44 protein-coding genes and 1 pseudogene (1 of these 45 running past the window's edge) are annotated in these 57,671 nt (G+C 46.5%); 19 read left to right on the top strand and 26 right to left on the bottom strand.

Annotated features, from left to right (window positions below):
• From JJU34_RS04475 to JJU34_RS04465, 3 genes are all read right to left on the bottom strand, one after another.
• Positions 1–674, bottom strand: the 5' portion of a protein-coding gene (locus JJU34_RS04475; RefSeq protein WP_228691125.1) for an SGNH/GDSL hydrolase family protein. Its footprint begins 424 nt before the window's first position; only the first 674 of its 1,098 coding nucleotides appear in the window; its start codon is at positions 672–674; its stop codon lies beyond the left edge, outside the window.
• Between the two features lie 146 nt (positions 675–820).
• A complete protein-coding gene (locus tag JJU34_RS04470; RefSeq protein ID WP_228691124.1) occupies positions 821–1,711 on the bottom strand; it encodes a thioredoxin family protein in 891 nt (296 codons plus the stop codon).
• An 86-nt stretch (positions 1,712–1,797) separates the two neighbouring features.
• Positions 1,798–3,195: a Gfo/Idh/MocA family oxidoreductase gene (locus JJU34_RS04465; protein WP_228691123.1), complete on the bottom strand. Its 1,398-nt coding sequence runs from the start codon at positions 3,193–3,195 to the stop codon at positions 1,798–1,800.
• Positions 3,196–3,719: 524 nt separating this feature from the next.
• On the opposite strand from JJU34_RS04465, the gene JJU34_RS04460 reads away from it, so the two are divergent.
• Positions 3,720–4,721, top strand: coding sequence for a Gfo/Idh/MocA family oxidoreductase (locus tag JJU34_RS04460; RefSeq protein ID WP_228691122.1), 1,002 nt, complete (start codon positions 3,720–3,722; stop codon positions 4,719–4,721).
• A 1-nt stretch (position 4,722) separates the two neighbouring features.
• On the opposite strand, the gene nagA is transcribed toward JJU34_RS04460, so the two are convergent.
• The 3 genes from nagA to JJU34_RS04445 all read right to left on the bottom strand — a co-directional run bounded on the left by nagA (position 4,723) and on the right by JJU34_RS04445 (position 7,172).
• On the bottom strand, positions 4,723–5,916 hold the full coding sequence (gene nagA / locus JJU34_RS04455) for an N-acetylglucosamine-6-phosphate deacetylase (protein ID WP_228691248.1): 1,194 nt from the start codon (positions 5,914–5,916) through the stop codon (positions 4,723–4,725).
• Between the two features lie 217 nt (positions 5,917–6,133).
• Positions 6,134–6,337 carry a hypothetical protein gene (locus tag JJU34_RS04450; protein WP_228691121.1) on the bottom strand — a complete coding sequence of 68 codons (204 nt, stop codon included), beginning with the start codon at positions 6,335–6,337 and terminating at the stop codon, positions 6,134–6,136.
• On the bottom strand, positions 6,324–7,172 hold the full coding sequence (locus tag JJU34_RS04445) for a TIM barrel protein (protein WP_228691120.1): 849 nt from the start codon (positions 7,170–7,172) through the stop codon (positions 6,324–6,326). The genes JJU34_RS04450 and JJU34_RS04445 overlap by 14 nt, the downstream gene beginning before the upstream one ends.
• A 173-nt stretch (positions 7,173–7,345) precedes the next feature.
• On the opposite strand from JJU34_RS04445, the gene JJU34_RS04440 reads away from it, so the two are divergent.
• Genes JJU34_RS04440 through JJU34_RS04425 form a run of 4 tightly spaced genes read left to right on the top strand, consistent with a single transcriptional unit; the run spans position 7,346 to position 11,623 of the window.
• Positions 7,346–8,107 carry a creatininase family protein gene (locus JJU34_RS04440; RefSeq protein WP_228691119.1) on the top strand — a complete coding sequence of 254 codons (762 nt, stop codon included), beginning with the start codon at positions 7,346–7,348 and terminating at the stop codon, positions 8,105–8,107.
• Between the two features lie 22 nt (positions 8,108–8,129).
• Entirely contained in the window at positions 8,130–9,761 is a 1,632-nt protein-coding gene (locus tag JJU34_RS04435; RefSeq protein ID WP_228691118.1) for a M1 family metallopeptidase, read from the top strand.
• A 24-nt stretch (positions 9,762–9,785) separates the two neighbouring features.
• The gene (gene proC, locus JJU34_RS04430; RefSeq protein WP_228691117.1) at positions 9,786–10,589 is read left to right on the top strand and encodes a pyrroline-5-carboxylate reductase; all 804 of its coding nucleotides are present in this window, start codon (positions 9,786–9,788) and stop codon (positions 10,587–10,589) included.
• Positions 10,589–11,623, top strand: a complete 1,035-nt coding sequence (locus tag JJU34_RS04425) for an alpha/beta hydrolase (RefSeq protein ID WP_228691247.1) — start codon at positions 10,589–10,591, stop codon at positions 11,621–11,623. The genes proC and JJU34_RS04425 overlap by 1 nt, the downstream gene beginning before the upstream one ends.
• Positions 11,624–11,705: 82 nt before the next feature.
• On the opposite strand, the gene JJU34_RS04420 is transcribed toward JJU34_RS04425, so the two are convergent.
• The 3 genes from JJU34_RS04420 to JJU34_RS04410 form a co-directional block, all read right to left on the bottom strand.
• Complete coding sequence (locus JJU34_RS04420) at positions 11,706–11,870, bottom strand: DUF1328 domain-containing protein (protein ID WP_228691116.1); 165 nt, start codon at positions 11,868–11,870, stop codon at positions 11,706–11,708.
• A gap of 85 nt (positions 11,871–11,955) precedes the next feature.
• The gene (locus tag JJU34_RS04415; RefSeq protein WP_228691115.1) at positions 11,956–12,897 is read right to left on the bottom strand and encodes a M48 family metallopeptidase; all 942 of its coding nucleotides are present in this window, start codon (positions 12,895–12,897) and stop codon (positions 11,956–11,958) included.
• Between the two features lie 6 nt (positions 12,898–12,903).
• A complete protein-coding gene (locus JJU34_RS04410) occupies positions 12,904–13,467 on the bottom strand; it encodes a LemA family protein (protein ID WP_228691114.1) in 564 nt (187 codons plus the stop codon).
• A 129-nt stretch (positions 13,468–13,596) separates the two neighbouring features.
• On the opposite strand from JJU34_RS04410, the gene JJU34_RS04405 reads away from it, so the two are divergent.
• The 4 genes from JJU34_RS04405 to JJU34_RS04390 all read left to right on the top strand — a co-directional run bounded on the left by JJU34_RS04405 (position 13,597) and on the right by JJU34_RS04390 (position 16,417).
• On the top strand, positions 13,597–13,992 hold the full coding sequence (locus JJU34_RS04405) for a hypothetical protein (protein WP_228691113.1): 396 nt from the start codon (positions 13,597–13,599) through the stop codon (positions 13,990–13,992).
• 511 nt (positions 13,993–14,503) lie between these two features.
• On the top strand, positions 14,504–14,995 hold the full coding sequence (locus JJU34_RS04400; protein ID WP_228691112.1) for a Rieske (2Fe-2S) protein: 492 nt from the start codon (positions 14,504–14,506) through the stop codon (positions 14,993–14,995).
• Positions 14,992–15,549, top strand: a complete 558-nt coding sequence (locus JJU34_RS04395; protein WP_228691111.1) for a YceI family protein — start codon at positions 14,992–14,994, stop codon at positions 15,547–15,549. The genes JJU34_RS04400 and JJU34_RS04395 overlap by 4 nt, the downstream gene beginning before the upstream one ends.
• 1 nt (position 15,550) lies before the next feature.
• Positions 15,551–16,417, top strand: coding sequence for a DUF5777 family beta-barrel protein (locus tag JJU34_RS04390; protein ID WP_228691110.1), 867 nt, complete (start codon positions 15,551–15,553; stop codon positions 16,415–16,417).
• 14 nt (positions 16,418–16,431) lie between these two features.
• On the opposite strand, the gene JJU34_RS04385 is transcribed toward JJU34_RS04390, so the two are convergent.
• The 6 genes from JJU34_RS04385 to JJU34_RS04360 all read right to left on the bottom strand — a co-directional run bounded on the left by JJU34_RS04385 (position 16,432) and on the right by JJU34_RS04360 (position 30,794).
• Entirely contained in the window at positions 16,432–17,745 is a 1,314-nt protein-coding gene (locus JJU34_RS04385; RefSeq protein WP_228691109.1) for a hypothetical protein, read from the bottom strand.
• A 76-nt stretch (positions 17,746–17,821) separates the two neighbouring features.
• Positions 17,822–19,207, bottom strand: coding sequence for an ATP-binding protein (locus tag JJU34_RS21760; protein WP_228691108.1), 1,386 nt, complete (start codon positions 19,205–19,207; stop codon positions 17,822–17,824).
• Positions 19,204–19,935, bottom strand: coding sequence for a response regulator transcription factor (locus JJU34_RS04375; RefSeq protein WP_228691107.1), 732 nt, complete (start codon positions 19,933–19,935; stop codon positions 19,204–19,206). The genes JJU34_RS21760 and JJU34_RS04375 overlap by 4 nt, the downstream gene beginning before the upstream one ends.
• A 221-nt stretch (positions 19,936–20,156) precedes the next feature.
• Complete coding sequence (gene feoB / locus JJU34_RS04370) at positions 20,157–22,280, bottom strand: ferrous iron transport protein B (RefSeq protein WP_228691106.1); 2,124 nt, start codon at positions 22,278–22,280, stop codon at positions 20,157–20,159.
• Positions 22,281–22,284: 4 nt separating this feature from the next.
• On the bottom strand, positions 22,285–22,515 hold the full coding sequence (locus JJU34_RS04365; protein WP_228691105.1) for a FeoA family protein: 231 nt from the start codon (positions 22,513–22,515) through the stop codon (positions 22,285–22,287).
• Positions 22,516–22,742: 227 nt separating this feature from the next.
• Positions 22,743–30,794, bottom strand: a complete 8,052-nt coding sequence (locus tag JJU34_RS04360) for a malectin domain-containing carbohydrate-binding protein (RefSeq protein ID WP_228691104.1) — start codon at positions 30,792–30,794, stop codon at positions 22,743–22,745.
• Positions 30,795–31,052: 258 nt separating this feature from the next.
• On the opposite strand from JJU34_RS04360, the gene JJU34_RS04355 reads away from it, so the two are divergent.
• From JJU34_RS04355 to JJU34_RS04340, 4 genes are all read left to right on the top strand, one after another.
• A complete protein-coding gene (locus JJU34_RS04355; protein WP_228691103.1) occupies positions 31,053–32,279 on the top strand; it encodes a multidrug effflux MFS transporter in 1,227 nt (408 codons plus the stop codon).
• 111 nt (positions 32,280–32,390) lie between these two features.
• Complete coding sequence (locus tag JJU34_RS04350) at positions 32,391–34,010, top strand: ATP-binding cassette domain-containing protein (RefSeq protein WP_228691102.1); 1,620 nt, start codon at positions 32,391–32,393, stop codon at positions 34,008–34,010.
• A 12-nt stretch (positions 34,011–34,022) separates the two neighbouring features.
• Positions 34,023–35,426: a sodium:solute symporter family protein gene (locus JJU34_RS04345; protein WP_228691101.1), complete on the top strand. Its 1,404-nt coding sequence runs from the start codon at positions 34,023–34,025 to the stop codon at positions 35,424–35,426.
• Positions 35,396–36,580 (top strand): class I SAM-dependent rRNA methyltransferase, encoded by a 1,185-nt coding sequence (locus JJU34_RS04340; RefSeq protein WP_228691100.1) that lies wholly within the window; start codon positions 35,396–35,398, stop codon positions 36,578–36,580. The genes JJU34_RS04345 and JJU34_RS04340 overlap by 31 nt, the downstream gene beginning before the upstream one ends.
• Positions 36,581–36,676: 96 nt before the next feature.
• On the opposite strand, the gene JJU34_RS04335 is transcribed toward JJU34_RS04340, so the two are convergent.
• The 6 genes from JJU34_RS04335 to JJU34_RS04310 form a co-directional block, all read right to left on the bottom strand.
• Positions 36,677–38,773 carry an acetylxylan esterase gene (locus JJU34_RS04335; RefSeq protein WP_228691099.1) on the bottom strand — a complete coding sequence of 699 codons (2,097 nt, stop codon included), beginning with the start codon at positions 38,771–38,773 and terminating at the stop codon, positions 36,677–36,679.
• Positions 38,774–38,876: 103 nt separating this feature from the next.
• Positions 38,877–40,250, bottom strand: a complete 1,374-nt coding sequence (locus tag JJU34_RS04330; RefSeq protein ID WP_228691098.1) for a Gfo/Idh/MocA family oxidoreductase — start codon at positions 40,248–40,250, stop codon at positions 38,877–38,879.
• A 50-nt stretch (positions 40,251–40,300) separates the two neighbouring features.
• Positions 40,301–41,185 (bottom strand): sugar phosphate isomerase/epimerase family protein, encoded by an 885-nt coding sequence (locus tag JJU34_RS04325; RefSeq protein ID WP_228691097.1) that lies wholly within the window; start codon positions 41,183–41,185, stop codon positions 40,301–40,303.
• A gap of 59 nt (positions 41,186–41,244) precedes the next feature.
• The gene (locus JJU34_RS04320; protein WP_228691096.1) at positions 41,245–42,450 is read right to left on the bottom strand and encodes an acetylxylan esterase; all 1,206 of its coding nucleotides are present in this window, start codon (positions 42,448–42,450) and stop codon (positions 41,245–41,247) included.
• A 28-nt stretch (positions 42,451–42,478) separates the two neighbouring features.
• Positions 42,479–43,735, bottom strand: a complete 1,257-nt coding sequence (locus JJU34_RS04315) for a twin-arginine translocation signal domain-containing protein (protein ID WP_228691095.1) — start codon at positions 43,733–43,735, stop codon at positions 42,479–42,481.
• A 27-nt stretch (positions 43,736–43,762) separates the two neighbouring features.
• Positions 43,763–45,178 carry a putative oxidoreductase C-terminal domain-containing protein gene (locus JJU34_RS04310; protein ID WP_228691094.1) on the bottom strand — a complete coding sequence of 472 codons (1,416 nt, stop codon included), beginning with the start codon at positions 45,176–45,178 and terminating at the stop codon, positions 43,763–43,765.
• Between the two features lie 218 nt (positions 45,179–45,396).
• On the opposite strand from JJU34_RS04310, the gene JJU34_RS04305 reads away from it, so the two are divergent.
• From JJU34_RS04305 to JJU34_RS04295, 3 genes are all read left to right on the top strand, one after another.
• A complete protein-coding gene (locus JJU34_RS04305; protein WP_228691093.1) occupies positions 45,397–46,428 on the top strand; it encodes a LacI family DNA-binding transcriptional regulator in 1,032 nt (343 codons plus the stop codon).
• Between the two features lie 49 nt (positions 46,429–46,477).
• A complete protein-coding gene (locus JJU34_RS04300) occupies positions 46,478–47,902 on the top strand; it encodes a tagaturonate reductase (RefSeq protein ID WP_228691092.1) in 1,425 nt (474 codons plus the stop codon).
• Positions 47,903–48,249: 347 nt separating this feature from the next.
• Entirely contained in the window at positions 48,250–48,444 is a 195-nt protein-coding gene (locus JJU34_RS04295; RefSeq protein WP_228691091.1) for a hypothetical protein, read from the top strand.
• A 161-nt stretch (positions 48,445–48,605) separates the two neighbouring features.
• Here the strand turns inward: JJU34_RS04295 and JJU34_RS04290 are convergent, their stop codons facing one another.
• Genes JJU34_RS04290 through JJU34_RS04280 form a run of 3 tightly spaced genes read right to left on the bottom strand, consistent with a single transcriptional unit; the run spans position 48,606 to position 54,408 of the window.
• The gene (locus tag JJU34_RS04290; RefSeq protein ID WP_228691090.1) at positions 48,606–50,855 is read right to left on the bottom strand and encodes a DPP IV N-terminal domain-containing protein; all 2,250 of its coding nucleotides are present in this window, start codon (positions 50,853–50,855) and stop codon (positions 48,606–48,608) included.
• Positions 50,856–50,891: 36 nt separating this feature from the next.
• Positions 50,892–53,027, bottom strand: coding sequence for a M1 family aminopeptidase (locus tag JJU34_RS04285; protein ID WP_228691089.1), 2,136 nt, complete (start codon positions 53,025–53,027; stop codon positions 50,892–50,894).
• Between the two features lie 31 nt (positions 53,028–53,058).
• Positions 53,059–54,408, bottom strand: coding sequence for an aminopeptidase P N-terminal domain-containing protein (locus JJU34_RS04280; protein ID WP_228691088.1), 1,350 nt, complete (start codon positions 54,406–54,408; stop codon positions 53,059–53,061).
• A gap of 114 nt (positions 54,409–54,522) precedes the next feature.
• On the opposite strand from JJU34_RS04280, the gene JJU34_RS04275 reads away from it, so the two are divergent.
• From JJU34_RS04275 to JJU34_RS04265, 3 genes are all read left to right on the top strand, one after another.
• A complete protein-coding gene (locus JJU34_RS04275) occupies positions 54,523–54,696 on the top strand; it encodes a hypothetical protein (protein ID WP_228691087.1) in 174 nt (57 codons plus the stop codon).
• A gap of 389 nt (positions 54,697–55,085) precedes the next feature.
• The gene (locus JJU34_RS04270; protein ID WP_228691086.1) at positions 55,086–55,340 is read left to right on the top strand and encodes a type II toxin-antitoxin system Phd/YefM family antitoxin; all 255 of its coding nucleotides are present in this window, start codon (positions 55,086–55,088) and stop codon (positions 55,338–55,340) included.
• A 5-nt stretch (positions 55,341–55,345) separates the two neighbouring features.
• The gene (locus JJU34_RS04265; RefSeq protein WP_228691085.1) at positions 55,346–55,624 is read left to right on the top strand and encodes a Txe/YoeB family addiction module toxin; all 279 of its coding nucleotides are present in this window, start codon (positions 55,346–55,348) and stop codon (positions 55,622–55,624) included.
• 364 nt (positions 55,625–55,988) lie between these two features.
• On the opposite strand, the gene JJU34_RS04260 is transcribed toward JJU34_RS04265, so the two are convergent.
• Positions 55,989–56,366: a hypothetical protein gene (locus tag JJU34_RS04260; RefSeq protein ID WP_228691084.1), complete on the bottom strand. Its 378-nt coding sequence runs from the start codon at positions 56,364–56,366 to the stop codon at positions 55,989–55,991.
• A gap of 414 nt (positions 56,367–56,780) precedes the next feature.
• Positions 56,781–57,671, bottom strand: a pseudogene (locus JJU34_RS04255) (IS1595 family transposase); the annotation flags it as partial.

The raw sequence follows: 57,671 nt of genomic DNA, 5'->3' as shown, positions 1-57,671 counted from the left end.
CGTCCGTTACCGGAAAACCCCAGGTTGATAACTTCCCGGCCCAGCAGTCTGCCCATAATAGCCGGCCACGCCATACCTGGACGGGAAGCACAAGCCCCCTGAGCAATGGACGTCCCATATACCACGATGGGCAAGCTAGCTTCCCTTCTGGGGAGTAAATCCAGTTTCGAAGAGGATGCTACTCCGACCTGCAATTGATCCACTCCGTTATAAAGTGGTAGATACAGACGATATTTCCGGGCAGCTGAAGGACCTGGATTGATTCTGAAGGTGTATGAAACGGTATCCTTAAAGGAATAACTCCCCCGGACCCATTGCCAGTCGCCATCTTCGGCCAAAACGTACAAATCCAATCCGCTTACCCCGGTGGCCGACATGTGGGGCATTTCAAGCCGGCTGGACGTTGGGATCAAACGGGCCTGTATTTCCGAAGCGTCGGTCATAAACTGTATCTCCAGCCCGGCCGAATGGCGGGAAAGATTCCACACGGCGTCTCTGATCTTTCCCTCCGCATCGGCTGGGAAGCGGTTATACCCTATCCCGCTAAATCCTTGGGCATGAACTAAGCCAGGCATCTCGGCCGGATCCACCCAAGTGAACGGTTGTTGTGCATAAGAAAAACCGGATAAAAATACAGCAAACGTCAAAAAGGCAAAACCTCGCTTTATATTCATGTAGATCGTGGAAAATAAGATAGATGGAACAAGTTCGGTGATTTCTAGGAGAAAATCAAACCTAGCAAGAACAGACCTTCATACCATACGGGAATTGAATCCTCGCTACCCGTTGGATACCTGTATGCATCGTTACAACCTCCGATTCAATCTGACTGGCTCTCAAAAAATTTGCTTTTCAGCAACGTTTCGATCAAAGCGGTTTGTTTTGTCTGCCAATTTTTGGGGTAATTTTCCAAGGCGTTTTTGGCATGCATTTGTGCCCTTTCGGAATCGCCAACCTTGTCGTAAACTACAGCCGCTAAAAATTGATTAAAATAATAGTCTCCCATTTTCAATGATTTTTCCAGGTATTGCAAGGCTTTGTTTTCATTTTCAGCCGGAAGGTGAAAGTCCGCCCACCCTACAGATTTTGGGTCAGAAAAATCAAGATAACCAGGCAGCTCTAATTGATGATAAGCCAACACCGTGGCCGACAGCATTTCTAAGGAGCGTTTGGTCTTGGGATACATCCTGTTATTAAAATACGTGCTAAAAAATAAGGGAACCTGTGTCTTTTGCCGTAGTCCCTTTTTCGCAGCCCGCGTTAGTCTTTTCTCCATATTTCTACTACCATTAAAAAAATAGGTAATTTCACCCTGCGGGTTTAAAAAGAAAAAATTGGGAGACACAAAATAATTCGACAAGACCGATTCTTCGTTATTTTCCAGTACAACATGGGTGCTGTCAATACCTAAATGCATAAGTTCACCAATCGATTGTGCATTTAGTCCATCCTTATGACCGTATGCCACATTGATGAACCGAGCATTCATAAATTCGCCGATCTCCCGGTTTGTCCCCAGTCTTTGATAGGTCATCATAGAATACCCGCAGTGGGTAGTTCCGAACAAAACAAAGACATGCTTTTCATCTTTTTTTGCTTGCTCCAGCGCTTCTTTGAGCGAGATTGCCTTAAAATCTATACCCTGGCCCCTTAAGGTGAAGGCCATCATTAAAAATACAATTCCAATTTGTAGAACCCTTTTTATCATCATTCACCCAGTATTGTGCCTCAAAAAAATCCCCCTCGCATCAATCGGAGGGGGATTCCATAAAAAACCTCAAACTTTTCAATTCCAAGTTAGGACCTGTCAGCCGTCGGCTTAAGATCGGTTAGACTGGCGATTTTTACCGGTGCATTGCGCTCTATGCTTCTGCGCGCGGCCACTCCGATCAGCACCGACATCACACCATCCCTGATACCGGCAGAATGCTTGTAGGGATCCTCTGCATCCGGATTTTTGAAAATTTTATCGTGAAGTCGACGATCACCACCGCCGTGGCCACCCCGCTCACTCACCACATTGACGAACTGAGGCTTTTCAAAATTCTTATGCACCACCAGAGGCTCTTGATTCATATCGTCCAGGTTTTGGTTCATCTCCGCAGCGTGCAGGGCTTCCTGATCCAGGTTGTCTTTGCTCATAAAGGGAATATCCAACCAAGCATCAATGCGCCCGTTTTGCCCGTTGAAAGAAACCTTCCAACCCTCGTAGGGGCTGTACGTAGTTAATGAATAGTTCACTACCGCTTTATTGGCGTATTTAATCTGAGCTGACATCTTATCGTGTATATCGATTTCATGACGGTACACGCAGCCATCCCGGGTATAGCCGTCATGGTGTTCGTTATTTACGTACAGATTCATGTCGTGGCGACTCTTTGTCACGTCCCAGTAGTACTGGCAATTCGACTTATGCGCACAGGACCTGCAACTCTTTCCTCTGAAGGGTCCGTTGCTACCGTAATGCTCTAGGGCGCCATAGGCAAACACTTCCTCCGGATCGGAATCCAGCCACCAGTTCAGCAGGTCAAAGTGATGGGTAGCTTTGTGTACCCAAAGCGATCCACCGTTTTCGGTCACACCATGCCATCTTCTGAAATAAGAAGCCCCGTGGTGAATATTCAAGTACCAGTGGAAATCCACGGAGGTGATTTCTCCCACTTCCTTATTTTGAAGCAACTCTTTTATCTTGGTGATATACGGGCTCCAACGGTAGTTGAATCCTACTATCAGGTTCTTGTTGGACTTTCGCTCCGCGTCCAGGATTTGCTGACACTTGTTTTCGTCGGTTGTCAACGGCTTTTCTGTAAGCACATCACAGCCAAACTCCAATCCCTTGATGATAAACTCGTGGTGAGTAGAGTCTTTGGTGGTGACGATCACCAAGTCAGGCTTGGTTTTGGTAAGCATTTCGTCAAAATTAACAAAAGTAGGGCAGCTGACTCCCATATACTGCTTGCTAAAGGCCAAACGCCCCGGATTTATGTCACTAAGACCTACAAACTCCAACAAATCTCCGTACTGCTCCACCAGTCGCTTACCCCAAAACGAAATACCGCGAACACCGGTGCCCACAAGCACCACGCGCATTTTTCTGTTCATGCCAAAACCTGTCAACGGTGCAGCCAACGCCGTACCTGCTGCCAGCATGCTCACAGAATGGAGAAATGATCTCCTAGATAACTTACTTTCCATGGTTGGTTATATTTATTAATTGCTTGTTACTTGACGATTGATCGATGCGCAGGAAATCTGCGCAAACGATTGCATGATAGGCAGAATTTCGGTTTTTGTCAACAAAAAAATATTTCCTATCAGAACCTCCCGAACCGTTGTTGTGAAATCAAATAAAAATTTAATTTCCTATAGATTCCTTTATTTCATAAAAACCCATCATAAAGAAATATTTTTCGATTAATTCAGATTTTTATTCTACTTTCATGCGTGATCGATTCCCCGCTACGCCCACCCTTATTTATAATCGTTTTTAATAATTTGCCTGAGCGCATTCCGTATTCCAACCTGATTTCCTTATATTGTTGGCTGGGATTGTCAGTAGAAAATTCAGCCAATTGGGGGTATAATCCCGATAATTTTAGCACCATGGCCCTGCTGAATCCGACCAAACAGCCCCAAAGAGAAGATAATCCGTTTATTATCAAGCCTTTCAAACGATTGGGCTTATTTAAAATTTCACCCTAAAAAACCAATAAATACACATGCAAAAAATTAGATGGGGAGTACTGGGCGCCGCAAAGATCGCACGCGAAAAAGTGATACCTGCCATGCAGGGAAAGAAAGAATATGAGGTGATCGGCATCGCCTCTAGAAGCCTGGAAAAGGCCAAGGCCGCCGCGGATAGCCTAGGGATTCCCAAACACTACGGTTCGTACGAGGAATTGATAAACGATCCAGAAATTGACGCAATTTACAATCCCCTGCCAAATGACCTACACATATCTTATACGCTAAAGTGCATCGAAGCGGGCAAACACGTTCTCTGTGAAAAACCCCTGGCCTTGGAGGCGGAAGATGTGCAATTACTGATCCGCGCAAGGGATAAAGCGGGCGTTAAGGTAGGAGAAGCATTCATGGTGGCCTCCAATCCCCAATGGAAAAAAGCGAGGGAAATCATCGCTAGCGGAGAACTGGGGACACTGCGGGCCGTTCAAGGCTTTTTTAGCTACTACAACCGACAGAAAGACAATATTCGAAACATCCCTGAAAATGGCGGAGGGGGTGTATGGGACATTGGCTGTTACCCGGTGTTCACCTCCCGATTTGCGTTGGGCGAAGAACCCCAACGATTGGCCGCATTGCTCGATTTTGATCCCGAATTTGGGACTGATCGGGTCGGTTCTGTCATCCTGCAGTATCCTTCTGTGCAAATGACCTTTTCCATTAGTACCCAGCTAGTACCCTATCAACGGATGATGTTTTATGGGGAGAAAAAAGCGCTGGAAGTGCGTATACCCTTCAATGCTCCCATTGATCAGCCCAACGAACTGCATATCCACCACGGGGATATCGTCGGACACCACGTGGAAGTGGTCAAACTGCCGGTCAGTGACCAGTACACCGAGCAGGCGGAGGAGTTTTCGCGGGCCATTCTTCAAGACACCGAGGTCCCGGTAAGTTTAGAGTCTACTTATCAGAACACGCGGATTCTCGAGGCAATCTTTCAAGCCGCCAAAGAAGAGCGCTGGATTAACTTGGGATAAGCTATCCTTCTGTCGCTGCATACACGTGGCGGCCTTCTACAAAGGTATGTTTCACGCGGATGTCGTCGTCAAAAACGACGATGTCCGCATCCTTACCCTCCGCAAGAGACCCTTTGCGGTCCTGAACCCCCGAAATCCTGGCAGGCGTCGTACTCATCATACGGATAACCTGAATAAGGGGAACGTTTCCCTCCTGCATCATCGTTCGTACCAGCCGATCACAAGTAGCCACACTTCCTGCAAACGAACTGCGATCGGGCAACTTGGCCACCCCATCTTCAACGATAACCGACAAGCCATTCTCTTGGTGTCCCAACACACTTTCTGTGGAAGAGGTCCCCGCCGCACGCATGGCATCGGTGATCAGCGCAATCTTATCCGGGCCTTTTACTTTGTAAATAAGCTTTAGAAAAGGCGCAGGCAAATGTACCCCATCCCCTATTACTTCCACATCTAGTTCATCCAGCAGCAGGGAGCTTTCAATCACTCCCGCAAAACGAAAGGCATTTCTTCGGGTCACTCCCGACATCCCCGAATACAAGTGGGTAGACAGGGAGTAGCCACTTTCCACGGCTGCAACCACTTCTTCGTACACCGCATCGGTATGAGCAATGGCTGCCAGTATGCCGCATTCCCGCAGCCTGCGACCAAAGGCCAAGGCACCCTTTCTTTCGGGGGCAGCACTCCAGCGGTTGATCAAGTGTGCCTTTTCCAGTATGGGCTCGTATTCCTTGGGATCCGGGTCCCGAATATAACGAGGATCCTGCGCTCCCCGCTGATTCATCGCAAAGTACGGTCCCTCCAGATGGAGCCCTAGAAAGGCTGCTCCTCGTTGATTTTGCGCCAACGCTTGCTCGTAAACTTCTAAGGTATGAAACAAATGGGCAGATTCACTGGTAAGCGTAGTCGGAACCATAGCGGTGGTGCCGTATCTAGCATGCAACTCGGCAATTTGAAGGAAACCTGACACCTCTCCATCCATGAAGTCACACCCGCCTCCACCGTGAACGTGGATATCGATAAACCCTGGAGAGACAAATTCACCCATTGCATCCAACTGAGGAATATCTGGTCTTAACTCATTGTTCCGGTCAATTTGGGCTATCTTACCATCCTTTACCCACAAACTAGCCTTCGGCAAAATTTCAAAGGGGGTGATAATCTTACCGTTAATAATCTGAAAATCCTTGCTCATTACCTGTTCGTTGAAGCTTGCGATTGTATTACTGACAAAAGTATACATTTTATCGATTTCGGTTGGCATTTGTCAGTAGGTAACTCCATGCTGTAGAGCTCCCTGAACGTTCAATGGAAAACATTCACAAAATTTAACTTAAAAAAAGATTTCTTTTAATTGGTAAAACCATAAATTTGTGTTCCAACAATTACGTTGTCTTCCTTTATTGTTGGAATTAACCTACTAACTTACGTGAAACCCCGCAGGCTGTGTCTGTGGGGTTTTTGCTTGCAGTCTCCAAGATAGCGGAGCGGACAAAAAACCGATAGCTCAGATGCTGGGCAGGCAATAAAAAAGGCTCTCCCGGATGGTTCCTCCAAGAAAGCCTGTGTTGATTTATCTGTGCGTAGATTCCAGCAGCCGGATCAGCCCAGGCCATCTACCACGCCGCGGTAGTAGCCTACAGATTCTGAAATCCCTTGAAGTGGGGTTTTCATATCCTTTTCGTACTCCAAACTTACCTTGCCACTGTATTTCACCTTGCGCAGCATGGTTACAAAAGCAGGAATATCAATAACGCCCCTGCCCAATTCGCAGGTTTTTCCTTCCGCTGCAGCGGCAGTCACATTCTTCAAGTGAATATCGAAAATTCGGTCTTTGTACTTCTTTAGATCGGCAATGGGGTCGTGGCCATCACGGATATTATGTCCCATATCGAAACAAAGCCCTATACGTTTGTCCAGATCCTTGATAAGGTTCACCGTTACTGTAGCATTGGGATACAGCTTATCCTCTGGACCGTGATTGTGGATCGCAAACCGGATATTGTATTCCTTAACTTTTTGGTCCAAATAGGGCAGATCCTCGTGCAGTGGGATACCCACGATCAAGTCCACGCCTACTCTCTTCGCATAGTCAAAAGCCCTATCCATTTCCTCTCTGGTGCGGCAATAGATCGGGCCTACTGCATAGCCGGTCACGTTGGATGCAGCCAATTGCGCATGAAAGGCTTTGATAGTCTCTGCATTGGCGTCTAGTGGAAGATGAAAATCTTTGATACACAGGTAGTTTACCTCCAATTTTTTAATCATCTCCAAGGTTTCTTCCAAGTTGAAATGAACAAACGTATAGCCGGCAAAACCAAGGTGGAAAGGGTCATTTTTGGTGGAGGCCTCCGCAGCTGCTATTGAAGGGGTAGAAGTAATCGCCGCACCTGCAACGACACCCATCAACCCCTTCTTCATGAAATTTCTTCGGGTATTGCTTTGTGACATGGTGTTTATTTTGGTTTATTATTTATAGATTTTTATCAGGTTTGCCCTGCGACCTTTTACAGAAGCTTCCGCAAGATAGAGGGTTCTCTTAAAAGTTGGATGGTTTTTAAACAAAAATTGTGTTTTCTTTACACCAGCAGAATCAAACAGACAACCAATCGATTTATCCGGACATGAGACCATATATACTTGCAGAAACCAACTGGAAAGCACTAAAAGAAGAAACTATCGAACTGGCTGTGTTGCCTTGGGGTGCCACGGAGGCCCACAACTATCACCTCCCCTATGGGACAGATGTTTTTGAAGCAGATGCCATTGCAGCCGCTTCGGGAAAAATCGCATGGGAAGCAGGTGCCAAGGTGATGATTCTACCCACGATTCCCTTTGGCGTAAATACCGGACAGGCAGATATCTATTTAGACATCAACCTGAACCCCAGTACCCAACTGGCCATCTTAAAGGATATCGTCGCTGTGCTGCACCGACAGGGAATCCCCAAGCTACTTATTCTCAACAGCCATGGTGGCAACGACTTCAAAACCATGCTCCGCGAGATCGGGCTACAGTACCCGGATATGTTCTTCAGCACCTGCAACTGGTTTCAAGCCATGGATAAGACACAGTATTTTGACGAAATGGGCGATCACGCGGATGAAATGGAAACCAGTCTGATTCAGCATCTGCACCCCAATTTGGTGCTGCCACTGGAAGAGGCGGGCGAAGGGAAAGAGAAAAAAACCAAAATCACCGGAATACGCGAGGGATGGGCCTGGTCGGAACGCAAATGGTCCTTGGTCACCGACGATACCGGTATTGGCAACCCCAAGTTCTCCACACCGGACAAAGGAGAGCGCTTCCTAAAGGATGTAAGCCAAAAACTCGGCCAACTACTCGTCGAAATCGCGGCCACAGACATCCAAAACCGGTATGAATAGAACACTCTTAACCACAACGAAAATGCGAAAACTCATGTATCTGGCCCTACTTGGAATACTTCTTAGTCAAGGTAACTTAAGTGCTCAAGAGTTTACAAGACAGGACACTCTTCGTGGATCTGTGACGCCGGAACGTGCCTGGTGGGACTTGGTATACTACGATCTGGACATACAGGTGGACCCGGATGCGCGGACGATAGCTGGTAAAAACACCATCTATTATACGGTACTAAGCCCCAAACAAGTTATGCAAATTGACTTGCAGGAGCCTATGGAGATTGAGGCGTTTGTGCAGGACGGAAAAAAATTAACATACATTAGAGAAGGAAATGTATATTTTGTTCAATTGGAAAAAAACCAGCGCATCGGAGATTTGAACGCCTTGGAGGTATCTTACGGGGGCGTACCGGTGGTAAGTACCAATCCCCCTTGGTCCGGCGGAATCACCTGGTCTACGGACAGCAACGGAAAACCATTCATCGCCAACTCCAACCAAGGAGATGGCGCCAGCCTGTGGTGGCCCTGCAAGGACCACATGTACGACGAGCCTGATAGTATGCAAATCAGTGTGAGAGTACCTCAACCTCTCATGAACATTTCTAATGGCCGGCTAAGAAAGGTGGTAGAGCATCCCGACAATACCCGGACATTTCAGTGGTACGTGGACAATCCCATCAATAACTACGGAGTAAACATCAGCATAGCCGACTATGCCCAGTTTGGAGAAATCTATCAGGGCGAAAAAGGGCCCTTAACCCTTGACTATTTTGTCTTGCGGGAAAACCTGGAAAAAGCCAAGGAACATTTCAAAGATGCACCCAAGATGATGCGTGCATTTGAATATTGGTTTGGCCCCTATCCGTTTTACGAAGACGGGTTTAAGCTTATCGAAGTACCCTATTTGGGCATGGAGCATCAGAGTGCTGTTACTTATGGTAATAAATACCAAAAAGGGTACTTGGGAAAGGACTTTAGCGGAACTGGCTGGGGGATGACCTTTGACTATATCATCATCCACGAGGCGGGACACGAATGGTTTGCTAACAATATTACCTACAAAGACATCGCCGATATGTGGATACACGAAAGCTTCACCACCTACAGCGAAGGCCTTTTCGTTGACTACCACTATGGCAAGCAAGCCGGGAACGAATACCTGATAGGTGCCAGGCAAGTAATCCAAAACGACAAACCCATCATTGGAATCTACGACCTCAACCAACGCGGGTCAGGAGATATGTATTTCAAGGGAGCAAATATCCTCCACACACTCCGTCACTGGATAAACGACGATGAAAAATGGCGGCAAATGCTCCGACTGATGAACCGAGAATTTTACCATTCTACCACCACTACGCAAGAGGTAGAAAACTTTCTCATTCGGGAAAGCGGTCTGCCGCTTGGGCCATTCTTTGACCAATACTTACGTACAGCCGATATTCCTACGTTAGAATGGAAAACCGAAAACGGAAAGCTTGCCTATCGCTGGACAGAAACGGTTGAGGGGTTTTACATGCCTATACGCTTGGTGCAGGAAGAAACCATACACACGCTTCACGTCCTAAATGAATGGCAGGTAACCGACCGAGTGGATCCTCAGGTACCGTTTGAATTAGATCCAAACATGTACATCTTTGAAAAAAATACCCGGTGATCACCAAACATAACTAGTTATCAAATGCAAAAAGATTTTAAAATTGCCATCATCGGTTGCGGAAACCTTGGCCTATCGATTGTCAACGGCTTATTGGATAGCCCTGAATTTACAGGAAAGAATTTAGTGGTCACCAAACGCCATCCCGAAAGCCTCTTTTATTTACAATCTCAGGGAATCACTGTTTTGGCGGACAATAAAGAAGCCGCGAAAGACGCCGATTTGGTGGTATTAGGCGTGAAACCCTACAATGTTTCCACGGTATTGAAGGAAATAAAGCCCGTATTATCGAAAGACAAGCAGGTGGTTGTTTCCTTGGCAACAGGCATCACCTTAGAATTTATGGCCGATCATCTGGAGCCGGGCACCACGATTTTTCGGGTCATGCCCAATATAGCATCCGACATCCAAGCTTCCGTTACCTGCCTTTGTGGTGCAAACTTCAGTGAGGAGGCCGAATCCATGGTGAGAAAGGTGTTTACTTGTATTGGGATTTGCATCACCATCGAGGAACACCTGATGGAGGCAGCGACTGTTTTGGGTGCTAGTGGAATTGCATTTGTTTTGCGCTTTATGCGTGCCATGACACAGGGAGGGATTCAAATCGGGTTTGACGCCAAGACAGCCAATAGGATTGTGACCCAAACAGTGATTGGAGCCGCTGAGCTGATTCAAAAGAAAGGGCTGCACCCCGAGGCCGCCATCGATAAAGTGACTACTCCCAAGGGCTGTACCATTGAGGGGCTGAATGAAATGGAACACCACGGCTTCAGTGCTGCCATGGTAAGAGGGGTATTGGCATCATATCGTTTAATTGAAAAAGGATGATGAAGAAAATTCTCATTTGGCTGTTGGGTGCTGCCATTTTATTAGCGGTGGTTTTTATGGTGGGCCCTAGGGAAAACATACGCGACCTAAGCGGTTTTTACCCCGAAGTACCACGTGATTTAGACCTATTGGAAAATTACGTCAAACAGGGAGAAGACACCGTTGCAGGTCTTAAGCCGAACAACGAAGCTCGCATTCTCTGGGCTAACCCCGAAGTAAAGTCTAAAACACCGTACAGCATCCTGTATGTGCACGGTTTCGGCGCCAGCCAAATGGAGGGTGACCCGGTCCACCGAAAAGTGGCCGAATATTTTGGTGCAAACCTTTTTTTGACCCGCCTTCCCGAACATGGGATAGACCGGGAAAATGCCTTTGAATACCTTAGCCCGGAGAAATTGGTGCAAGGGGTCCGGGATGCGTATGCGATAGCCGCCGAACTTGGCGACGAGGTCATAGTCATTGGAACTAGCATGGGGGGAGCACTCTCTTTGGTGCTTGCTTCCGAACGCCCCGAAATACATGCATTGGTGCTTTACTCCCCCTGTATCGTGGAGTACGGGAATCAATTGGAGCCCCTTTTTCAGCCTTGGATGAAACAATTGATGAAAGCTACTATGACCAATGCGCAAGGTGTGCAGGAAGTCCCAAGAGAAGGAGACAAGGCAAAATATTGGGCTAATCGGTACCATATCAATGCCTACACCAGCCTAGCGGTCATGCTTCGTAGCACCATGACTGAAAGCACCTTTTCAAATGTATCCCAACCGCTTTTTATGGCCTATTATTACAAAGACGAAGAAAATCAGGACAAGGTGGTGTCGGTTCCTGCGATGTTGGACATGTTTGAAGCTGTTTCAACTCCTGAATCTAGAAAAATGAAAAAGGCATTCCCTGAATCCGGAGACCATGTGATTGCGTCCAGCATCACGTCCGGGGATTGGGAGGGAGTGCTGGAAGAATCTATCCGGTTTTTAGAAGACGTGGTAAAAATTCCCCAATACAGGGTTTCACAGGAATTAGCTGCCTCAGAATAAGTGATATCAAAAAGCCCTTTTGCTTACGCAGGTATCTGCGGGCAAAAGGGCTTTTTTCTTAAAACGCATGTATGATGGGCTATCAAAACCCACTGGCCAATCCAATTATAAAGCTGATTACCAGTAAAACCAGAAACAGGTAGAAAATAACCTTGGCCAGCGAGGCCAATCCCGAAGCTATCCCAGTGAAACCCAAGACAGCGGCGATCAATGAAAGTACCAGAAAAACAATAATCCAAGTTATCATAGTGTAAAACGTTTGGTTAGTTATAACCTTCTCGTTACAAACACTATTCCACGAATGGCTATGTGGAAAAATATTCCCCTACAAATTAGAACTGTTCCAGTATTTTAATCCGCTTTTCTATGGGAGGATGCGTGGCAAACAGACCTGTGATCATACTCATCATCCCCGAGGACTTGTCCGGCCGGTTTTCGATAAACATCTCAGCCACGTCATCACTTTTCACAGTGGCCACCCGGTAATTTCCAGAAATCTTCCGCAGGGCTGAAGCCAAAGCTCTGGGGTTTTTCGTCATCTCCGCTGCACCACTGTCGGCCATATATTCCCGCTTACGGGAAATAGCAAAACGAAACAGCATGCTCAACAGAAAGGCCACAAACGCAATCACCATGGCAATCAGCAACGCTCGGTTGTCCTTACTTTCCCTCCGTCTACCACCTCCATAGATCATGCTTCGGAATAAAATCTGGGCTACGAAGGAGAAGATTCCTACAAAAATCACCGAAACAATCAACAGTCTAACGTCTTTGTTTCGGATATGCATCAGCTCATGGGCTATTACACCTTCGAGCTCCTCATCGTTTAACTTCTCAATGATTCCGCGGGTTAATGTAACCGTATAGGTTTTTTCGTTTATGCCACTGGCAAAGGCATTTAACGCGGGATCTTCTATCACGTTCACCTTGGGCATGCGCATTCCCTTGCTCATGCATAGGTTTTCGACCAAGTTATACACCCGCATATTGTCCTTTCGCTCCAAGGATTTGGACCCAGCCGCACCATTGATCATCTTACTGTGAAACAAAAACGCAATGCCAAACCAAATGGCCACTGCGATCAATACACCTGGGATGGTCTGTATAAAAACCTCATTGACATCGTAGGCCGGTCCCGCCTCGTATTGAGGGGTAGTGAGGTACAAAAACGCATAAACCGCCGCAAGAACCAATAAAGGAAAACCCAAAAGTAGCAATACCGAACGGGTGTTATTCCGGCGGATTTGGGTATGAATCCCCACATACTTTGACATATCTCTTTAAAATTTAATCTCAGGGGCTTTATCCATGCGGTCTCGCTCCGACCCTCCCAAATCAAACATGGGTTCGGTATGAAAACCAAACATCCCGGCAATGAGATTTGAAGGAAAACTCTGAACGGCTACATTAAATTCCCGGGTAGCAGAGTTAAAAAACCTTCGCACAGCAGCCAATTTGTTTTCCACATCGGATATTTCTCCCTGGAGTTGCATAAAATTGGTGTTGGCTTTTAAATCGGGATAGGCTTCCACTTGGATACGCAGTCCTTGAAGTGCCGTACCAAGCTCCTGTTCCGCAGAGATCTTCCCCTCAATGCTGCTCGCATTCATCGCCCGTGACCTGGCTTCTGTCACTCTTGTAAGTACACCGGCCTCGTGCTCCATGTATCCTTTTACCGTGCTGACAAGCTGTGGAATCAGGTCGTGGCGTTGCTTCAACTGAACATCAATATCTGCAAAGGCATTTTCGCGGTTATTTTTCAAGGCTACTAGCCTATTGTAGAGGGATATGACAAAAAGTGCCAAAACGACGACGACGATAAGTACAATCCATGTAGTGCTCATAGGGGTTGCTTTTTTAGAGTAGTTTAAACGGTCACTTAAAAATAGGGAATAACTAACGTATACACTATTGAGAAGCCCATTTATATTGTATTATTTCAGCTATATTTGGAAAACTATACGAAGCATTCCATGAAAAAGTTTGTTGGCCCCGTAATTATCGGATTGGTGGTGATCTTATCCATCGTGATTTGGTGGAGGTATTATTTTGTATTTGCAGAAGGCGTCAAGGCCGGAAACCTCAATTATTTTGAAAGAAAGGGATTTTTATTCAAAACATGGGAAGGAAGACTTGTACAGGACGGATTTCAAAGTCCCAACCCGGGCGCCTTACAGAGTAATGAATTTCGATTTAGCGCATCTAGTGATTCCGTCGCTGTACTGCTTGAGCGATCGGGAGGACAATTTGTGGAGCTTCGGTATAAAGAATATTTAAACCCCCTTCCTTGGCGGGGTGCCAGCAAGTATGTGGTAACAGAAATAGTCGAAATCCGTGATTCAGGAAGAAACGGTTTGCCCATCCAATAGCTGACTGAATCACCCAACCGAACTGCATTTGCGATTTTGATTCTGTCGGTATGTTTATTTTTTTGAAATTTGGTAGGCTTAACTTTTTTAGGAAGGTTTATATTTTTAATGTATTAGATAAATTTTCTATATGATCAATCTTTTTCAAGCCGGGTAAACTCCCGGATGTCAGCCACAGCAGGCATCAACAAACCAAATAAGTAAATACGTACATCAACAAACCGGCACCGTAAAGGAACGAAGAAACGGGGTCTGACTATCTGCGTCAGAGAAACCAATTAATCCCCCAATTGCATCCATTCCAATCCAAGGATCCGCTGGAAGATCAACCTCCAAAGATGCAAATCTACTCTAAATCAACTGCCTAAATCAACCAAACAAAAATCCAAACTGCTAGGTTACACACCCGAGACGATTTCAAAGTACATCCAAAACCTAGTCCAGCCTCGTAGATGGGGAATACTGGTACCACCACAAGGTGGGATCTAAACTCTGAGAAAACAATTGACATATGAAACAGATACAATCCGGCAGATTAGCAGACAGCAGAAGGGAATTTCTAAGAAAAACAGGAGCTGTAGGTATCATGAGTACACTAGGAGTTGGCTTCTTTACGGCCTGTTCCGAGGATACGGAGCCCAACATTCCGCCGATTGCGGATGGTCCTGGTGGAAATAGTGGTGTCACGGTTGCCAACAACGTGATCACGATCGATTTGGAGGTAGCCACAGCATTGGCGGAAGAAGGAGGATGGACGCTGATACCCCAATCGCGGGTACTGCTAGTCAATACTGGTTCAAATAATTTGAATGCACTTACCTCGGTGTGTACCCATAGTGCATGCGACAGAAATTGGACTTTCTCAAATAATCGCTTTACTTGTACTTGCCACGGGTCAAGGTTCAATACGGACGGTTCCTTGGTAAATGGACCAGCTACCCGGCCTCTGCGAACCTATCCGGTTTCCCGAAACGGTAACATCGTAACCGTTAACTTGTCATGAGTAACTGGAAACGGATCGGATTCATGGGGGTAGTTCTCCTCAGCATGCAATATTTCAATGCCAATAGCCAAGTGTTCAAAACAGAGAAGGGCCAGGTGGAATTTGTATCGGAGGCACCCCTGAATAAGTTTTCCGGCAAGTCCTCGGTATTAAAGGGATTGATTGATTTTGACCAGAATCTACTAGATTTTTACTTGGACCTCAACACCTTGAAAACGGGGATTGGTCTGCGGGACCGGCACATGCGGGAAAATTACCTGGAAACAGACAAATTCCCTTTTGCGGAATTTACCGGTAAACTGGAACCTGTTCCACCCTTGGAAGAAGGCAAGGAAACGGCTGTGAATGCTATCGGAAAATTTAAAATCCATGGCATTGAACGGGATCTTAGGGTTACAGGCTCCGTTTTACTGAAAAACAACCTGTTAACCCTAAAAACCAGTTTTCAGGTTCGGCTTGGAGACCATGATATAGAAGTTCCCAAGATAGTCTTTTACGAACTCGCAGAAGAGCAAGCAGTTCACATCGATGCGCTATTTACCAAAACCCAATAATATGATCACACGTATCTTTATTTTACTTTGTTTGGGTGGGCTTTTTTTGACAATGCCGGTCTATTCGCAGTTAGAACGACGGCTGGAAAGTGCCTCTCAGGAAGTGGACCTAACGTTCCATGCCCCCCGGCAGATAAACCTATTTACCGTGGAGCCTTTGGACAAGGGGACCCTTCACTTTGCCATTATGCATACGTTCGGCGAGGTTGACAGCGGTGTCCGAGACCTTTTCGGAATTGACAATGGGGCAAATATCCAATTCAGCCTCGAATATGGGTTAACGGATAAGTTTTCGTTGGGGATGGGCCGACAGAGCCGTGACAAAGTGTATACCCTGTATGGGAGATACCACCTGCTGACGCAAACCCAAGATAATCGAATGCCGCTTTCTCTCTCCGTGATGGGGGGAGCTGCGATGAATAGCTCTGATTACAGCTTTTTAATTATGGGAGAGCCTTCATTTTCCGAACGGACCTCCTACGCAATCCAATGGATGGTTGCTCGAAAGTTTTCGAACAAAATCAGTCTGCAGCTTAGCCCCATGGCGGCCTATTTCATAGATCCAAATCCAATATTCTTCATTGAGGGTGACCAAAATCTATATACCGCTTTAGGTATCAGCGGGAAATACAAACTCACGGGAAAAACCTCGTTAACTGCCCAGTGGATTGGTAACTTGAACAATAATTTACGAAACAACCTTGGTTTGGGGGTGGATTTAGAAGCCGGTGGGCATGTATTTCAACTCTATCTGGTCACCTCACCCTTTCTCAATGAAACCTATCTGCTGGCGGGAGGAAATGGGGTACCCGGCGAACAATTCCGATTGGGCTTCAATGTAAACAGGGTATTCGGATACAGCCGATGAATACCGACGAAGGTTTAGAAAATGAAACCTAATCCCATTTCGATTCGATTTCCCTCCTTGCTTCCGTCCGGCAAAACCTGCGAGTTCCATCTGATTTGGTAGTTAGACTTCAGAACGATGTTTCTGCGGGGATTAAAATTGGCACCCACCGTCAGTGAAGTGAGGTCCGTTTGGCTTATGGGACTACTTTGCAACTGAGCATGAATACCGGCATGTGTATTCAATCGCTCCAGCCTCGCAAAAATGGGAAGCTGAAACTCCTGCTTTCGGAACAACCCGTTGGGGTTCTTTGCTTTGCCCTCCGTAGGGAAAAAACCAAGCAACGGTAGGATGTTATAACTAGTTTCGACATACCCGCCATAGACCTCCTTTCCAATTACCTGTGAATTATTCAAAAAACGGTAAAGCCGATCTGTATTCCTCATCTGTCCATAGGTTCCCAGAGCCATAAAATTCCAGTTTCCCCGCTGATGTCGCACATAAGCACTAAGGAGGCGTGTTTGGGCATCCACGCCCATAGGCCCTTCTTCCATTACCACCTGATGGTCCCTGCCCATTGTGGTAAAAAGTCCGCTTACCGAAATCTCCGTATCTTCTATGCCCTGGTACACAACTTTTGGATTAAACACGAAGGAACTGAAATTAAAGCGGAGTGCGTTATCCCGCCCCCGTCTGATCCAAGTAGCCCCATTGAGGTTTTCAGTATCAAGACCCTGAAAAACGCCAAAGCTCCATTTCCATTTCTCCTGAAAAGTGCCGTAAAAGGTCACGCCCAAATCGATCCATTGGGAAGGGATAATCAATCTCTCAGCTTCTGGCCTGTTTACGCTATAAAACATGATAGGCTCATCGTTGTTATTGATAAATCCAATGCCCGGCTGATGGGTACCTACCCGGACATTCAGCCGTTCATCCAGCAAAAAGTCTAGAAAAAACTCCGGCAGGTATTCGAAGTCACTTTCCAAGCTGCCGTCATTCAGAAATTCCGCAAAGAACTCTCCGTACACTACCAACCAATTGACCGGCTTCCAAGCAGCATAGGCAACGAAACGCTGAAGATTGGTGTAATACAATTCCAGGTCACTTGAGCCCCTATTCTTAGACCCTCGGTAGTTCACAAAGTTCGTTTCACCAAAACCTGAAAAGGTGAACTTGGCGTCTGTGAAATAGATTTTGGAGGCTGCTATGGGTAATCCACTTTGGGTTTCGTAGGTAAGCGTATCAACCAATTTTCGCCTCTTGGAATCTAAAGGGTCTTCCTGTGCAAAAATGCATATACTGGGCGAGAAAAACAGTAAAAAGCCCAGCAAATAGAGTTTGGGAATCATATAGGTGATTTTTTTTACAAAAGTGGTTTCCCAAACCTTAAAATCCCCTTAAAGATCCTAAAATTACCCTTAAAGCTTACTGCATGTTACTTGGCTTTGTACTTGTGGGAAACTCCAAACTGAATCGATTGGTCTCCTCATCAGCGGCCTCATAGCTGATTGTTCCTCCATGAATCTCAGCAATCCTCTGTACCAATACCAGTCCAAGTCCAAACCCTTTGGTACCATGGCTGTTAGATCCACGAAAAAAATGCTGAAACAAAAAACTTCGGTCGTTTTCGTTCAATATGGTGCCTTTATTGCTAAATTGAATGGTCAATCGATTGTTATCACCTGTAAAAACGACTTCCGCTTTCTGGTCTTTACTAAAAGCGATGCAATTTGCCATCAGATTCGATAAAGCAGCACGCAGCAATCGGAAATTACCTGATACAGTTAATAGATTTTCATCTTCCATCACTTCTCCATAGCGAATGGAGAAATAGAAATCTGGAGACAGGTTCCTATACTCATCGGCTAGATCAAAAATTAACTCATCTATTCGGATGGCATCATTGGCAATGTTGCTTCCCGATTCTGCCTTTGAAATCTCTAGAAGCACATTCACCATTTCACCAAGGCTCTTTGTTCGTTCCTTTTGGCTTGAAACCATTTTTTTAATCTCAGCCAAATCCGACTCCGCTTCCATTTTTTCAAAGTTAGAAACCAGCACGGCAATAGGTGTCTTCAATTCATGGGAAATATGATGGATCGCATGCTTTTGAAAAGCAAATGCCTCGTGCAGTCTCGTCATCAGCTCATTGTACCGGTTTACCAAGATATCGATCTCATAACTGCTGTCACCCACTGAAATGGCTTTTTCCCGATCTTGAATTTGCACCAGCTTCATCCGCTCGGCTAGTTTCGTGATGGGTTTGGAAATCCGTTCTGAAAGATAGACCGATACAATGACAACTACGAAGGCAATTCCAAAAAATGCCCCCCAAAGTACTTTCCTGAGAAAAATCAGCTTAGCGTAGCCAAACTCATCGTACGCTTTACTTATCCCATAATACTGGTTTCTATCATACTCAACATACATCCCGACCAGATCGTAGCGTCCGTCTTTAGTTTCTATCCAAGGATTTTCGATCGACAACTGCTCCAAGATTTCCTCTGGGTGTGCTATGGGCGTATCATCAATACTCTCATAAATCAACTCTCGCTGTCCATTGAAAATCAACAATTTTTCATCGTAGATTTTTTGGATAGTAACCTCTTCCAAGGAAGCCAAAATATCGGAATCCATTCGACGTATTTCACTCAAAAAATAAAGTGTAGCAGTTATTTTTTCCAACTGCCGCTGCTGAAACTCTTCTTCTCGGTATTCGGCAAAAAGCGTGTAAATAAACAACATCGTCAATCCGGTAAGTAGAATCACCGTCAACGAAAAATACACCAGTATTTTTTTCCGGATACTCACTCGATTGTCTGTTCGTCCCCCCTATTACTTACACAGCCTTGATCAGATTCAAGGTAGTATCCATATCCGACCCTGGTTCGTATGGTCTCTTTTCCAAAGGGCTTGTCCAGTTTATTTCTTAGGAAATTGATATAAACTTCTATGGTGTTCGTATTCGCCTCCACTACCGGACCCCATATTTCGTTGATCAACTCCTTTTTAGATACTAAATCGCCTTTTGACATCAGGAGTCGGTGTAGAATCTGGTATTCTCGTGGGGTGAGGTTTATCTCCACACCATTCCTCATTACCTTTTTTGATTTTTTATCCAAAACAATATCGTCAAAAATCAACCGGCTTTCGGAACGGAGGTCTTCCGGTAATAATTCCGCCCGTTTTATCAGCGCTTGAATTTTCAACATCAACTCCCTCATGTAGAAAGGTTTAGTCAGGTAGTCGTCAGCTCCAGATTCGTACCCCTTCACCTTATCTTCTAGTTCATCAAAAGCGGTCAAGATCAATACCGGAACTTGTTTTTCATAGGAACGAAAGGCCAAGCACAGATCAAAACCATTCTTGCCGGGAAGATTTACATCCAAAACTACCAGCGAATAATCCCCTCTTTGCAACATTCTTTCTGCCAATCCACCGTCAAAAACCGACTCCACGGTGTAGCCCTGCTCGCCGAGGGCGTCTCGGATATTTGCATTTAATACAGGGTCATCTTCTACAAGCAAAATTGGCTTCATGCGAAACAAGCCGTTTGGTTCGACCGCAATATACAAAAAATCACCTAGCCCTTACGGTCATACGTTCTGCAGCTGTAAACGCCTACTTTGGACAAGCATCACATCCACATCCAGTCTTATCTTTGGAATTTTTTCGAAAAAACTGCCGGTAAATCCAGCTTGAAATTACCGTCAGAAAGAGTAACGCAACAAGTATTTCCTGCCAGTTCATAGAATAGGAATTAGCTAAACAGTTGATAGGTAAGCAAGGCGGAGAAGTAAGCGACGGCCGTCATGATGATCGTCTGCAAAATAGGCCACTTCCAACTCTTTGTTTCCCGGTACACCACCGCCAATGTACTCATGCATTGCATAGCAAAGGCGTAAAACACCATCAAAGAAAATCCAGTTGCCCGATTAAACACTCTCTCCTCTGTGCCTGCTCGGGTTTCTTGGGCCAGTTTTTCCCGAATGGTAAGCTCATCCTCCACGTCCCCACCGATACTGTAGATGGTTGCGATCGTAGCGACAAAAACCTCCCTTGCTGCAAAAGAAGTGATAAGCGCGATGCCTATTTTCCAGTCATACCCCAAAGGGCGTATGGCCGGCTCAATGGCCTTTCCCATAATGCCTATGTATGAATTTTCCAGCTCTTTAGAAGCGTAAAAATCCTCCAGATCTTCGATTTCCTCCTCCGCAGCAGCGGAAAACGCTGCCTCCCTTTCCGCTATTAACGGCTCCATGCGAGAGTTGGGGCCGTAGGAAGCCAATACCCAAAGCACAATGGAAATGGAAAAAATAACCTTTCCAGCCTCCAAGACAAAAACCTTGGACTTGCTGAACATGGTGAGCAGCACAGCCCTCCACCTAGGCATGCGGTAAATCGGTAAATCGCAAATTAAAAAACTCTTCTCCCCTTTCTTGAGTATGTACTTTAACGCTAAGGCGCCCAAGAGCGTAGCCGCTATGCCCAATAAATACATTAGCAACAAAGCGATCGCCTGCATGTTGATGCCCCAAAACGGGTCGGCTGGCACCGTTAACCCTATCAAAATAATATAGACCGGAAGTCTGGCGGAACAGCTCATCCATGGGGTCACCAGTATGGTAATCAATCGCTCCTTGTTACTGCTGATGTTTCGGGCTGCCATAATGCCCGGAATGGCACAAGCCATGCCGGATATCAACGGAACCACACTTTTGCCGTGCAAACCAAACGGCTTCATGATTCGGTCCATGAGGAATACAACCCGTGACAGGTAGCCTGTGTCTTCCAAAAACGCCAAAAACCCGAAAAGCAAGGCAATCTGTGGTATAAAAATGAGGATACCACCTATTCCAGGGATCACCCCCTCAGCCAATAAATCTGTAAATACCCCAGGCGGAAATGTCTCGTAAACCCAAGATCCCAATGAGGCAAACCCCACATCTATCCAGTCCATGGGCACCTCCGCCCAGGCGAAAATAGCCTGGAAAACCAACAGCATGATAGCCAAAAAGACGATGTACCCGCCAACAGGATGAAGCATTATCCTATCTAAAGCCAACGTTATCCCTTTTCGCTTTTCTGGGCTCTTGGTAACGCATTTCGCAAGTATAGTGGAAATTTTCTGATACCGCTCCACCGTTTCTGCTACTTGCAGTTTTTCGAGATCAAGTCCCTCTTTTTCGGATTGGTCAGCCAGCCAAAGACGATCCGACACAGGTAGTGAGTGATTCTTGGCCGAAAAGACCAGCAGTTGAAACGCCTGATACGTCGATTTTAGACCATATTTTTCCTGTACGGATGCAATCAATGGCGCAGGCATGTAGCGTTCTACATCGATCAGGGGTGGGGCAGTTTCAAATCTATTGGAGAAAATCAACTCCTTAATGGAATCAATACCCTCGTTCTTACGGGCATCCGTCAAAATCAACGGCACACCCAAGTGCTTGTAAAGCTCAAATACCTTGATTTCGATGCCCTTTTCGTAAGCAAGGTCTTTCATATTGACCAAAAAGGCCATCGGAATGCCCAGATCCATCACTTGAGTACCCAGCAAAAGGCTCCTTTCCAAGTTACAGGCGTCCAATATCACCAGAACACCATCGGGCTTTTCCTCTCCTAGTCCATTGAGTACCCGGTGCGCAATTTCCTCGTCCTCGGATTTAGGATATAAACTGTAGGTGCCTGGCAGATCAATCAATTGATAGACATCGGTACCACGTCGGATTGTACCGACCATCTTATCCACAGTCACGCCGGGATAGTTGCCAATTTTCTGACTCAATCCTGTAAGCTGATTAAAGATGCTGGATTTGCCTACATTTGGATTGCCAATAATGGCGATAGACTTAATCTGCTTGCCTGATTGGATTTTATCCATTGCATCAGGAATTGTCTGCTTCCACGATTACCAGATTTGCCTCGTCGGCTCGCAGTGCAATCAAGTTGTCACCAACCAGAAAGGCTAGAGGGCCTCCGAAGGGTGCTCGTTGTACCAGTTCCAGAGATTTACCAGGGAGAATGCCTATCTCCAGAAAATTAATAGCAAGGGATGAGTCTGTAATTTCCTTGATCTTATATCGGATTCCCGTCGGAATATTTGAGGTTTTCAGCATGAGACAGCAACGAGGTTCAATACTTTTATTAAGATTAAGTCAAAATTAATCCATTATTCCATTCAACCCAAATTCAGGTAAAAAAATTCCGGGATCATCCCGGTGCAACCAAACGAAAAACCGGTCCAACGAATCGTTGTTGGACCGGTCTTCAGGAGTTAGGAAATACTAAAAGCAAAAAAACAATAGGCCTACGAATACCATGGTTGGTACTGCACTCGTGTACCCTACTTCCGAATCAACAGCCTTAGGGCTTGTACATGCGCCGAATCGGACACCAAGTGCACCGTATACACCCCGGCACTCAACGACTCCAGTCCAATTGTGACGGATCCACTAAGAATCTCACCGTTGCCACGATTGGAAACAATGCGTCCTTGCATATCAGAAACCAGGATTTGATTGACTTCGAGAGACGCTGGAATGTCAAGGGTTACAAAGTCCCTGCTTGGATTTGGATATAACGTAGCCAAACCACCTTGGTCTTTTCCAGGAGGAATATCCAGCCGATTCACACTCACGCGGGGACTGGTTACTACTCGTTCATTGCCCGACAATGCGGCCATTTGAACAATGGATAGCCCAGATATATTGGCGTTATTTGCCTCTCTAACCATGTTTATATCTAATTTGCCATCACTGACAATAATACCTTCAAAGACAATCTCAGTAGGTTCATTGTTCCCCTCTACGTATATGTCAAAGTTATCTTTCAATAGCTGACCTTCAATGAAAATATCAAAAACTCTTAGACCTGGTGCGGCGGCAGGTCCTCTTTTCCCGAACCAAAGTTCGTTGTGGTATGTCTTGACGGTGTAAATTCCATTTTCTACTGGAATCGAATATGCCAAATTAGCCGCGAAACGTTCTGTCTGGAACAGTGGATTGGAACTTGCTGCCGTATTGGAATAGGTGCTGTTACTAGAGTATATCGAAGGGGTAAGCAAATCCCCTACGTAATCAATCCCGTTCCAAGTAACAGTATTCCCGCTGCCCGTATTGTAATGCCATTGGCTAAGTGGCTCCGAGCCCAAAACAGCTATTTCAAGCGAAGCAGTGGAAATTTCTCCAACTCCATTGGATACCGTCAACGTGACAGGGTATACACCAGGAATCGTATAAATTTTAGTTACCGCTACCAAATCCGACGATGTACCATCTCCAAAATCCCAATGAAAATCAAGTGGTCCTTCACCGGTTGAGTTTCCTCCGTTAAATGCTACTACAAGAGGAACCACACCACTTTTTGTGATAGATTCAGCAACGGCTTTGAGAGGAGTAAAGCTATTTTCAGAAATAATGGAGATTCCAGAAATTGAAGCGTTGTTTGCACTTGCAATCATACTCAAATTCAGGACACCATCAGTAACCATCACATTGGTAAATGTCAACGTGATCGGTTGATTGTTTGATTCTACAAATATGTCAAAATCATCTTTTACCAGTTGCCCTTCCAGAAGTATATCAAAAACACGTCTACCCGAACCGGTGGTAGCAGTTGTTTTTCCAAAATAGAATTCATTATGGTGAGTTTGAACTGTGTAGGTTCCATTTGGCACCGGTATCTCATAATGCAATTGTGTAAAGAAACGATGCGATTGAAATAATGGCTCAGAACTCATCGTACTCACCACCCGATTAAACGACTCTGAATAAATACCGGGGGTCTGGCTTTCAGCGACGAATGTATTTCCTAGATACTGCACAGTAGTAGATGCCCCTGTATTGATAAATCTAGTGAACGATCCAATCGGCGGACTTACCATGACTGATACCGCACTCGAAGAAGATCTACCAGATCCATCTGTCACCGTAAGTACGACCTCATAGGTTCCAGGTTCGGAAAAGACAAAAGACGGGTTCATCTCAGAAGATTGGCCAAGATTACCGAATTGCCAATTGTAGGTCAAATCCCCCTGACCCGAAGAACCACTTCCTTCAAACTGAACCGTCAACGGTGCTGTCCCGGATGTCCGTGATGATACCGCAATTGCAACAGGTAAAACTACTCCTGAAGGAACCAATTCTATCGAAATTCCAGAAATACTGGCTGAATTAGCACTTGCAATCAAATCAAGATTCAATATTCCATCGCTTACCAAAACATTCTCAAAAACCAATTCTATGGATTGATTACTCGCTTCCACAAAAAGGTCGAAATTTTGCTTCACCCGCTGCCCCTCAAGGAATATGTCGAATACACGTCTGCCAGGTCCCGTGTTAGAAACTGTTTTGCCAAAGTAAAACTCGTTGTGGTATGTTTTTATAGTGTATACACCATTTGGAACCGGAATCGAATAATTCAAGGTCGTAGCAAACCTATGTGACTGATAAAGAGGAATATCACTTACAGCTGTATTCGTTCTGGAGAAAGATTCTCCGTAGTAAGATGACAAAGGACTATCTCCTACAAAACTGACTCCCTGATAACTGACTGTGGCATTGGTCCCAGTATTTAGATAAAGCCCGAATTCCAAAGCAGGGTTTACAACCGTTATTTCAATACTTTCCGATGCGGTACGTCCTAATTGGTCCTGGACGGTCAGAAGAACTCCATAGGTACCTGGATTCTCAAATGTATGAACCGGGCTAGGATCAACAGACATCGTTCCATCGCCAAAATCCCACACATACGATAGCTGGCCTTGACCTTCGGACCCACTGCCATCAAACTGAATTTGTAGTGGCGCCGAACCGCTTGACTCGGACACGGATATTCTCGGAACAGGGCGTGCATTTAGCCTACCTTGGTTTTGTATCGAAAGAGCCGATATAGTGGCATTGTTCACACTAGCGACCATATCCAAATTGATAAAGCCATCCGTAACTTCTATATCTGAAAACTCCAAAATGACCGGGCGATTGCCATTTTCAATAAATAAATCCAAATTACTTTTAACAACCTGACCTTCTAATGAAATTGAAAACACCCTCCTTCCTGGCTGTGCGGCAGGGCCGTTGATCCCAAAGTAAGTTTCATTGTGATAGGTTGTAACCCTATAGATTCCATTTGGAACTGGAACGGTATAGCTTACCTGTGGACCGAATCGATGAGACTGGAAAATAGGAATCGCACTTGCGTTTACGTTCGAGTTGGTAGAAGTTGAATTGTTAAAATAGCTGTTAAATTTCGTGTCGGACAGAAATAACTCACCCTCATACAATACGTCATTAATTGAACCAGTATTTAAGTACAGATTGATCTCCTCGTAAGTTCCATCAGCTACCAGGTCAATAACTTCTTTTGTCATATCCCCTTTTGTAATTTCCAACTGCGCAACGTTCTCCAACTCGGTCCCTATATATTCAAGTTCAAATTCCAGCCCTCCATTTGGTTGGATAATAGCATGTTCCAAGCCCAATCCTCGCAGTGCAAAGTTCGCTTGATTATCGTTAATAAGCTTAATTGAGCGAATATAGATAGCTTGGTTACCATTTTTCGCCTCCAGTTGGACTTTTACGCGCTCTCCTGCTTTTACATTAATTGTGCTTTCAAAAACCAGCTCACTGGCTCGCAATGGACTTCCTTTTGGTTGATCAAACCCAAAATACTCCATATTGCGCTGTTGTCCTCCTCCCCGGTTGGGTGATCCGGCTGCAACATAGAGCCCGTTTCCAGACACAATGCCTTGTGTCCCATGTCGCGGAAAATTAAGGTTACTGATTTGCTCCCATTCTTGCGTTACCGGATCAAACACCTCCGTTGTAGCCAACGCTGGACCTGGAGTAGGGGTTTCACCACCAGCTATAATCACCTTGTTAAAGTAATTGTTGGTAATAGCACCCGCTCTTGGTGTAGGAATATTCTTGGAAGGATCCAAGGTGGACCAAGTGTTCTCAGCAAAGTTGTAAACATCTATTTGCTGGATAAGTGGTCCAAATACCCCTCCCGGTCCACCAATAGTTCTTCCGCCAACAACATACATATTATTACCCACAACCGTTGCATAGAAATGATCTCGGGCTCTTGGAGCATCTGCCAATACTCTCCATCGGCCTGTAGCTGGATCAAACTCATCAAAATAATTTACTGCTCCACCTTCGTGACCTAGCTTATTTCCGCTTATCACATAAAACTTATCGTTGTAAAGAACTAATCCTGCGGAACCCCTCCTTCGTGACTCTGGAATCTCCGGACCTTGAATCCATCGCTTTGCTACAGGATCAAAGGCCCAAACATGTTCTGCAGGCACCTCATTTGGGAAATTATTTGATTTAAACGCACCAATGACCCATATCAAACCCTTGTATTCTGTAGCTTGAAAATGATTAAACGGATGAGGGCTTACATTGACCAATGCCTCCCATCGATCCTCCGAATAGTCATATACATCTATGGTTAGTGCATTTTCACGGCCACCCATTAAGTAAAACCGGTCTCCTGCCTGTACAAAAGCATTTTCATGTCTTGCGGTATAGGCAGTAGATTCATTTTTCACGTTCCAATTCAGCTGTGAAATCGGAGGACTGATAGTCCAGTTAAAATTAAAGGACACGGCATCTGAACTGATTTCATCCGAATCATCTACGGTAATTGTTACGCGATAAGGACTATTCCCAATGGCATTCTCAGCGATCACACCATATATTGTACCATTCGTCGGCTCGATGTCTAACCCAGGTGGTAAGCCTACTGCCTTATATGACAGCTGACCATCACCCCCAGAGGCTTTGACAAATAGGCTACCATCCAACTCTTCACCCATAAAGGACAATTGATCACCAACGGGCTCGACAAGTATCGGTGTTTGTATTGGCTTACCCCAGATTTCAATAGCATTTACAAGCGGGCTTTGTATGTTATTTATGAAAGTAATGTTGATGGCTCCGTCTGTAACCCGAACTGGGTATTGTTGCATTGCACCCACCCTGTGGCCATATCTCGCTACTAGATCTAAATTTGACTCTACCAGTTCGTCTTCAATCATGATGCTGAATACGCGATTGGTCACGTTTGCTGTCCCATCGAAGCCATTACCCATGTATAGATTTACTGTATAATCTCCGTCTGGCACCGGAATTTCAAATACCATCTGACCTCCACCTTGATTGTACCGTTCTCTGGAAAAAATAGCGGTATACAGGGCATCGGAAATATACGTTGGAATAGAAGCATGGCGGTTAGCGGGATCAAAACTATGCCCTGAATTGGAGCCCGAACTAACTTTGTAAAACTCGGTTTGAAATGCACCATTTACCGAATTGGCTAACCAATCTACCCCTCCCGATTGATCAGGAATCAACGGGCCTCCGGCATTGATTCGCAGAATAACCTCCTTATCCTGCTCGACAGTAACTGAAAAGGTTTGCTCGATAAAATACCCGCCGAGGTCAGTGGCACGAACTACTAAATTGGTCGACACTGCGTCATTGGGTAGGCCGACGGTAAGTAATTCTCCGTTTATTGACGGTTCAAATTTCTGGTTTGAATTCCCAACGATCGAATAAACCAAATTATCAACACCTCCGTTGTCATCAAAGTACTCACTAAGATCTATAAGCAAATCAGGATCATCAAAAAGTCGCGAAAAGTTAGGCAACGACCGAATCACGAAAGGCTGCTCTCCAGATACTCGAAAGAAATTCCAAACACCGATAAACGATTTGCTCCAGTCATTCGATGTACCATAGATACCAATCGCAAGGGGGATTTCCGACTGCTGAATTGCTTGAAGTACGCGACCAGTAGCCATAATTTCAGCAACTTGAATTCGGGTATCTTCCCCAAATTTGACAAACGGCTTCACGGTGCCGGCTACTGGATCAACATCGAAGGACAATTCAATTAACGTGTTTGAGTCAGGTCTCGCGTTTGTCGGAATAGCATACAAAATTGGAGACCCCACCTGAAGATCATTATTTTCTTGAGAAACAAGGAGTCCTTCATGTGTGAAAACCAGTTTGATAAAATTTGACTGGGTACCATCGCCCATTTGTATTCCCACTTCTCCATTTCCGTCAAAGTCGTATAACTGACCAGGTGACGATAACCCAATTAATCCTGAAGAGATCGAAAAAGGGCCTGTTGCGTTACTTACGTTCACCCCAAATTGAAAACCTTTCTCTTGCGTATTAACACTGCCGTTCGCAGTTCCTCCCGTCATCGAAACCTGAATAGCACCTGCTGTACCCCCGTAGATATCTGGAGGACCAGGCGTAGAATCCCCTTTATCCAGCCAATTCATCCAGTTTGGATTAGGAGCTCCATTATTCATAAACCCGGTTAAACCCAGTCCTAAATAACCATTCTCTCTATCCCTGTTATCCCGCTGATTGGTAAATAATTCATTGTTTATTGGTAGATCCCGCGGATCACCTAACTGAAACGGATCGTCCTCGTCCAAAATCCCATCGCCATCATCGTCCAAATCATTAAGATCTGACACGAAATCGCGGTCATAATCATTCGGTACGGATGCCCCCGAACAATAATCCGAGCCGTTGTCCAATTCATCCTGATTGGTATATCCATCGAAGTCATAATCAGCATTCGGGTCAAAATCGGGGTCTTCCACATCGATACAAATCACATTGTCCGCAGGTGTGAGCACTACAATGCGATTATCAAATGTTGCAACCCAGATTGTTCCTGGAAAAATATCGCTATCCCCATTGCAAGCAATTCCAAGAGCATTCCCACCGTTTAGGTTGAATTTGTTAAATTCTGCACTCTTCAATGATCCATCTTCATTTAAGTTAATCAGATGCAACTGCCCTTCGTTTTTCCCTACTATTAAAGACCCCTTCATCACGCCACCGAAATTAGACGCTTTGTACTCGTCAATTCCGTTGGAATTATTTGGGAACGGAGTCACAATCACCGGCTGAGGACCGTTACTGTTAGGAAGCGAGGGCGCAATAAAATCGGCCTCCGCAGGGTTCGCGAATATGGCGGGCACCGGTGGCCAGTTGGCAGGTAAAGAAGTAGCTGCATATTCATTGAAGCCTGGCGATCCGGGAGCGACTGGCTCCAGTATTTTTGTTCTAAAAAAATCCACGGGGGTAAACGAAGGTAGCACCCCATCGATTGAAAAATGGGTATATAAGCCGGCTCCCTGTGGGTCGAAGGGAAACGGTGCCCCTTTCACATAGGGCGAACCTGGGTTAGCACGAATGGGAGTCGGATGTCCACCATAAAAACCACCAAACTGATAATCATCAATATTGGAGGTTATCATCAACAAATGATCACGATTGTCTACGTACTCCCCTGAAGCTGTCTTGTTCAGCGGACTACCGCCTGGTTCCGCTGGAAGATACCGATTCGACACCAACGCTGGATTTCCTTCATTTTCAGGTAATCCACCCCAGTTGATATTTGCTCCATTGTCCGTTGCATACACCTTGCCGCTTTCAGTAACTACCAAATCATAGGAGTTTCGGTACCCTGCAGAAAAAATTTGGACGGGTCCACCCTCCACTATCATTCCCATATTGAGCCCGTTATTGCCTCCAAACGGATCATTTACATCAATTCCATCGTAATTTGGATCATTTGGATTGTATATACCATTCACATTTGGCCTGCTGGGGTCATCCAGTGTGGGAATATCGTATTTATATTTTCGACCAGAAAAAGGATCCACTTTTGTCACCAGCCCTTCTATAGCATTTAGGTCAACGCTCAATATTGCAGCAGAGAGCGCATATTCAGTGATATAGGCAAAATTCTTGGACGGTGAGCCGGCATTGGTAAACCCTCCGACAGCAACCAATAAGAAAGGTTTTCCCTTTATTTGGGTGAATTCGATACCGTTTATTGAGTGGTTTTCTTCGGATCTAGGAAGCCCCCTGACCAAATCGACTGTCTCCCACTCAGAACCGGTCCAAGTAATTCTAGATATCACACCGGAATTTGTATCTAAACCCTTATCTCCACTGGGACCTCCCCATTTAGGGTCCGAGGAAGTAACGTAAAGGACAGGATTGGAAGCTGTGCCAACCACAGTGATTCCTGTAATTTGGCGGTTGCCCCTTTTATCAAAAGCATGCAATCCGTTATCATCGTAATTGGGTATTGACTTGATACTCCCTAGGGTCTCTTCCGCAAGCACACTGTACTCGTTGCCTAAATCTCTAGTAATTGTATAGACCTTTATGTCGCCATTAAGCTGAGAGACGTACAACCGCTCGTCTGGCCCAAACTTCAATGAAGTCCCCGCATTTATGGGGGTGAAATTTTTAAAATTTAACGAAGACTGACTGAAACTTATATTCTGGCTGTACGTTGAAGTAAGCGTCAGAATAAAGATTAATAACGAATTAACCAGAACTCTCATAAAAGTAAATATTTAACTGAATAGAAATTATACCAAATTCGATATTTTATTGTAAAATAGATTAAATGAAAGTAACCTGAGAAAGGTCCTTTTCCCTCTAAAGGTAGAAAAATCAGATCAAACACCAATATTTAAATTACATTTTTTATGTTTTGAAATTCATTTTTATTAGTCCATCAATATTATTTACGTAGTAAAGAACTAATACTAGTTAGAAACCGTTTCGCCTCTATTGAAATTTTGATCTAACTAGGCTCAATGAAATCCTCGGAAAACTCTTTCACCTTAATCCTGATCTTGGGTGCACTCAGCACCATAAGCCCATTTTCGGTGGATATGTATCTCCCGGCCTTTCCTTCTATTGCCAAATCCCTCGATACAACCATCTCTGAGGTGCAGCTTTCGCTTACTAGCTATTTGATCGGTATTGCTATCGGTCAGCTTTTTTATGGACCGCTTTTGGATCGGTATGGCAGAAAAAAGCCCCTCTATGCCGGTATGCTTATTTACATAGTAGCGTCACTAGGATGCGCCATGGTTGACTCGGTGGAATCCCTAATATGGATGAGGTTTGTCCAAGCTATTGGAGGATGCGCCGGGATGGTAGCCGCACAAGCTCTGGTCAGAGATCTGTTTCCAGTAAACAAAATCGCTCAGGCATTTGCACTGCTTACGTTGGTCATTGCTGTTTCGCCCATGATCGCTCCTACCATTGGAGGCTACTTGGCCACCAAGATGGATTGGCACTACCTATTTATCGTACTTGCCGCCATCACGGCACTTATCCTGGTGCTTTCCTTGATTTACCTACCCGATGGGGCCTCTCCAGATCGTCAGATTTCCTTAAAGCCCATTCAGGTGGTTCACAAATATATATTTGTCCTAAAAAACAAACAGTTTCTAACCTATATCCTCGTAGGTGGCATAGCGGGAGCGGCGCCATTTGCCTATATAGGGGGTTCATCAGACGTGTTTATTAATCTCTATGGCTTGACAGAGACGGAGTACGGCTGGGTATTTGCCTTTCTAGCCACGGCTATGATTGGCTCCACACAGCTAAACCACGTATTGCTACGACGATTCCGAAACCAGCAAATCGTGATCACGGCCCTCTCCTATCAACTGGTGGTTGGTGCCTTCATTTTTTTAGGCATCTACCTGGATTGGTTTAATGTGCAGGTGTTTATCGTCTCCCTGTTTGTATTTCTTACAGGGCACGGACTAAGCATACCCAATGCGGCAGCCTTGTCGCTGAGTCCCTTTAGCCAAAATGCCGGCAGCGCCTCTGCCATGATGGGATTTATGCGGATGGCTATGGGTGGCTTGGTGACCGGGCTGGTAAGCCTGTTCCACAACGGCACCGCTATCCCCATGGTTTTGATGATGTTCCTGTGCATTCTACTTGGGCTTCTAGTACTCGCTGTATATTACTCCGATAAACTATTTAAACACAAAACCCCGATCAGATTGAAGACCACGGCCTAATAGGCTTTGTCCTATTGACTGCCGATCCTTGGTTTTTGAAACCCGTATCCGATTTATTCCGGCGGATTTTCCTAACTTTGCACTTTATTTCTCATAACCCACACAATACGCATGATTTCAGTCGATAATCTCACCCTCAAGTTTGGCAAACGCACCCTTTTCGAAGAAGTAAATCTCAAATTTACTCCTGGAAACTGCTATGGTGTGATCGGTGCAAACGGAGCGGGAAAATCCACCTTTTTGAAGATTCTCACCGGCGAGATGGACAGCACCTCCGGGCAGGTCAATATCACCCCCGGACAGCGGATGGCCGTCTTGTCCCAGAACCACTTTGCTTTCGAAGAGGATGACGTACTCAAAACGGTGATTATGGGTCATAAGAAGCTTTTTGAAATCATGACCGAAAAAGACGCCATCTACATGAAAGTAGATTTCTCGGAGGCAGATGGTAACCGGGCCGCCGAACTGGAAGCGGAATTTGCGGAAATGGATGGTTGGAATGCAGAAAGCGATGCGGCTGCACTGCTCTCTGGCTTAGGGGTGAGCGAAGACCTGCACACCAAATTGATGAAAGAATTGTCCGGAGATCAAAAAGTACGGGTCTTGCTGGCGCAGGCGCTTTTTGGAAATCCCGATATCCTGATACTCGACGAACCTACCAACGATTTGGACGCTGAAACCATCGCCTGGTTGGAGGACTTTTTGGTAAACTTCAAAAACCTAGTCATTGTCGTTTCCCACGACAGGCACTTCCTCGACACCGTTTCTACCCATATTGTTGATATAGACTTCGGTAAAATAAACATCTATACCGGTAACTATACGTTCTGGTACGAATCTTCTCAACTGGCAGCAAAGCAAAAAACCGATCAAAACAAAAAAGCAGAAGATAAGCGAAAAGAACTACAGGCCTTTATCGAACGATTCTCCGCCAACGTGGCAAAATCCAAGCAAGCCACCGCGAGAAAGAAAATGTTGGAAAAGCTCAATGTGGAGGAAATCAAACCATCCAGTCGAAAGTATCCGGGCATCATCTTTAAACCGGAACGGGAAGCCGGCGATCAGTTGCTGCTGACCGAGGAACTTGGTCTTCAAGCTCAGGGCACGGTATATTTCCGAGATGTCAATCTCATGGTAGACAAGGGAGATAAAATAGCGTTTATTTCCCGCACCAAGCAGGCAGTCACCAAGTTTTTTCAAACCATCATGGGCGAGCTACCCACTCAAAAAGGCTCCTTCAAATGGGGGGTTACCATCAACAAAGCCTACCTACCCAACGATAACTCCTCCTTTTTCAATTCGGATTTAAAGCTGATCGATTGGTTAAGTCAGTATTCGGACAACCAGGAAGAAGCGTACGTTCGTACGTTCTTGGGAAGGATGCTGTTTACCGGCGAGGAGTCCTTCAAAAAGGCTTCTGTGCTCTCCGGAGGGGAAAAGGTAAGGTGCATGGTATCCAAAATGATGCTTCAAAACCCCAATTTCCTCGTCTTGGATGAACCTACCAACCACCTGGACCTGGAGTCTATTCACGCCTTAAACAATGCGATCATTGAGTTTAACGGCACGGTACTGCTTTCCTCCTTTGACCACGCTTTTGTGCAGTCGGTCGCTAATCGCATCATCGAATTTACCCCTAGCGGAACGATAGACCGAAGGCTTCCTTACGAAGAATATTTGGAAAACCCAGAGATTCAGGAGCTCCGAAATACCATGTACGGAAAAAAATAACCCTCGAGGCACTTGCTAGCCGTAGCCATCGTACTGTACCTGCTGTCCACCGTAGCCATCGGAGCATGGGCTTCAAAAAGGGTGAAAAATGCCAAGGACTTTATGTTGGCAGGCCAGCAATTGCCTTTATTTTTAAGCACGTCGGCTTTATTTGCCACTTGGTTTGGTTCAGAAACGATTTTCGGTGCCTCCTCTGAATACTTGGAACACGGCTTGTTGGGCGTCATTGAAGATCCCTTCGGCGGTGCGCTTTGCCTGATACTGTTTGGGATGTTTTACGTAAAACCCATCTACCGCATGCGTGTGAGCACCTTGGGGGATGTATATGTCCGATTATTTGGCAAGAAAGTCGGCTACATCTCTTCCCTGTGTATGGTGCCGGCTTTTTTTGGATATACAGCGGCGCAACTGGTGGCACTGAGTCTGATATTGGGAGCTGTCACAGGTGCTTCGCTGATACAGGGAATTCTTATCGCCGTGATCATCGTCGTCGTATACACTTTCCTGGGAGGTATGTGGGCCATTTCCATTACAGATTTTATACAAACCCTGGTGATTGTGGTCGGATTAATCTGGGTGACGGTCATTATCCTGCGTGATGCAGGCGGCGCTAGCGCCATCTTGGCAGACGCTCCGCCGGGTAGCTTTCAGTTTTTTCCGCCGCCGGAGTTGTCGGCGTGGGGAAATTACTTCGGAGCATGGGCCATTTTGGGCTTGGGCAGTATTCCCAGTCAAGACATCTATCAACGGGTAATGGCCTCGAAGTCGGAGCGTGTGGCTCAGCGTTCACTGTACTTGGCAGCTGCCTGTTATCTCACCTTTGGACTACTGCCACTCTTCATTGCGCTTGGAGCAAAAACGCTTTATCCGGATCTTTATTTGGAAAACCCTCAAATGCTGCTGCCCCAAATGGTGCTACAACACGCGGGTTTGGGCGTTCAAATTCTATTCTTCGGTGCCCTACTCTCTGCCATCATGAGTACCACGAGTTCTTCTTTATTGGCTCCTTCGGCTATCCTATCCGAAAACATACTCAGACCATACCTCACACAGTATTCAGACCGAAAGATGCTCTGGCTTTTGCGGATAAATGTGGTAGCAGTCGCTTTGGTATCGGTCTTCATGGCCACCTGGAAGGCAAATATCTACGAACTGGTAGCAGACGCATCCATTTTGCTCCTGGTATCCCTTTTTGTACCTCTAACTGCCGGCCTGTATTGGAAAAAAGCATCCAAATTCGGTGCTTTGCTGTCCATTTTTTTTGGCATGAGTTCCTACTTTGTTCTAGATCAGTTTACCTTTGCAATCCCTTCCTTTCTCTTGGCCACCGCTTGCAGTGCCCTAGGGATGGTATTGGGAACCCTCATTAAACCGAAAAATCCTCGATGCAATCCAATTATCCGGTCGTCCACCTAAAAAAAGGCAAAGACATCTCCATACAACGCAGGCACCACTGGGTTTTTTCCGGGGCCATCGCAAAGAAAGACGGGGGCATAGCTGCCGGTGATCTGGTAGAGGTGGTGGATGAAAAAGGCAGGTTTCTAGCAGTAGGCTTTTACGGTGAAGGATCCATCGCCGTGCGAATCGCAGCATTTGATCAAGGACCTCTGAATGCCTCCTTTTGGGTTCAATCCCTGAGAAAGGCCTATGACCTCAGGCGGTTGCTCGGACTGACCGACAACCTGGATACCAACGTGTACCGTCTTTTTCACGGTGAGGGCGACCTGATGCCCGGCTTGATCATCGATTATTACAACGGAACAGCAGTGGTTCAAGCCCACCACGAAGGAATACACCGGCATCTAACGGACATCGCATCCGCTCTGCAATCTATCTACGGGGAGAATTTGAAAGCGGTATACGACAAGAGTCAGGCTACAATATCTGGGAATAGCCTCGTTACCGATGGATTCGTCTTTGGCACACCCGAAACAAATCAGGTCAGAGAATACGGCAACCTATTTGAAATCGATTGGGAAAAGGGCCAAAAAACCGGATTCTTTATCGATCAGCGTGAAAACCGCTACTTGCTTGGCAAGTATGCCGCCGGCAAAAAGGTATTAAATACTTTTTGTTATTCGGGTGGCTTTTCTGTGTACGCATTGAACCAAGGGGCGAAAGAAGTACACTCGGTGGATATCTCAGCGGCTGCGGTCGCACTAACCGATCAAAACGTAGCCATCAATGGGCTAGCAGCAGGACGCCACCGAAGTGTGGCAGCGGATGTGATGCACTATTTAAAAGAGGTTAGCCAAGATTTTGAAGTGATCGTGTTGGACCCACCTGCGTTTGCAAAGCATGTCCGCAGTAGGCACCAAGCCGTGCAGGCCTACAAACGGATCAATAGCCTGGCCATCAAAAATATCCGTTCTGGCGGTCTCCTTTTTACCTTTTCCTGTTCCCAAGTAGTGGACATGACGCTTTTTTCACATACCGTGACGGCAGCAGCGATGGAGGCCGGCCGACAGGTAAAAATCATCCATCAACTCACCCAGCCCGGTGATCATCCGATCAACATTTTCCACCAAGAAACTGCCTATTTGAAAGGGTTGGTCCTGTATGTGGTCTGACAGCGCCACATACTGTACGTTAGGATCGCCCCCGCAATAAATTATGGCTTTACCAGGAAGGTAACTTTTCACCAACCAACTACTTGCTAAAGTCCCCTAGGGCTTTAACCATTGGCCCAAGTATTCCTGCCGCTCCCGTGCAGACCGGGTGACCACTTGTTGTGCAGCGTTTTTGGCCGGACTAGGAAGCTCCTCGATTTTAACACCCTCACCTACCGGCACCTCGGACGAAAGGATCAGCGGCTTCCGGTCAGACAGGTAATTTATAAGTTGGGGCAGGTCGTATGCTTTGCCCGAATATGGGACCGTATAGGCCGTCATGGACGGATCATACTGTGGATCCCTCACCAATTCTTGAAAAGATGTTAGTGGATTTACCAGGGCAATACCTGAAATACTGGGATTAAATGCCGCGGCATGGAGCAGTACAGAACTCATGGCTCCTTTGGCGAGGCCCCGGATCTCGGTAACACCTTCCTTGTCTTGAAGAATTTTCACCAATCGATTTGCATCACCCGCGTGGATACCGGTAATACTCCTACCAATGAGAATACTGCCAAACCATAGATTGTAGGAGTGTCCCTCAAAATTGGAGTCGCCCGTAAATCCACCCTGTCCCATTTCACCCACATTCAGCAGGTCTGGGGCAAGTACCATAGCCCCTCCACGCACCAAGGCCTCCATATCTCCCTGGACAGCAGCGTCTGTGGCTTTTCCAGAGGGGTCCAAATACAGGACCGCCTTGGTAGTCCCTTGATTTGGCTTCATGAGCAGGTAAGGGATCCAATAATCCCCCTCCCCTTTCATCAGGTACTTCTCGACGGAGTACCCTTCTCGCTGAAATCTCCCCACCATCATGGATTCAGCTGGAGCTATCGGTTCCACGTAGCCCGATAAATCCTTTGCAGTTGACACCAAGTCACGGGGCAATTCGGGTAAGGATGCGAGCATACGCTGATTTAGGTCGAATACGCGCTTTCCCTCGAAGGAGGTAAGCACCTGCCCGGTTGGTGTGACCTGTAGGTCTGCCTTTGACAGTGTATCCACTGGTTCATCCATGGAATGCCCTGGTAACTGCAAGTGACGCTGGAAAAAGGCATACATCGCCTCACGGTTTTTGGGGGTAGAGGCATGGGCCGCATCGTCCTCCACCATCTCAAAAAGTCCCTCAGCACCGTAGCTCTCATATACTTTTCGGGCTTGGGTAGCCGCTTCACGTGCGCCTTCAATATTGAATATATCGCGTGTGGTAGTGATCATCTGACTGGGTTTTGGTGCCCGGACGATCAACAGGTCCGGTTGGTCCAAACCCTGCTGTATACCTCGATAAAAATTTTGCTCAGCATCCTGCGGACCGTGGGTAAGCCACAACCGCTTAAAATTAGTAATGTAATTTTCCGGAGCGGATGCGTAGATCCGTTCATCAAAAGCGGCAATATACGCAGACTGGGTACCGCCTCCGGATCTCCCGGTGATACCAATCCGAGCCGGGTCTACTTCCTTCCGCGTCAGCAGATAGTCCACCGCACGGATGCCGTCCCATATCATATAGGTCGCCTGAGAGGTACCCGCGATAAACGCTTGGGCTCCGGGGTACGAATGCTGTTTAGTAGGCCCTCCGATGGTAGATTCGTTGGTAGCAGGATCGAAGTATTCCAGCCGCTCCCCTTGACCTACTGGATCAAACGCAAAAACGATAAAACCTTTGTAGACTAGGTTTAATATCATGTGTTGGTAGGTCGCACTTCGGTAGGCCTCCTGGGCGTGCCCACTGCAAAATATCACGACCGGGGCTTTCCCACGTATACCTTTTGGGATAAAGAGGGTGGAAGTTACGTAAAAACCAGGCTGGGATTCGAATACCACATGCTCCAGCAAAAACTTCTCCTTTTCAATTCGTCGGGTAATCTGGGGGTTGAGTGGGGTCTTTTCAGGAAATGGACCCACTACTTCCAAAAGCGTTTTTTGGGTCCACGCTTGGCGCTCCTTCCACTGATCCAACGACTGAATAGCTGCAATCTCCGCATCCCGAATCTCCAAGTGGGAGAAGGCCTGCGCCGTCAAATGCTTGTAAAGCGCATTGGGTCCATCTTTGAAATTTACCCAGTGGGGTTGTATGACGGCTAAATCCTCCTGAGCTATCAGCAGGCCTGGAATTAGGAAAAATAGGAGTAAGTGGAGTAGCGATTTCATGGGAGGGCATATTTTATGGGGACTGAAAAAACGAAAGCTCGCCGCCAAGGCGTCGCAAAAACGCGGTGAGGGCAAGCTTTCGGTGGATTTGGATTCTTACTGGCTAGACTTGGTCAGGCACCACGTAAGGTGGTCTGCTAGGTCTGGAAAGCATGGTATCTGCCTCGGAGTCGTTGGCAAACCGTTCGTACTCACCCATAAAATTAAGCCCTCTACCCAGTCTGTAGGAGATATTGGCCATGATAGGCAATGCAGAGGAATAATGCCCCTCCCGGATATCGCAATTCAGCGCATACCGGTCATGCTTGCGCACTGCGTCCAAGAAATTGGCGTAATGCTCCGAACCTCCGGGCGCTGCCATGAGGTTGGACCCACCGCTGGCTTGTTGTTGTACCTTTGCCGATTGCGCAAAAGGCTCCTTCTCGTCCTTACGAAATGCCTTCCAAGTGCTACCGTTCAGTTCTAGGTATCCATCTGTTCCATAGAAAACATTTCCGATGTGGATGTCCAAGCTGGACTCTCCATTGGTATACCTACCTCTGGTTTCAAACTCCAACACTTTGCCGTCGGCATACTTGAAGATGGAGGTCTGCGTATTGGGAGTTTCCTGAGAACACTCTGAAGGAGAAATCCCGTAAATGCCACCGGTGGAATATACGGATACCGGATGCTCGTTTTTGTTCAATCCCCATCGGGCCACGTCAAATTGGTGAGGGCCTTGGTTTCCAGTATCACCGTTTCCGGTATCCCAGTGCCAGTGCCAGTTATAGTGTCCCCTCTTCTCATTATACGCCCGATAGGGTGCAGGGCCTAACCACAGATCGTAGTGCAAGCCTGCCGGTGGCATACTATCTTTGGCAATGCCGAAGGAATGCCGCGGCTTGTAACAGAGACCTCTTGCCATGTACACCTCCCCAATGCCTCCCTCATGCAAAAACTTCATCGCCTGCATCACGTTGGCAATGGATCGGTTTTGAAATCCGGTCTGCATGACCACATTGTACTTGCGGGCAGCTTCGATCATCTTGCGGCCTTCAAAAATGTTGTGGCTTGAGGGTTTTTCTACGTAAACATGCTTGCCTGCCTGTGCAGCCCAAATGGCCCCCAGCGCATGCCAATGGTTCGGCGTGGCAAAAGAGACGGCATCTACTTCCTTGTCCTCAAACACCTTCCGCATGTCATAGGCCGTTCCGGGCTTATCACCGGTTTGATCTTGTACCAGCTTCACTTTTTCAGCCCAGGTATTTTCATCTACGTCGCACAACGTTTTGATAACCACATTGCGGCTGTCTTTCAGTTTACAGAATTGATTGATGTGGTTGGTACCCTGACCTCTGATACCGATGATGGAAAGGTGCATCCGGTCGTTTGCTCCTAAGATATTCCCGTAAGATTTGGCACTCATAGTCATGCCGGCCACAGCAATGCCCGCACTCCCCATTAAACTCTTTTTGATAAATTCTCTTCTTTCTGTCATGTTGTATTTAAGGTTACTTGGTTACTTATTTCCATTACTTAGTTCGTTGCCTAAAGCTTGCTGACCATCTGATCAAAGAGCTGTTTTTCTTTTTGCATGGCGGCAATTTTATCTGCCGGATTGCTATGTGCTTCGAGTAGGATCCAACCTTGGTAATTTGCACCGTTTAGCAATCTGAACAAATCCTGAAAAGGATAATCCGTCTCGCTGAAAGCCCGGCAATGCGTGGTATCTCCGATCCATTGCTTTACCATGTTAAAATTCGCTTCCAAACCCGGTTCTTTTAGGTCGGTATCGTTGCTGTTCCAGCAAATTACGACGTTTTTCTCAGTCACCTGATCGAATATCTCTTTCATCACAGGCAATTCCTGGGTGATACGACCATGTACTTCCACCCTGACTAACTGGCCATGATTCTTCGCAAACTTTCCGACCTCGTTAAAGGAAGAAGCAATCTGTGCAATCGTTTTTTCTCTAGGTACTCCCTCTGGAAGGGTATTGGGTTTTACCTTGATGCCCGTAGCACCGATATCTTTGCAAAGTTTGATGTATTCTTTGGTCCCTTCGATGTTTCGCTTGAGCACGGCAGGATCGGGACTGTGGTATTCGTAATTGCTCCCATAGCCTAAACAGGTCACCGGGCTATCCCTGAAGCGCTTCTTTACTTCGTTCCGCTCCTTTTTGGACAGGTTGACTTCCACGCCATGCGCATGCTCGGTTCTTAGTTCTACCGCTCCATAGCCCGTTTTTTCGCAGGCTGCGATCAGTTCCGGCAAGGTCATGTCCTTTCCCCACTGATAGGTAACCAGTCCGAGCTTTAAGGCCGCATTTTGTGCAAATAACGACTGCATGGAGACTCCCCCCAGCAATCCAACCGCCATACCTGATGCCAGGCTCTTTTTTACAAACTCTCTTCTGTCTAACAATTTTCTCATTTTTGGTTATTTTGGTTCTATTGAATAAGCGGTTGATATAAATCGGGGTTGAGGGAATTTTACTTCCATAATACCCCATCGTTGTGTTTTATACCATTGGCTGGGAAAGGAATTTTTCCTCCAAACACATAAAGGTCCCGCTGATCCTCCAGCGTAACCGCACTTTCGTTGAGGCTGCCATCGGCATGCATGGCCTTACTGAGATCCAGTCCAAGGTGCTTAGCCAGAAAGGGATACACCGCCTGACGCTTCTTCTCGTCGTATCCGTGTTGGTCTTCCGGTATATGAATGTTTTCTACAGAATTTGGATTTCCCATCAGGGTATAGATGTGCTTCAAATGCGGGTATTCAACCTCCGGATTATTTTTGGTCCAATCGCCGCCTACAGACACCAATAACATGGGCCTCGGGGCCGCAACGCCCGCAATCTCTACGTTGTTGGTCTGAAAATTCTTCGCCTTGTGAATCTGCATCCCGCTCTCACACACGCAACCGCCAAAGAAGTGGGCTGAAACCATGACCACCGGAACAGAAACGCTAACACGATCATCCACTGCGGCCAACAAAAACGATTGAGTTCCTCCACCGGAAGCTCCTGTCACGGCTATTCTTTCAGGATCCGCTCCCAATTCAAGTAAAAAATCTACACCCCGTACACTATTCCAAAGCTGTTGCTTAAGGGCATCGGGATGTTTGTGTTCCCAGCCGATCTCTTCCATTTCGGCATACCCAACCGCATCGTATGCCCAAACCATTGCTCCCATCCTGGCCATACTGGCAAAGCGCTTTTGTGCATCGGCCCGATACCTACCCACATCACCAGGCTGACCCCAATGTCCGTGAGGGCTGAGGATTCCCGGTAAACCACTTGAAGCTCCGGTGGGTTTGTACAGACTGCCGGTCACAAATACACCGGGTAAACTCTCAAAAGCCGCGTTTTGAACCGTGTATCCGTCAAACTGCCTGACTTCACCGAAAACAGCGTTCAGTGGTTTTTTTTTGGGCGCTTTGTCCAGCCCTGTTCCCTTCAGGATTTGGCGGCGGATGGCGTTGGCGCGCTTTTCCCATGCGGCCCTATTCGTGTAGGTTTGTTTCATTTGCCGAAGAAAAGCAGCTCCCTCCTCCTCTGTCCAATGGTTTCCCACACAGAGCATGCTTTCATCTACTGGCTTGCGCTGAGCATGTACTGATGGAGACATCGCTACAACTAATAGGAACGTGAGAAGCGTCAGGCAACATCTTCGGCGGTGGTGTTTAGGTATCATGGGCGTATTGTTTGTTACAATGATTTCATCATTTGAGCCATTTATCGAACCAATCAAACGCCTCCTGTTGCATGGCCCTATCAAATTTATGAGGTCCAGGATAATAAGAACACCGGTACTTGTCTGATGCTCCTGCTTTGGCAAATACGTCCGCCAAGATTTTGTCTGCTCTTTCCATTTCAGGCATGGTATACAGCGCGTCATCGATATCGTTTAGCACCAATGTGGGATTCGGGGCTCGTAAGCCTAGGATTTCCGGAAAATCCAGCTCCTGCGGCAAAATGGGCACATAAGCCATCCAGGTATGAGTAAATGACTTATGCAGCAAGAAGTCCGTCCAGGTGCTCATAAATCCCACACATACGGCGCAGGTAATCCGAGGATCCAAGCCACCGGTCATTACGGTCCTAAGACCTCCTCCGGAAAGGCCTGCACAGCCGATTTTTGCGGTATCTACATCCTGACGGGCGCAAAGCACATCCAAGGCTGCCCTGTCCTCCGCAAAGAAGACCCCCGGCCAAGTGGTGCCGGCGCAAAAAAGGGATTTGGCCATCACATGCTCGTGGTTACCTGCCCACGTATTGTAGGCTTGAATATTTTGGGGATCCTCCGGGTTTTCATCCGTTAGGCCATTGCGTTGCCGTTCCGGCACATCGGCTAGCATCACCCTGCGGCTGGCAAAGGTGAATGCATCTGCCACCATGACCACATAGCCACGCTTCGCGATTTCATTGGCCCAGGCAGTTCCTTCGTAATAATGATCCTGATGGGCAACCATCAGTTCGTGTGGGCTATCGCTGGTACGGGTAATTTTTCGCAATCCAAAATACTTGTTTCCCCCGTGGCAGTGAAGACCCAATATGGCCGGTAGCTTTCCTGTGGCGCCCAGTGGTTTCAGAATTACCGCTTTGGTGGGATTGCCATAGGGCAACTTCCAACTAACTTCCTCCACCTGTAGTCCATCGTAGGAATAGGTCCTATGGACGGTTACCTGCGGCGTAGGGCCCACATCGGGAATACCCAAGCGGTCTTTCACCTTTTCTAAGGCCTGCTTTTTCCAAGCCTGCAAGTCCGTAAACTGGGTATTTCTAAAGGAAAGTCTCGGCAGTCCTTCCAAGTGAAGCGAGTTGGCCCAAGGGCCATACGCACCGATCAAGTTCTCCATGGTGGCTTGTGGGTTTTCAGCGTGAATCGGTTGGCCTTCCATAGACCAAACTGGGCCGGTAGCCAACGCCATGCCTGCAAGCCCGGTAGCTTTTAGAAAATCTCTACGGTTTTTTTTCACGTTCTTGGTTTTAGTGAATGCAATTCCTTATTTCTTGGCCATTTCCAGGGCCGTGGTGGTCACAAAATACTTGGCGATCATGTTTGGCACCTCCCAGTCCGGTAATTTCCCTGCCACAAGGTACTCTAAATATTTTTCGGTAACCTCTCGGAAATGGTCTTCGTGGCTGGTACGGAATGACTCGGGGATTTCTACTCTCCAAGCATTTGCGTCGGTAACTTTCACTACGCCCAATCCGGGAAATTTCTCGCTCAGCTTTTGCACTGCGGCAAAGAGCTTGTCCTGAAAATCCTTTAATCCAGTACTGGAAATAGGCTCAATATACAGCTCGGGCTTGTAATTTTCCTTTTTGTCCTGACGGATTACCAAATTGGCCTTCGTTCCACGCATGATGGAATAATGGGTATCTGCGGAGCCTTCCGGAGCCACATAGTTCCAGATCACCGACACTTTGGCGTGTACGCCGTTGATCTTGTAGTTGATCTCGCCATTTCCATACACCTTCAGCATGCCATCTTCGATATATGGGCTAAGGTATTCGGGAAACTCCTGCAGTCCAGTGGATCGGGTAAACTCTTCCAAGGTCAGGTCGGTGGCCCAGCGGGTAGCATTGATCATCTCAATGTCGTTGTTGTAGTCAATGATTTTACCCGGAAAGCACTCCCACTGCACCAAATCTACCAAGTGGGTGGTTACATCCACGATTCCTTCGCCTTGCTGGGCTACATCGTAAAACCATCCCGGTCTTTGCAGAGGCTTTCCGGATACTGTTTTGTAAAAGTGGTGCACACTTTCCTTGGTAACCGCCGGTGCATCCAGGGTTCCGTTTTCCAGGGAACCAAACACCTCTTCTACCAAACTGAACTCTTTCTGTAGGATAGTGCTGATTTCAAATCGCTCCGTCATAATATCAAAAAGCAGTACGTCGTTTTTCTCAGCCTCTTCAAAGGCTTCTTTCAATACCGCAAATCCTTCGGGGTCAATGGCCATGGGCTTATCTGCCAGCACGTGAAATCCACCCTTGACAGCAGCGAGTAAATTCTTTGTTTTATTCCGGTTATTTCCGGCCGTAACCATCACATTTCCCTTCTTTTCGGAAACCATTTTTTCCAAAAAATCCGTCCCTGCATATACCTCCATCTGCCAATTGGTCGGATCCTCTGCCCGGGTATTGTAGGACTCAATAGCTGCCAGGTAGGCCTGCAAATCCGGTCCGCCGGGAGCATATACGTGTACCTTGGGATCCACTTGGGGGTAAGTGGCTTTTTTCACTAGGTGGGCATGGAAGTGCCCAGGGTCCAACGTGACCAACTTGATTTCGTTTTCTTTTCCTTCAAATTTGGTTTGGGTACTGGTTTCCATTTTATTTTCACTTGAACAGGAAAGGGTTAAAAATAAGGATGAAAGGCAAAGGCCTGTCAAAAACCTGGATGATACATTCATAGAGATTGGTAATTTATTGGGTACTGATTTGAATTTTAGATCTTAATCGACTGACTACAAAAGGATAGGAAATAGGGCAATCAGAATTCCCGGTCTTTCGTGGGAATAAATATAAAGAAAGAAAAAGAAGAATAAAACAGAATTGTGCGCAATCGATTGCATTTAATCGATTTAATTCCTAATATTCCCAAAAATAGCCGTTTTGCTCCCGCAAATCAATGAGTAAAAAAGACAAAGCCACCATACACGACATTGCGAACAAGCTGGGTATTACTGCATCGACCGTTTCCCGGGCACTGAACAACCACCCGAGAATCAGTGCGCGCACCAAGGAACTCGTACATGAAGCGGCTAAGGAAATCAACTACAAGCCAAACTCCTTTGCAGTGGCGCTTCGCAACGGGAGAAGTAGGCTGATCGGAATTGTTATCCCCACGGTAAACAGAAACTTCTTTTCGTCTATCGTAAGAGGGATTGAGGAATATGCCAATGAACGCGACTACCGGGTCGTTATTACCCAATCATACGATAACTACGAAAAGGAAAAACAAACCGTTAACGCGCTGATCGATGCCCAAGTAGATGGCATCATGGTGTCCCTTGGCAAGACAACCACCGGGCTTACCCACTTCAAAAAAGCCATAGATATGGGAATACCCCTAGTATTCTTCGACCGAGTGGCGGAAGAACTACCGGTAAGTCAAGTAGTCATCGACGACTTCCAAGCGTCTTTTCTGATGACTGAGCATATGATCCGGCAGGGCTATCGCCGCATCGCCCATTTCAATAGCCCCATGAAAATCAATATTTTTAAAGAACGGTTTAGGGGATACAGGGAGGCACTGGAAACCTACGGCCTCTCCGTAGATCCTAACCTACTTATATACAGTAACCTGCAACTAGAAGATGGCCGGGAAAGTGTGCATACCTTGCTGAACAAAGGCATCTCCTTTGACGCCATCTTTTCAGCCTCCGATTATTCCATTGTCGGTGCCATGCAGGAACTCAAAAAGAACGGCATCAGGATCCCGGAAGATGTGGGATTAGCAGGGTTTGGAAACGAACCCTTTACGGAGTTTACCGATCCGCCTCTGTCTACGGTAGATCAAGTGAGCATCCCCATGGGGCAATCCGTAGCCAAAATGTTTTTTGAACTGTTGGAAAATGAAGGAATAACGCTTCCAATCCAGAAAGTGGTGCTCACTCCCAAGGTAATCTTCCGGAAATCCACCCAAAAAACGTCTCCCTAATCCGACTCAGAAACCAAATCTCAAACGCAACATTGAACGTACAGCAACGATGCAAAAACTAAACAGAACCACTGCCGGTGTGAATACGGACCGACCGGTGAAGATACTCCAGTTTGGTACCGGAAATTTTTTACGTGGATTCACCGACTGGATCGTCGACCTTTTGAATGAGAAAGCTCAATTCAGCGCAGATATACAGTTGGTACAGGTTCACGGCAAACGCCCAGCTTCGGAGATTGCCAATCAGGAAGGACTTTTCCACGTGATCACGCGTGGCTTTCAGCAGGGCCAAACGATCGACGAGAGCCGATTGATCACCTGCGTTCGCGGGGCCACCAATCCCTACCTGGACTACGCAGGTTTTCTAGCGTTGGGCACCAATCCGGACCTGACCTGGATTGTATCCAACACCACCGAGGCGGGCATCTTCGTGGATCCTTCAGACCGGGACCCCGATCAAACGCCCCATAGCTTTCCGGGAAAACTAACAGCGTTGCTATATCACCGTTTCACTGCCGGCGATGAACTGCTGAACCATGACCTGCATGTGCTACCCTGCGAGCTGATTGAGGGCAATGGAGAAAAACTAAAAAGCTGTGTGCTGGAATATGCCGCCCTTTGGAAACTCCCGGAGGCCTTTACAGCCTGGCACGAAGAGTGGGTGCATTATTACAACACCTTGGTAGACCGGATTGTCCCCGGCTATCCCAGCGACGAAGCCGCGGAAATCCAACAGCGACTGGGGTTCCAAGACGACCTGATGGTGGTGGCAGAGCCCTTTCACTTTTGGGCCATTGAGGGTCCAGAAAGCTTGAAAGAGGCCTTCCCCGCAGAAAAGATCGGGCTGAATGTGTTGGTAGTCCCGGATCTGACACCTTATCGGAAGCGAAAAGTCCGCATTCTAAACGGTGCCCACACCACCTTTGTCCCCCTGGCCTATCTACAAGGTCTCCGTATCGTAAAAGAAGCCGTGGATGACGCAACCATGGGTTCCTTTCTAAAAGGTGCCCTCTACGAGGAAATCATTCCTTCCATGGACATGGCCCCTGAGGAATTGATCCCCTTTGCCGAAGCGGTCATGGACCGATTTAAAAACCCTTTTATCCGTCACCAATTAAGTGCCATTGCACTGAATTCCATTTCCAAATTCCGTGTCCGCGTGCTACCGTCTCTGCTGGGGTATATCCGTAAAAAAGAGGCGTTGCCGGGTCGATTGGTCCGTTCATTTGCGGCCCTCATGGTTTTTTATCGGGGTCGCTACAAGGGCGAAACCTTACCCGTGAACGACACCGAGGAGGTGATGGCATTTATTTCCGATGCCTGGTCCTCCGACGATCCCTACGAGACGGTTCCCACGATCCTCGCCAACCTGTCCTTTTGGGGTCAGGACCTCAATCAGTATCCAGGACTGTCAGACGCCGTAATCCAGGAAGTAAAGGCATTGCTTGGAGAGGAATTGGTGAGGAGGGCGTGAGGGATAGATAGAACGGATTAACGTTACGTCGTGATAGCCTGGAAAATCCGTTCTTTAAAGGCGTTTGTCGTAACGAAGTGGAAATCCCGTCTTAGCGGGGCTAACAGGTTTCACGAACTTGTCCGCCAGCTGGTGTAGACTCTCAGCCTCTGGGATAATTTGGTATCTTCGATACCAGTTGCCCATTCCGGGCACACCCAATAAAAAAAAAGCTTAAATATAGCTTTAATCGAGATTCTGTGGGCGCTTGATTAGCGGATTGTCCTGCGGACACTCTATCACGCATGCCAGCTCGCACAGTTTTTATACTAAACGTTGGCAATTATTGGAAAACCCAATAACCAATTATGAGTAAACCAATCTTTAAAATTCTTGCATCTGCATCCTTTCTAATCATAGGATTTCAATGTGAAACATTATACCACACAGCTAATCATGAGTCGAAAAATGAAATTGTAACAAGTGGCTCTGATTTTGAAATGATTCAAGAGGTGACAAATGAATTCGTAGCTACCTGGATAAATGGAGGTGCCGAAGGATGACCAAAACTGTAAAGGAAGTAATTGTGCGCGTTCTTCCTAGTTTAACTTTCCAATGGTGTCAAACCCATTCTTCTCCAAGCTATCAGCCACAACCAGTTGGAAAGGGGTATCCGCTAGCCGATTCTGATAAGTTGTTTTGCTTCTTTATACGGATAGGGGAATTATCGGGCTCCCGGAGGTAAATGTGAAAGCAAATACCTCACCATGTAAAGGCGCATGTGCAAGGGTGTGCCTTTGCCTTCGCTTAGCCCATGATCCCGATTGGGATATGCCATGTAATCAAAAGGCTTACCCAGTTCGATCAAGCGATCCACCAGTCCCTCGGTAATTTCAAGATGGGTGTTCGTTTCCCCTGTACCGTGTATGATTAGCAGTTTCCCCTCAAGTCCTTCGGCAAAATTGATCGGAGCGGAATCCCTATACCCTTGGGGATTGACGTCCGGTGTCTTCATATAGATCTCCTGAAACCACGCATTGTACAGGTGTGGTTGTGGCTTAGGTGCTACCGCTATTCCGACTTTGTATAAGTCGGGTTTACGAAACATTGCATTGAGGGTATTTGAGCCCCCTCCGCTCCAGCCCCATATACCGACTCGGTCTGTGTCCACGTAGGAGTATGTCTTGGCCAATTCCTTTATTCCAGCAGCCTGCTCCTCGGAAGAAAGTGGCCCCAAACTTCCTGCCACGGCCCTACGCCAGGCCGCTCCCTTTGGAGCTGGGGTGCCGCGGTTATCTATAGACACCACCAGATAGCCTAGATCGGCAATCACTTGATGGAAATCAGCCATGGCATGTCCCCAGGTATCCATTACGGTCTGCCCGTGGGGTTCACCATACACGTAGACAAATACCGGGTATTTCTTTGACGGATCAAAATCCCGAGGCTTTATCATCCAAGCATCCATTACAACCCCGCTGCCAATATCGAGGCGCATAAACTCCTTTGGCTGAGAACCGAATGCCTTGACTTTTCCATTCAATTCGTCGTTTTCCACTAAAACGCGCTCCACCCTATGATTCGATAGGTTGACAAGCTGAGTGACAGGGGGAGTATTTGCAGACGAATAGGTGTGAAAGGCCCTTTGCCCATCGGGAGAGATGGTGTAGGTGTGAGTTCCGGGCTGGTCCATCGGAGTTACCCGTTCAGGCTTTCCTTTTCCATCCATCCTAACGCGATACAAATACTTCTGGGTGCCGGCATCGGGTGATGCATAAAAGTAAAACCATCCGTTGTGTTGATCTACACCTGCGCGCCCGATTACATCATATTCTCCCGGTGTCAGCAATACCTCCTTTTTTCCATCGCGGGAATGTAGGTAGGCATGTCGCCAGCCGTCCTTTTCAGTCAAGACTATAAAATTTAGGTAGCCTTTGACCCAATCCACTCCCCCGTTCGTCCCGTAACTTGCTACCACCCAGGCCGGATCCGATTCCTCGTAGATCGTAGTGATCGTTCCATGGGTAACATCGGCAAGTAAAAACTGCCTATTGTCTCTAAAGCGGCTTCTCTTCTCTACCAGTACTTCTTCCGAATTGCCGGCCCAGCCAAGGTCTCCCACATAATAGCCTTCTTTGGGAATAGGAATCGATAGCCATGTTATTTCCTTTCCCTGAATGTCCGTAACACCTACCCGTAGCTTGGAAATAGCTCCGGCTACCCTGGCAAATCGCTGTTCCTTTACCTCTGGATACGAAGGGTCACCCGGAACCAACGATGATCGGATGCCTACATCCGATGCGTCTGCCTGCACAAAGGCAATTTTTTTACTATCTGGACTCCATACGGCCCTTTGGTAAGAAATCGCTTCAGAATTCCCATCAAACGTAAGTTGTGTAGTGTCCTTTGTGAGTAGGTTATAAATGGATACATCTCCCCGGTCCGTAAATAAAATTTGGCTTCCATCGGGGGAAAATCGATGGTTGGATCCGGCAACGACCTGTTCAAGGCTACCGGTACTTCGATTATACACCCAGTATTCCGGCATCCCTGCTAGACCCCCCCCGGTCAATTCTACGAGAATTTTGTCTCCATCGGCAGAAAACTCGTAGTTTCTGATCTCAAATCCTTCCCTTTCGAAGTTTACTTCGGATAATAGGACGGTGCGTTGGCCACTCTTAAGATCATAGCTCACGAGTGCCCGGGAATCCCGACCTGGCAGACGCTCTAGGTCGCAATACCCCGACCCATCCGGAAGCCAACGTCCGTTGAACGATTTTACCGAAAAACTATTTTCTTCATAGATTGCCTTTAGCCTTTCCTTTGTACTCTCCGGCACCACCGAGCGGGTAGGCGATTGGGATACACTAGACTGGGAGTAAACACTGGTTGATAGCCAAAGCGCCTGATAAAAGATCGTCGCCAGAATCAACGACAGCGACTTGATTTTGCGTCTTTCGGTTTCTGTTAGCATCTTAAAAGTCTATTAAGTGTACAACATGTGCCTTTCTTATTGGCTCGGACTATTAATCAGCTCAATCGCCTGTGTGGCGGCATTTTTAAGTGTATTTCGGGGCGACTTGACTTTTGCTGCTTCGTTCAGAAATCTCAATTGGGAGGTGTTGCCGCTTTCTCCGATGGCGATAAGGGCCTGCGCTCTGACCAGGTAGCTCTCATCGGTATCATAGATCTTCCTGAAATCACTTACCATAGAGGAGTCTTTCAATTTCCCCAATGCGTTTACGGATGCCGCCCTGACTTTGGAGTTGCTATCTCGCTGCGTCTGTAAAAACAGCGCCTTGCTACTGCTTCCATGAAATTCGGAGAGATTCCGCACAGCAGCTTCCCTGACAGCCCAAAAGGGATCCTCGGTAGCAAGAGCTGTCCATTTCTGAACGGTCTTTGAGGAACTCTGAAAAGCTTTCAGTTGGTCAATGGCCCATAATCGGCCCGTTACGTCGTCGTTTTCTACTTGAAAAACCAGTTCTTCTTCAGATTTATTCACCGTCCATTCTTTGAGCAGGTGGTTGCCATCATCAAAGCGGAACATCAATGGCTCCGCATCAAACTTGAACTCAAATTTCTCCACCCGCTCACTCAAGGTCACTTTTTCAATCGTTTTTCCATTCGCATGGTAAAATCCGAGATTGACCGGGATCGTATAAATGGGTACACGTTCCCACTTATCCTGCGTTTGCACTATCTCCACCGAAAGCGTCTTGGTGGATTCATTCCATGTTTTGGTAACCTCAAATACGGCGTGCCCTGGATGAAATAGAAACTGCTCAAAAAACCGGTCCAAATTCATACCGCTAACATCTTTCGCGCACTGAATAAAATCTTGGGTGCTTACTGCTTGAAATTCAAACCGATGCAGAAATTCACTGATCACCCTGAAAAAGGTATCGTCACCCACTACAAAACGTAGCATGTGCAACACATAAGCGCCCTTGGGATAGGCATGGCTGTCAAAATTCTGTCCGGGCTCTTCGTACTGATTGAAGACTATGGGCCGCATATACCTGGTGTGTGCTTCGCGCAGGTATCCACTCCTTTTCCTTATCAGGTCAACTGCAGCCTCATCCTCTCCCCATGCATACCGCTTGTATAGGTAATCGGAATAGGTCGCAAAACTTTCATTCATCCAGGAATGCTCCCAGCTTCTGAGGGTAATAAGATCTCCCCACCACTGATGCGCAATCTCATGGGCCAGGATACCTTCAAAGGAAAAATCGATTTCTTCCTGTACCGTAGTGACGGCACCTTCACCTAGCAGGGACGCTGAAGTGGCTTCCGCTCCCCCACCCTGGTGCGCTGAGATTACCTGATCATACTTTTCCCAAGGATATTCATACCCATACAATCGGTTAAAGAAATCAATCATGTAAGGTGTCTTGGCAAATGATCTTCGGGCGTCCTTCTCGTGTCTTGGATACACCCAATAGTTTACCGGCAATGCACCCAAGGAATCTTCGAAAACCAAGTAATCGGCAATACTCAGGTTGATCAGGTAGGTGGAATGCGGTAGATTTTGCTTCCAATGGTAGGTGTGTTTTCCCTTACCAGGATCCTCGGTGATGCTGAGCAATTCTCCGTTGGACAGGACCTTGTAGGCATTATCCACGGTGACGATCATCTCCTGCGTTACTTTGTCGTGGGGATAGTCGTAACATGGAATCCATTGCCGCGCCTTGTTGGGCCAACAATCGGAAGAAACCTGCTTGGGATTGGTATCCGTTTCATCGATAAACTTCAAGCCCCCTACCTGCTCCTCGAGGAAATACCTCAGGGTAAAGGTGACCGTATCTGTGTAAGCATACGGGCGGGACAGGTGAATATGTACATGTTCGTCTCCCTGTGTATAGGAAAGGGGAAACCCCTTACTGTCAATCACATCGGTAACCACCAGTGACTCCGCATGGAGCGTCACCTTCCTCAAATCACTTCGCAATGGAATCAAGGTCACCGTATTCTGTCCTGTCAATCGCTTCCCATCCACGTCTATGTCCAGTTGGATTCGATAATGAAGGGCGTCGAAATCCCTGTCCGGCTCAAGCGTGACAGGCCGTTGGTACACATCCACCTGTTGGGCAACAAGGCCGATGTGAACAAACAAAAGTGAAATGAAAACAAAAAGGTGCTTCATGATGACGGAGAATTATAGATAAGGCTGGGTATCAATTGTTTTTCATGAATGCTTCGATCTCGTCGATGGTCCGAGGTAAACCTACGGACAAAATTTCGCACCCATCTTCGGTGATCACCACGGTATCTTCGATGCGTATACCCGTCACGTCATCCGCCTTGCCCATGATGTCGCAGGCAAAAACAAACCCAGCCTGTAGGGGCTCGCCACGGTCGAAGTTCAGCATCCGGTCATGCACGGCCATGCCAATGCTGTGGTTGTATCCGCCGTCCCGAATCCACAACCTGTACTTCGGGTCGGCAGTATCCAGCCCCATTTTCTCCAGCTCCGCTTTTACGGCGTTGCCAATCTCTGTCAATGAAACTCCGGGGCGGTACATGCTTTGACATATCTGTCGCACAAACATGCCCATTTCGTAAATCTCCCGTTGGGTTTCGGTGAATTTTCCATTAGCAGGAAAAGTAGTGGAAACGTCAGAGGCATAGTTGGATATATTGGCTCCCCCATCCAGAATAATGAAATCCTTCTCACCCAAAATGCGGTCGTATTGCATGTAGTGACCGTATGCATGGTTTTTATCAGACATAATGATGGTGCCAAAAGCGAGCCCTTTGGCTCCTCCAGACATGGTGACCTGCTGAAAAAGGGCCGCCAGTTCAAGCTCTGGCACACCCGGTCGGGTAGCTTTCATGACCGCCTTGTGCGCCGCAACGGAAAGCTGGGCAGCTTGGCGAATTATATCGATTTCGGCCTTGGATTTGATCTTTCGTAGTTCCCAGATAAAAGGGGTGCAGTTTTCCACCTTGTTTTCGGGAAATCGCTGGTTTAAAACGGCTACGAATTGCATTTCACGGGTAAGCCTGCCATCCCACTCATTGTCTGTGACCGAGCGTTTGAACTTATTGAATTTCTCCATGGAGTTTTCGCCAATATACTCCTCCGGACTGAAAGGGGTATAGATTACCGTACTGCCCGTTAACCGATTGGTCAGCGTCTCTGAAAAATCCTCGTAGGGAAGGTAGTGCTCAATTCCCGTAATTTTTACGGGATCCCGGACCAGGTCTAGGGAAATATTCTCCCCATCGGCATGTTCCTCGGTAATCGTAAAAAACAGGGTACTTTTCCGCCTTTCCCCATCCACGATCAGGATAGCATCGGGAATCTCCACCCCCGCAAAGTACATCATATTGTTATACTGCGTAAAAGCCACATCGCCGAGGGGTTCAGAGGCACCCCGGATGATGGCAATACCATCGGGGATACGATCCATCAGCTTTTCCCTGCGGGTGGCGTATTCCTCTTTTTCAAACGTGAGCTGGGCCTGAAGCTCATTCACCGAGAGTAACAGAAGCACAGAAAGAAATAAAGTGGATTTAAACATGCGTTTACGGGTTGAATTATTTGAATGGTGTAAAAGACAGGTGAAATTTCAAACTAACGTCATGGTTTCGAAAGTGCAGCGTCAAATTGAAATCAAAAAATAAAATTACAGCAAATGCAGTGGATCCCATTCAAGGATCTTAGCCAAAAAATATGGTATGTTAACGAATGCTATCAGACCTATGAGGCGGTCGACATGCCGGCAGAAAGAGCACACAAATTGGACAGCGCTATCCTTTCATTATTCATTGGTGCATTGGAAAATGTCAATCTGCGGCATCAGGATTAACCGGGATTGGGTTTTGGCGGACCGGAATGGCCCCGCAACCATCTCTTCGGCCAAAACGCACAGGAGATGATCTATCGTAACCAGGGGCTCCGCTATCGCTACACCCCTGGCTAATGATAAATCGCCCTTTCAGGGCTGGTTTTTGCTTTGAAAATGCAAAAAAACAACGCAATAGAAAGGTGTAATTTCAAGTTACTCCTAGGTGGGACAGGTCGGAGCTTTTAAAGCCTGTCTGCTTATAGCCCGGGAACATAGGGTTTAAAGATAATTACTCGCAAGAACTCATCGTAAAAGTAAACTCGTGACGTGCATTGTGTCTGCGAATACCGAGAATACTTTCCTTTCTGTACAATATTACGTACTTTTATGCATACCTTTTAGAAAAAACTATGAAGGCACTTACCATAACGTCCCTTCGTCAACGAATGAAGGAGCACTTTGACTCAGTGAGCAAATCTCAAGAAGTCATTATCGTACCGCGCAAAAGAGAAGAGGATGCAGTGGTCATTATGTCCGTCAGGGAGTACAACTCTTTGATGGAGACGGGACACTTGCTCTCGACGGAATCGAATCGAATCCGATTGCGGGAATCTATCGATCAGATGAACGGTGGTGAGACAGTTTCTTTTGACGACAAAATCTAAACGGTGTGAACATCCAATTCACAAGTCATGCTTGGGAGGATTTCAATTACTGGATTGAAAACGATGAAGACTCGGTTATAAAGATAAAAGAATTAATCAAGTCTATCAGGCAAAGTCCTTTCAAAGGAATTGGCAAACCGGAACCACTGAAATACGACCTGAAAGGATTTTGGTCTAGACGAATCTCAGGTGAGCACAGATTGGTATATAAAATCAATGGAACAAAGGGAGTTGACCTGATGTGCACAATAATTCAATGTCGTTTTCACTACGATGATAAATAGAATCCATTAGCTGTTTCAAAACTAATCAGGTCAAGTTCGAAATTGGGAATTTTTGTTTACTAAGACGTTCTTTAGTAAGCCATTGCAAATGGCCTAATAGGGATTACGACTACAAAGAAGGTTAGGAATATTAGGGTGTAGAGAATTCTACACCCAGTCGGGGGCTGTATCTGAAATTTTTAAGGATTATTTTCCATTGTCCTCTGACCCCTTTCATCCTAGCTTATCTTCGATTTAAACCATCATTCTCCTGTTGTTGCCCAAGAGATAAGCTTCAAGATAGAAATAAAGCCTATATAAAAAAACACACAGCTTACCTAAGATGTTCTTAGATAAGCTGTGTAGAATGTGGAGATATTTTTAATTAAAACCTTCCTGTATCAGACTCCCACCAGTTTTCTTTTTGTGGTTTTCTGCCTAATCGATACCTTAAAGAAAAGGTATTGTGGATGGCACTGCCCTTTGATCTTATTTCAAAAGGATATTTTATGGATGGATTATCTGGTTCATAGTAGCCTTCCATTTTGCTCATGTCTTTGGTACCTAATAAACCGGTGAAGCGGTAGATCAAGAGAAATCTATTGGATAACTCCCACCTCGCCTCGGCTCCTCCCTCAAAAGCAAAACTTCGCTTTCTCAATGGATAGCTTTCATATTGAACAAATAAGTTTGAAGGAGGAGAAGGGTAAACGGGAATAGGACTTAGTCCTATTCCCGCTCTTGAATCTAATCGGTGTGTCAAATTATAAAGATTCATTCCTCCTACGAAATTCAGGGAAATTTTTCGCCAGCTAATATCAGGATTATAAATAATCCTAAGCGGAATCTGCATCGTTTTTATTCCATTCACCTGCCATCCAGTTCCCATCATCGGCCGATATCCTGGCTCGTTTTAATATAAAGATACTGTTCTATTAAAATTTGTTTTATAGAGCCCTGTTTCCAGCTCAAACTTTTCACTTAAAGCATATGCGAGGCTACCTCCTATGGCAAATCTAGGTGTAAATTGGTCATGGAGATAGCCTTGAGGATCATGGTATGACCCAAATTCCTTCCTCGTGGCCAGATCAAACCCTATAGTCCATTTGCTCTGCGCCATTGTTGAATTTTGACTTATTATAGCAATACTAATAATTAAAATTATTTAATTAGGCATCTAATAAATATACTCTTTATAGGGGTATGGAGGCTGCGCCAGCATCCTGACGATTAAATTCTCAAATATCCCTTCCTTCATCTTTTGTCGGTTGAACCGGTAGGTATATTCGTTTATATAGGGTTGCAGGTTCATCACCGAATGGTGGGTACCCCTGAGCCAAGCCTTGAACATCATGATCACACGGTGCATTAGGTTAAAGTTTTCTCCCTTTTTGCCCGATTTTTCACGCTCCAAATTTGGGAATTCCTTCTCTATGCCTTTATAACCGCTCCAGCAGTCGGTCTTTACCAGTGCATCTGTAGCTATATGATCCCTCATAAAACTCCCCAGGTTGGCCCTGGATGCGGATTCGATCACCCTGCCATACCAGCGTGACACACCGCCCCGCACCTTCTCTATCCCGACCACTACGATTTTCTTCCTCCCTTCATTTCAGCCTATTGCCTTTTCATCCTGCCCTCCCACATAGGTTTCGTCCACCTCTACCTTCCCTAACAAGGGATAGTTTCCGCTACTTTCCATCGCCTTCATGACCTTCTGCTTGAACAGCCAGCAGGTCTTTTGGCGGAGTTCCAGCTTTCTGCTCAATTCACAGCTGCTAATCCCGTTTTTGCTCGTAGAGACATAATAGACGATGTAAAACGCCTTGAGAATGGGAAACTTACATTGGTGGAACAAGGTGCCGGAGGTCGGAGACTCCAATCTGCCGCATTTGGTGCACTGTCTGTCAAATTCCTTTATCCCCTTACAGTAATTGGTGTGTCCGCATTTTTTGCAGACATACCCTTCCTTCCATTTGAGCTCTGCCAGATACTTATAGCATTCCCTGTCCGAGGGAAACTTCTCCTGAAATTCGAATATGGAGAGACTCTTATACCTTTTTTCCAT

The sequence above is a fragment of the Lunatimonas sp. genome, assembly GCF_020832325.1.
Lineage (GTDB): Bacteria > Bacteroidota > Bacteroidia > Cytophagales > Cyclobacteriaceae > Lunatimonas.
This window is presented reverse-complemented; position numbering and strand designations above follow the sequence as displayed.

Coding starts and splice junctions, on each gene's coding strand:
- JJU34_RS04470 (WP_228691124.1), bottom strand. CDS start 1,711: ATGATGATAAAAAGGGTTCTACAAATTGGAATTGTATTTTTAATGATG.
- JJU34_RS04465 (WP_228691123.1), bottom strand. CDS start 3,195: ATGGAAAGTAAGTTATCTAGGAGATCATTTCTCCATTCTGTGAGCATG.
- JJU34_RS04460 (WP_228691122.1), top strand. CDS start 3,720: ATGCAAAAAATTAGATGGGGAGTACTGGGCGCCGCAAAGATCGCACGC.
- nagA (WP_228691248.1), bottom strand. CDS start 5,916: ATGAGCAAGGATTTTCAGATTATTAACGGTAAGATTATCACCCCCTTT.
- JJU34_RS04450 (WP_228691121.1), bottom strand. CDS start 6,337: ATGGCCTGGGCTGATCCGGCTGCTGGAATCTACGCACAGATAAATCAA.
- JJU34_RS04445 (WP_228691120.1), bottom strand. CDS start 7,172: ATGTCACAAAGCAATACCCGAAGAAATTTCATGAAGAAGGGGTTGATG.
- JJU34_RS04440 (WP_228691119.1), top strand. CDS start 7,346: ATGAGACCATATATACTTGCAGAAACCAACTGGAAAGCACTAAAAGAA.
- JJU34_RS04435 (WP_228691118.1), top strand. CDS start 8,130: ATGCGAAAACTCATGTATCTGGCCCTACTTGGAATACTTCTTAGTCAA.
- proC (WP_228691117.1), top strand. CDS start 9,786: ATGCAAAAAGATTTTAAAATTGCCATCATCGGTTGCGGAAACCTTGGC.
- JJU34_RS04425 (WP_228691247.1), top strand. CDS start 10,589: ATGAAGAAAATTCTCATTTGGCTGTTGGGTGCTGCCATTTTATTAGCG.
- JJU34_RS04420 (WP_228691116.1), bottom strand. CDS start 11,870: ATGATAACTTGGATTATTGTTTTTCTGGTACTTTCATTGATCGCCGCT.
- JJU34_RS04415 (WP_228691115.1), bottom strand. CDS start 12,897: ATGTCAAAGTATGTGGGGATTCATACCCAAATCCGCCGGAATAACACC.
- JJU34_RS04410 (WP_228691114.1), bottom strand. CDS start 13,467: ATGAGCACTACATGGATTGTACTTATCGTCGTCGTCGTTTTGGCACTT.
- JJU34_RS04405 (WP_228691113.1), top strand. CDS start 13,597: ATGAAAAAGTTTGTTGGCCCCGTAATTATCGGATTGGTGGTGATCTTA.
- JJU34_RS04400 (WP_228691112.1), top strand. CDS start 14,504: ATGAAACAGATACAATCCGGCAGATTAGCAGACAGCAGAAGGGAATTT.
- JJU34_RS04395 (WP_228691111.1), top strand. CDS start 14,992: ATGAGTAACTGGAAACGGATCGGATTCATGGGGGTAGTTCTCCTCAGC.
- JJU34_RS04390 (WP_228691110.1), top strand. CDS start 15,551: ATGATCACACGTATCTTTATTTTACTTTGTTTGGGTGGGCTTTTTTTG.
- JJU34_RS04385 (WP_228691109.1), bottom strand. CDS start 17,745: ATGATTCCCAAACTCTATTTGCTGGGCTTTTTACTGTTTTTCTCGCCC.
- JJU34_RS04375 (WP_228691107.1), bottom strand. CDS start 19,935: ATGAAGCCAATTTTGCTTGTAGAAGATGACCCTGTATTAAATGCAAAT.
- feoB (WP_228691106.1), bottom strand. CDS start 22,280: ATGGATAAAATCCAATCAGGCAAGCAGATTAAGTCTATCGCCATTATT.
- JJU34_RS04365 (WP_228691105.1), bottom strand. CDS start 22,515: ATGCTGAAAACCTCAAATATTCCGACGGGAATCCGATATAAGATCAAG.
- JJU34_RS04360 (WP_228691104.1), bottom strand. CDS start 30,794: ATGAGAGTTCTGGTTAATTCGTTATTAATCTTTATTCTGACGCTTACT.
- JJU34_RS04355 (WP_228691103.1), top strand. CDS start 31,053: ATGAAATCCTCGGAAAACTCTTTCACCTTAATCCTGATCTTGGGTGCA.
- JJU34_RS04350 (WP_228691102.1), top strand. CDS start 32,391: ATGATTTCAGTCGATAATCTCACCCTCAAGTTTGGCAAACGCACCCTT.
- JJU34_RS04340 (WP_228691100.1), top strand. CDS start 35,396: ATGCAATCCAATTATCCGGTCGTCCACCTAAAAAAAGGCAAAGACATC.
- JJU34_RS04335 (WP_228691099.1), bottom strand. CDS start 38,773: ATGAAATCGCTACTCCACTTACTCCTATTTTTCCTAATTCCAGGCCTG.
- JJU34_RS04330 (WP_228691098.1), bottom strand. CDS start 40,250: ATGACAGAAAGAAGAGAATTTATCAAAAAGAGTTTAATGGGGAGTGCG.
- JJU34_RS04325 (WP_228691097.1), bottom strand. CDS start 41,185: ATGAGAAAATTGTTAGACAGAAGAGAGTTTGTAAAAAAGAGCCTGGCA.
- JJU34_RS04320 (WP_228691096.1), bottom strand. CDS start 42,450: ATGATACCTAAACACCACCGCCGAAGATGTTGCCTGACGCTTCTCACG.
- JJU34_RS04310 (WP_228691094.1), bottom strand. CDS start 45,178: ATGAATGTATCATCCAGGTTTTTGACAGGCCTTTGCCTTTCATCCTTA.
- JJU34_RS04305 (WP_228691093.1), top strand. CDS start 45,397: ATGAGTAAAAAAGACAAAGCCACCATACACGACATTGCGAACAAGCTG.
- JJU34_RS04300 (WP_228691092.1), top strand. CDS start 46,478: ATGCAAAAACTAAACAGAACCACTGCCGGTGTGAATACGGACCGACCG.
- JJU34_RS04295 (WP_228691091.1), top strand. CDS start 48,250: ATGAGTAAACCAATCTTTAAAATTCTTGCATCTGCATCCTTTCTAATC.
- JJU34_RS04290 (WP_228691090.1), bottom strand. CDS start 50,855: ATGCTAACAGAAACCGAAAGACGCAAAATCAAGTCGCTGTCGTTGATT.
- JJU34_RS04285 (WP_228691089.1), bottom strand. CDS start 53,027: ATGAAGCACCTTTTTGTTTTCATTTCACTTTTGTTTGTTCACATCGGC.
- JJU34_RS04280 (WP_228691088.1), bottom strand. CDS start 54,408: ATGTTTAAATCCACTTTATTTCTTTCTGTGCTTCTGTTACTCTCGGTG.
- JJU34_RS04275 (WP_228691087.1), top strand. CDS start 54,523: ATGCAGTGGATCCCATTCAAGGATCTTAGCCAAAAAATATGGTATGTT.
- JJU34_RS04270 (WP_228691086.1), top strand. CDS start 55,086: ATGAAGGCACTTACCATAACGTCCCTTCGTCAACGAATGAAGGAGCAC.